57 protein-coding genes and 1 pseudogene (1 of these 58 only partly in view) are annotated in these 54576 nt (G+C 67.3%); 26 read left to right on the top strand and 32 right to left on the bottom strand.

The window, feature by feature from the left end:
• The 3 genes from ACESMY_RS18105 to ACESMY_RS18095 all read right to left on the bottom strand — a co-directional run.
• Window positions 1-914: the beginning of a TonB-dependent receptor gene (locus tag ACESMY_RS18105; RefSeq protein ID WP_372786016.1), read on the bottom strand. Its footprint begins 2176 nt before the window's first position; only the first 914 of its 3090 coding nucleotides appear in the window; its start codon is at window positions 912-914; its stop codon lies beyond the left edge, outside the window.
• Between the two features lie 127 nt (window positions 915-1041).
• Window positions 1042-2043: a FecR domain-containing protein gene (locus ACESMY_RS18100; RefSeq protein WP_372786015.1), complete on the bottom strand. Its 1002-nt coding sequence runs from the start codon at window positions 2041-2043 to the stop codon at window positions 1042-1044.
• 12 nt (window positions 2044-2055) lie between these two features.
• On the bottom strand, window positions 2056-2571 hold the full coding sequence (locus tag ACESMY_RS18095; protein ID WP_372786014.1) for an RNA polymerase sigma factor: 516 nt from the start codon (window positions 2569-2571) through the stop codon (window positions 2056-2058).
• A 174-nt stretch (window positions 2572-2745) separates the two neighbouring features.
• On the opposite strand from ACESMY_RS18095, the pseudogene ACESMY_RS18090 reads away from it, so the two are divergent.
• Window positions 2746-2889: pseudogene (locus ACESMY_RS18090) on the top strand (DUF736 family protein); the annotation flags it as partial.
• A 69-nt stretch (window positions 2890-2958) separates the two neighbouring features.
• On the opposite strand, the gene ACESMY_RS18085 reads toward ACESMY_RS18090, so the two are convergent.
• Window positions 2959-3273 carry a hypothetical protein gene (locus ACESMY_RS18085; RefSeq protein WP_372786013.1) on the bottom strand — a complete coding sequence of 105 codons (315 nt, stop codon included), beginning with the start codon at window positions 3271-3273 and terminating at the stop codon, window positions 2959-2961.
• Window positions 3249-3428, bottom strand: coding sequence for a hypothetical protein (locus ACESMY_RS18080; protein ID WP_372786012.1), 180 nt, complete (start codon window positions 3426-3428; stop codon window positions 3249-3251). Before ACESMY_RS18080 ends, ACESMY_RS18085 begins: the two co-directional genes overlap by 25 nt.
• A 318-nt stretch (window positions 3429-3746) precedes the next feature.
• Here ACESMY_RS18080 and mobC point away from each other — a divergent pair, with 318 nt between their 5' ends.
• The 10 genes from mobC (at window position 3747) to ACESMY_RS18030 (ending at window position 17138) form a co-directional block, all read left to right on the top strand.
• Entirely contained in the window at window positions 3747-4271 is a 525-nt protein-coding gene (gene mobC, locus ACESMY_RS18075; RefSeq protein WP_372786011.1) for a plasmid mobilization relaxosome protein MobC, read from the top strand.
• A complete protein-coding gene (locus tag ACESMY_RS18070; RefSeq protein ID WP_372786010.1) occupies window positions 4268-5299 on the top strand; it encodes a relaxase/mobilization nuclease domain-containing protein in 1032 nt (343 codons plus the stop codon). The genes mobC and ACESMY_RS18070 overlap by 4 nt, the downstream gene beginning before the upstream one ends.
• A 133-nt stretch (window positions 5300-5432) precedes the next feature.
• Entirely contained in the window at window positions 5433-6833 is a 1401-nt protein-coding gene (locus ACESMY_RS18065; protein WP_372786009.1) for an AAA family ATPase, read from the top strand.
• Window positions 6834-6865: 32 nt separating this feature from the next.
• Entirely contained in the window at window positions 6866-7588 is a 723-nt protein-coding gene (locus ACESMY_RS18060) for a hypothetical protein (RefSeq protein ID WP_372786008.1), read from the top strand.
• Window positions 7589-7870: 282 nt separating this feature from the next.
• Window positions 7871-8023: a YhhA family cyclophane-containing RiPP gene (yhhA, locus tag ACESMY_RS18055; RefSeq protein WP_372786007.1), complete on the top strand. Its 153-nt coding sequence runs from the start codon at window positions 7871-7873 to the stop codon at window positions 8021-8023.
• A gap of 17 nt (window positions 8024-8040) precedes the next feature.
• The gene (gene yhhB, locus ACESMY_RS18050; RefSeq protein WP_372786006.1) at window positions 8041-9165 is read left to right on the top strand and encodes a cyclophane-forming radical SAM/SPASM peptide maturase YhhB; all 1125 of its coding nucleotides are present in this window, start codon (window positions 8041-8043) and stop codon (window positions 9163-9165) included.
• Window positions 9162-9746: a cyclophane-containing peptide 2OG-Fe(II) oxygenase YhhC gene (yhhC, locus tag ACESMY_RS18045; protein ID WP_372786005.1), complete on the top strand. Its 585-nt coding sequence runs from the start codon at window positions 9162-9164 to the stop codon at window positions 9744-9746. Before yhhB ends, yhhC begins: the two co-directional genes overlap by 4 nt.
• 1 nt (window position 9747) lies before the next feature.
• A complete protein-coding gene (locus tag ACESMY_RS18040; protein ID WP_372786004.1) occupies window positions 9748-10476 on the top strand; it encodes an HEXXH motif-containing putative peptide modification protein in 729 nt (242 codons plus the stop codon).
• Window positions 10477-10558: 82 nt separating this feature from the next.
• Window positions 10559-12544 (top strand): hypothetical protein, encoded by a 1986-nt coding sequence (locus tag ACESMY_RS18035; protein WP_372786003.1) that lies wholly within the window; start codon window positions 10559-10561, stop codon window positions 12542-12544.
• A gap of 250 nt (window positions 12545-12794) precedes the next feature.
• Window positions 12795-17138 (top strand): hypothetical protein, encoded by a 4344-nt coding sequence (locus tag ACESMY_RS18030; RefSeq protein ID WP_372786002.1) that lies wholly within the window; start codon window positions 12795-12797, stop codon window positions 17136-17138.
• Here ACESMY_RS18030 and ACESMY_RS18025 read toward each other — a convergent pair.
• Window positions 17135-17578: a hypothetical protein gene (locus ACESMY_RS18025; RefSeq protein ID WP_372786001.1), complete on the bottom strand. Its 444-nt coding sequence runs from the start codon at window positions 17576-17578 to the stop codon at window positions 17135-17137. The two genes, ACESMY_RS18030 and ACESMY_RS18025, sit on opposite strands and share 4 nt — an antisense overlap.
• Window positions 17579-17789: 211 nt before the next feature.
• Between ACESMY_RS18025 and ACESMY_RS18020 the strand changes: the two genes are divergently transcribed.
• The 3 genes from ACESMY_RS18020 to ACESMY_RS18010 all read left to right on the top strand — a co-directional run bounded on the left by ACESMY_RS18020 (window position 17790) and on the right by ACESMY_RS18010 (window position 21229).
• Window positions 17790-19103 carry a hypothetical protein gene (locus ACESMY_RS18020; protein WP_372786000.1) on the top strand — a complete coding sequence of 438 codons (1314 nt, stop codon included), beginning with the start codon at window positions 17790-17792 and terminating at the stop codon, window positions 19101-19103.
• A 399-nt stretch (window positions 19104-19502) separates the two neighbouring features.
• Window positions 19503-20186, top strand: a complete 684-nt coding sequence (locus ACESMY_RS18015; protein WP_372785999.1) for a DUF6088 family protein — start codon at window positions 19503-19505, stop codon at window positions 20184-20186.
• Window positions 20183-21229, top strand: a complete 1047-nt coding sequence (locus ACESMY_RS18010; protein ID WP_372785998.1) for a nucleotidyl transferase AbiEii/AbiGii toxin family protein — start codon at window positions 20183-20185, stop codon at window positions 21227-21229. Before ACESMY_RS18015 ends, ACESMY_RS18010 begins: the two co-directional genes overlap by 4 nt.
• Window positions 21230-21250: 21 nt before the next feature.
• Here ACESMY_RS18010 and ACESMY_RS18005 read toward each other — a convergent pair whose 3' ends face one another.
• From ACESMY_RS18005 to ACESMY_RS17950, 12 genes are all read right to left on the bottom strand, one after another.
• Window positions 21251-21916, bottom strand: a complete 666-nt coding sequence (locus ACESMY_RS18005; protein ID WP_372785997.1) for an LPD7 domain-containing protein — start codon at window positions 21914-21916, stop codon at window positions 21251-21253.
• The gene (locus tag ACESMY_RS18000) at window positions 21906-23786 is read right to left on the bottom strand and encodes a type IV secretory system conjugative DNA transfer family protein (RefSeq protein WP_372785996.1); all 1881 of its coding nucleotides are present in this window, start codon (window positions 23784-23786) and stop codon (window positions 21906-21908) included. Before ACESMY_RS18000 ends, ACESMY_RS18005 begins: the two co-directional genes overlap by 11 nt.
• Complete coding sequence (virB11, locus tag ACESMY_RS17995; protein ID WP_372785995.1) at window positions 23752-24753, bottom strand: P-type DNA transfer ATPase VirB11; 1002 nt, start codon at window positions 24751-24753, stop codon at window positions 23752-23754. Before virB11 ends, ACESMY_RS18000 begins: the two co-directional genes overlap by 35 nt.
• A gap of 4 nt (window positions 24754-24757) precedes the next feature.
• Window positions 24758-25894, bottom strand: coding sequence for a type IV secretion system protein VirB10 (gene virB10 / locus ACESMY_RS17990; protein ID WP_372785994.1), 1137 nt, complete (start codon window positions 25892-25894; stop codon window positions 24758-24760).
• The gene (locus ACESMY_RS17985; RefSeq protein ID WP_372785993.1) at window positions 25887-26744 is read right to left on the bottom strand and encodes a TrbG/VirB9 family P-type conjugative transfer protein; all 858 of its coding nucleotides are present in this window, start codon (window positions 26742-26744) and stop codon (window positions 25887-25889) included. Before ACESMY_RS17985 ends, virB10 begins: the two co-directional genes overlap by 8 nt.
• Window positions 26741-27415, bottom strand: a complete 675-nt coding sequence (locus ACESMY_RS17980) for a virB8 family protein (protein ID WP_372785992.1) — start codon at window positions 27413-27415, stop codon at window positions 26741-26743. The genes ACESMY_RS17985 and ACESMY_RS17980 overlap by 4 nt, the downstream gene beginning before the upstream one ends.
• A gap of 226 nt (window positions 27416-27641) precedes the next feature.
• Window positions 27642-28562, bottom strand: a complete 921-nt coding sequence (locus tag ACESMY_RS17975; protein ID WP_372785991.1) for a type IV secretion system protein — start codon at window positions 28560-28562, stop codon at window positions 27642-27644.
• A gap of 220 nt (window positions 28563-28782) precedes the next feature.
• Window positions 28783-29490: a type IV secretion system protein gene (locus ACESMY_RS17970; RefSeq protein ID WP_372785990.1), complete on the bottom strand. Its 708-nt coding sequence runs from the start codon at window positions 29488-29490 to the stop codon at window positions 28783-28785.
• Window positions 29487-31871, bottom strand: a complete 2385-nt coding sequence (locus ACESMY_RS17965; RefSeq protein WP_372785989.1) for a VirB4 family type IV secretion/conjugal transfer ATPase — start codon at window positions 31869-31871, stop codon at window positions 29487-29489. The genes ACESMY_RS17970 and ACESMY_RS17965 overlap by 4 nt, the downstream gene beginning before the upstream one ends.
• Window positions 31864-32208, bottom strand: a complete 345-nt coding sequence (locus ACESMY_RS17960) for a type IV secretion system protein VirB3 (protein WP_372785988.1) — start codon at window positions 32206-32208, stop codon at window positions 31864-31866. The genes ACESMY_RS17965 and ACESMY_RS17960 overlap by 8 nt, the downstream gene beginning before the upstream one ends.
• Window positions 32209-32210: 2 nt before the next feature.
• Window positions 32211-32534, bottom strand: a complete 324-nt coding sequence (locus ACESMY_RS17955) for a TrbC/VirB2 family protein (RefSeq protein WP_372785987.1) — start codon at window positions 32532-32534, stop codon at window positions 32211-32213.
• Window positions 32531-33133 (bottom strand): lytic transglycosylase domain-containing protein, encoded by a 603-nt coding sequence (locus ACESMY_RS17950; protein WP_372785986.1) that lies wholly within the window; start codon window positions 33131-33133, stop codon window positions 32531-32533. The genes ACESMY_RS17955 and ACESMY_RS17950 overlap by 4 nt, the downstream gene beginning before the upstream one ends.
• 371 nt (window positions 33134-33504) lie before the next feature.
• Here ACESMY_RS17950 and ACESMY_RS17945 point away from each other — a divergent pair, with 371 nt between their 5' ends.
• Window positions 33505-33702, top strand: coding sequence for a LuxR C-terminal-related transcriptional regulator (locus ACESMY_RS17945; protein WP_372785985.1), 198 nt, complete (start codon window positions 33505-33507; stop codon window positions 33700-33702).
• A 15-nt stretch (window positions 33703-33717) separates the two neighbouring features.
• Here ACESMY_RS17945 and ACESMY_RS17940 read toward each other — a convergent pair whose 3' ends face one another.
• The gene (locus ACESMY_RS17940) at window positions 33718-34278 is read right to left on the bottom strand and encodes a helix-turn-helix domain-containing protein (protein ID WP_372785984.1); all 561 of its coding nucleotides are present in this window, start codon (window positions 34276-34278) and stop codon (window positions 33718-33720) included.
• A gap of 320 nt (window positions 34279-34598) precedes the next feature.
• Window positions 34599-35969 carry a preprotein translocase subunit SecY gene (secY, locus tag ACESMY_RS17935; protein ID WP_372785983.1) on the bottom strand — a complete coding sequence of 457 codons (1371 nt, stop codon included), beginning with the start codon at window positions 35967-35969 and terminating at the stop codon, window positions 34599-34601.
• A 167-nt stretch (window positions 35970-36136) separates the two neighbouring features.
• Here secY and ACESMY_RS17930 point away from each other — a divergent pair, with 167 nt between their 5' ends.
• Genes ACESMY_RS17930 through ACESMY_RS17920 form a run of 3 tightly spaced genes read left to right on the top strand, consistent with a single transcriptional unit; the run spans window position 36137 to window position 39805 of the window.
• On the top strand, window positions 36137-36814 hold the full coding sequence (locus ACESMY_RS17930) for a superoxide dismutase (protein WP_372785982.1): 678 nt from the start codon (window positions 36137-36139) through the stop codon (window positions 36812-36814).
• 55 nt (window positions 36815-36869) lie between these two features.
• Window positions 36870-38237: an OmpP1/FadL family transporter gene (locus ACESMY_RS17925; protein ID WP_372785981.1), complete on the top strand. Its 1368-nt coding sequence runs from the start codon at window positions 36870-36872 to the stop codon at window positions 38235-38237.
• Window positions 38225-39805 carry a nitronate monooxygenase gene (locus ACESMY_RS17920; protein ID WP_372785980.1) on the top strand — a complete coding sequence of 527 codons (1581 nt, stop codon included), beginning with the start codon at window positions 38225-38227 and terminating at the stop codon, window positions 39803-39805. Before ACESMY_RS17925 ends, ACESMY_RS17920 begins: the two co-directional genes overlap by 13 nt.
• Window positions 39806-39865: 60 nt before the next feature.
• On the opposite strand, the gene ACESMY_RS17915 is transcribed toward ACESMY_RS17920, so the two are convergent.
• The 7 genes from ACESMY_RS17915 to ACESMY_RS17885 all read right to left on the bottom strand — a co-directional run bounded on the left by ACESMY_RS17915 (window position 39866) and on the right by ACESMY_RS17885 (window position 43823).
• The gene (locus tag ACESMY_RS17915; protein WP_372785979.1) at window positions 39866-40339 is read right to left on the bottom strand and encodes a MarR family transcriptional regulator; all 474 of its coding nucleotides are present in this window, start codon (window positions 40337-40339) and stop codon (window positions 39866-39868) included.
• A gap of 77 nt (window positions 40340-40416) precedes the next feature.
• Window positions 40417-40917, bottom strand: coding sequence for a PRC-barrel domain-containing protein (locus ACESMY_RS17910; RefSeq protein WP_372785978.1), 501 nt, complete (start codon window positions 40915-40917; stop codon window positions 40417-40419).
• 88 nt (window positions 40918-41005) lie between these two features.
• The gene (locus tag ACESMY_RS17905; RefSeq protein WP_372785977.1) at window positions 41006-41323 is read right to left on the bottom strand and encodes a hypothetical protein; all 318 of its coding nucleotides are present in this window, start codon (window positions 41321-41323) and stop codon (window positions 41006-41008) included.
• A gap of 183 nt (window positions 41324-41506) precedes the next feature.
• The gene (locus ACESMY_RS17900) at window positions 41507-42268 is read right to left on the bottom strand and encodes a Bax inhibitor-1/YccA family protein (protein ID WP_372785976.1); all 762 of its coding nucleotides are present in this window, start codon (window positions 42266-42268) and stop codon (window positions 41507-41509) included.
• 144 nt (window positions 42269-42412) lie between these two features.
• A complete protein-coding gene (locus tag ACESMY_RS17895; protein WP_372785975.1) occupies window positions 42413-43024 on the bottom strand; it encodes a hypothetical protein in 612 nt (203 codons plus the stop codon).
• Between the two features lie 2 nt (window positions 43025-43026).
• A complete protein-coding gene (locus tag ACESMY_RS17890; RefSeq protein WP_372785974.1) occupies window positions 43027-43365 on the bottom strand; it encodes a DUF1971 domain-containing protein in 339 nt (112 codons plus the stop codon).
• Window positions 43362-43823 carry a group III truncated hemoglobin gene (locus ACESMY_RS17885; RefSeq protein ID WP_372785973.1) on the bottom strand — a complete coding sequence of 154 codons (462 nt, stop codon included), beginning with the start codon at window positions 43821-43823 and terminating at the stop codon, window positions 43362-43364. Before ACESMY_RS17885 ends, ACESMY_RS17890 begins: the two co-directional genes overlap by 4 nt.
• Before the next feature lie 143 nt (window positions 43824-43966).
• On the opposite strand from ACESMY_RS17885, the gene ACESMY_RS17880 reads away from it, so the two are divergent.
• Window positions 43967-44668, top strand: coding sequence for a NifU family protein (locus ACESMY_RS17880; RefSeq protein WP_372785972.1), 702 nt, complete (start codon window positions 43967-43969; stop codon window positions 44666-44668).
• 16 nt (window positions 44669-44684) lie between these two features.
• Window positions 44685-45017, top strand: coding sequence for a 2Fe-2S iron-sulfur cluster-binding protein (locus tag ACESMY_RS17875; protein WP_372785971.1), 333 nt, complete (start codon window positions 44685-44687; stop codon window positions 45015-45017).
• Between the two features lie 69 nt (window positions 45018-45086).
• Here the strand turns inward: ACESMY_RS17875 and ACESMY_RS17870 are convergent, their stop codons facing one another.
• A complete protein-coding gene (locus ACESMY_RS17870; RefSeq protein WP_372785970.1) occupies window positions 45087-45548 on the bottom strand; it encodes an Rrf2 family transcriptional regulator in 462 nt (153 codons plus the stop codon).
• A gap of 103 nt (window positions 45549-45651) precedes the next feature.
• On the bottom strand, window positions 45652-47292 hold the full coding sequence (gene ctaD, locus ACESMY_RS17865; RefSeq protein ID WP_372785969.1) for a cytochrome c oxidase subunit I: 1641 nt from the start codon (window positions 47290-47292) through the stop codon (window positions 45652-45654).
• Window positions 47293-47721: 429 nt separating this feature from the next.
• Here ctaD and ACESMY_RS17860 point away from each other — a divergent pair, with 429 nt between their 5' ends.
• The 6 genes from ACESMY_RS17860 to ACESMY_RS17835 all read left to right on the top strand — a co-directional run bounded on the left by ACESMY_RS17860 (window position 47722) and on the right by ACESMY_RS17835 (window position 50992).
• Window positions 47722-48123 (top strand): GreA/GreB family elongation factor, encoded by a 402-nt coding sequence (locus tag ACESMY_RS17860; protein WP_372785968.1) that lies wholly within the window; start codon window positions 47722-47724, stop codon window positions 48121-48123.
• Entirely contained in the window at window positions 48110-48853 is a 744-nt protein-coding gene (locus ACESMY_RS17855; protein WP_372785967.1) for a hypothetical protein, read from the top strand. The genes ACESMY_RS17860 and ACESMY_RS17855 overlap by 14 nt, the downstream gene beginning before the upstream one ends.
• 58 nt (window positions 48854-48911) lie before the next feature.
• Entirely contained in the window at window positions 48912-49352 is a 441-nt protein-coding gene (locus tag ACESMY_RS17850) for a hypothetical protein (protein WP_372785966.1), read from the top strand.
• The gene (locus tag ACESMY_RS17845; protein ID WP_372785965.1) at window positions 49349-49552 is read left to right on the top strand and encodes a hypothetical protein; all 204 of its coding nucleotides are present in this window, start codon (window positions 49349-49351) and stop codon (window positions 49550-49552) included. The genes ACESMY_RS17850 and ACESMY_RS17845 overlap by 4 nt, the downstream gene beginning before the upstream one ends.
• Window positions 49553-49763: 211 nt before the next feature.
• The gene (locus ACESMY_RS17840) at window positions 49764-50498 is read left to right on the top strand and encodes a hypothetical protein (protein ID WP_372785964.1); all 735 of its coding nucleotides are present in this window, start codon (window positions 49764-49766) and stop codon (window positions 50496-50498) included.
• 62 nt (window positions 50499-50560) lie between these two features.
• On the top strand, window positions 50561-50992 hold the full coding sequence (locus tag ACESMY_RS17835) for an OsmC family protein (protein WP_372785963.1): 432 nt from the start codon (window positions 50561-50563) through the stop codon (window positions 50990-50992).
• A gap of 47 nt (window positions 50993-51039) precedes the next feature.
• Here the strand turns inward: ACESMY_RS17835 and ACESMY_RS17830 are convergent, their stop codons facing one another.
• The 3 genes from ACESMY_RS17830 to ACESMY_RS17820 all read right to left on the bottom strand — a co-directional run bounded on the left by ACESMY_RS17830 (window position 51040) and on the right by ACESMY_RS17820 (window position 54503).
• Window positions 51040-52008, bottom strand: coding sequence for a sensor histidine kinase (locus ACESMY_RS17830; protein ID WP_372785962.1), 969 nt, complete (start codon window positions 52006-52008; stop codon window positions 51040-51042).
• 273 nt (window positions 52009-52281) lie between these two features.
• Entirely contained in the window at window positions 52282-52725 is a 444-nt protein-coding gene (locus ACESMY_RS17825) for a cyclic nucleotide-binding/CBS domain-containing protein (RefSeq protein ID WP_372785961.1), read from the bottom strand.
• A gap of 32 nt (window positions 52726-52757) precedes the next feature.
• Complete coding sequence (locus ACESMY_RS17820) at window positions 52758-54503, bottom strand: molybdopterin-dependent oxidoreductase (protein ID WP_372785960.1); 1746 nt, start codon at window positions 54501-54503, stop codon at window positions 52758-52760.
• Window positions 54504-54576: the final 73 nt, after the last annotated feature.

Raw genomic sequence — 54576 nt, 5'->3', positions numbered from 1 at the left:
CGCCTCAGGATGACGTTCACCACGCCGCCGACAGCATCAGAGCCATACAACGCCGATGCGCCATCCAGGAGAACCTCGACCCTCTCCACGGCCGCCGAAGGCAGGGTGGAGATGTCGCCGAAGTCGCCGTTGTCGCCGGTGCCGGCAAGGCGGTGGCCATTGATGAGGGTCAGAGTCGCGTTCGGACCGAGACCGCGAAGGTTGATGCCCGAGGCGTAAAAGCTGTTGGAGCTGGAGCGGTCCGAGGCCAGCGCGGTTGGCGTCTCGGCTCCTGCGCCTGCAAAATTCTGGGGTAGGACCTGCAAAGCTTCCGCCACCGTCTGGTAGCCGGAGCGGTCGAGGTCCGCGCGGCCAATGACCTGCACCGGCGACGGGCTGTCTGTAACACCTCGGATGTGGGTTCCCGTGACTTCGATTTCGCTGACCGTCGCGGAAGTCGGAGCTGTTGGCGTCGCCTGATCGAGGGCGCCGGGCGTTGATTGCGTCGCGACCGCGTGATTGGGATCAGGGGCGAAAGGGCGGCCACCCGCCGTCCCCTGCACCCGGTTTGGACCCGGCATGACCGCGGCGGTCGGCGGGACTGGAGTCGCCGCCCGCAGCACGACGATCGAGGGGCCGGTCCGGCTGATGACAATGTCAGAGGACCGGATCATGCGGGCGAGCGCCTGCTCCGCGGTGAGGTCGCCATCCACGGCCGGAGACGTACGACCGGCGACGAGACGAGGCGTGTAGAGCAGTTGCTCGTGGGTCTGACTGGCCAGAGTGATGAGCGCCGCGTCCAGTGGCCCGGCGGCGATGTGGATGGCGTGGCTCGTCTGCCCGAGCGCCGGCGAGGCCGCGACCAGCGCGGTGAGCGCCAGGCCGGCGAAGAGCTGGGCGCGGAGTCCGGAATCCCGTTCGGTCCGTAGCGTCATGTTTCCCCCGGGACGATCCCGTAGGGTCCGCCGACCGGAGTGGTCGGAAACGCGGCCGCTACATTTGGTCGTCTACTAGGAATGCCGCACGCGGACGGGGCATACCCTGGTCGCTCCCTGAAAATATTTATGCGCCGGGTGTGGGTTGGCGCGGGCTCAGTCGGATCGCGCCTCCGGGGTCGGCAGAAGACTGGAGGTCGAATTCCAGGATTACCGCCGAGACGAACGAGGAAGTGTCACCGGCGTCGAAGACCCCGGAGAGGGGCTGCCGGGCTAGGGCTTGCGGGCCTGACAATTCGATCTTGTGGGCAGCGTAGCGGTTCACTTCGGCAATGGCGTCCTGCAGAGCCATGCCGTGAAACGTCAGCCGTCCAGACGTCCAGCCAGCGCTCTCATCGGCGTCCGTGACCCGGGGCGCCGTGATCCCAGCCGGCGTAACGGTTAGCTCCTGGTTGGGCGCCAGCGTTGCAGCCGATGGGCCGTTGGCCTGAACGACACGGACGCGGCCTTCGACCAAGGTGACCTTCACCGCGTCGCCGTCGCGCCGGACATCGAACTTCGTGCCGATCGCCCGGACGCGGGCCCCATCGGCCTCCACCACGAACGGTCGCGCCGCGTTGTGGGCGGCTTCGAAGAACGCCTCGCCGCGGGCCAACACCACCCGGCGCTCATCGCGCCGGAAACGGACGATGAGTCGACTGTTGGTGTTGAGTCGCACGCGAGAGCCGTCTTGCAGGACGACGAGCCGCTGCTCGCCGACCCGAGTCTCGTAGGTTTGGGGCAGACCGACGATCCAGAAGGTTGCCGCGGCGAGCACTACGACGGCCAGCGTCGCGCCGATGGCGAAGGGGCCGACCCCAAAGAGACCGGCCATTCGGAGCCGGGGCTTCGCTGGTCGCTTGCGCAAGGCCGCAGCGGTCGCGGCCTGAATGTCCGGATCCTTGGCGAGGCGCTTGGTGGCCTCCCAGGTCGCCTCGATATCGGCGTAGGCCTTCGCGTTTGCGTCGTCCCGTCGCCAAGCCGCAAATTCGTAAAGGGCGGCCGTGGTTACAGACCGCTGGCTCAGGCGCATGAACCAGGCCGCTGCCTCCAGGTCCGTCGGTGACGGATTCGCTGTCAGGTCGCTCATTGTGACCTCCGCCTAATCCCGCAACAGGACTTTGCAGATCGCCAGCGCCCTAGTCATCCGTTCCTCAACGGTTTTGACCGAGACCCCGAGCCGTTCTGCAATCTGAGCATAGGTCAGAGGCGTGAAGCTTCTCAAGAGGAACACCTCCCTGAGTTGTGGAGGCAGAGCCCGTATGATCTGTTTTTGTAGGAGCGCCTCGGCAGCGTCGGGCGGGGTCACTGCCGTTTCGGTGGCTTCACCCTCCCCCACCAAGATTGGTCGGACCGCTTCGCGCCGAAATTGATCGCGGGCCGCGCAGATCGCCACGTGGACCAGGAACTTCCGCGGTTCTCTGATAGGCATTCGCGAGCTGACAGCCCGGACGAACGTCTCCTGGGCGATCTCCTCGGCGGCTTGCGGGCCAAAGCGTCGGCGGAGAAAACTCTTCAGCCAGTCGCCATGCCGACGGTAGATCTGGTCAACGTCACCCGAACTCTGAGGGGCCGAGCCAAGATCAACTCGCGCGGGATCTTGGTTGGAAACGGACAAGCGCGGCTCGCCCTACTGAATAGGGCGACAACGGAGATATATCTCACGAGCCGCTACCAAATACACACTGACAGTGTGTAGAGCCAACTGCCCGTTACCGCAACCATTGCGGGGTGGACCTCGACCCAGACCTTGTCGCGCTCGGACGCGGGATACGACGGTGCCGCAAAGCGAGCCGCCTGGCGCAAGACCGGCGAGAACGGCGAGTTCCTCTCTGTGAAGCTGGACGACCCGAGCTTCCCCGCGGCGATCTACGCCTCCCTGGTGGAGACGGACGAGACCCACAGCCTCATCTGGTCCCGCAGCCGCAGCCACTGAGCGCCGACGCGCCCCACCTCCGGGTGGGGCGCCCTCTCAGGCCGAGACGCGCTTCAGCGCTCAAAGGCCTCAGGCGTGGAACTGGCTGTCCACACTCACGAACATTGGCGCGGGCGGCAGCACGACCGGGACCACCCGTCCCGGCGTGATCTGAAACCCGTGCGGGGGCTCCACGGCCAGCGTGAACCAATAGCTCTTCTCGAGCCAATCGCCGGTTTCACGGTCCTGGCCCGACTCCTGGCTTCTCCCGGCCTCGGCATAGATGGCCTGGTCGAACGCAATGCGTTTCGCCAGGGCGGTTTGGCACTCGATGTGGACATTCCATCTGATGCGCCCTGGGTCGACCGCCGCTCGTCTCGTCAACGCGATGGGCGCGCGTCCCAAATGGCCTGCGGATTCGACAGCGGAAGATCGACCTTGAGGTCCGCCGCGATCCAGAAGGCTTTCGATTGTGTATGAACGGTGTCCAGGGCAAGCGCACCTTTGCCTCCCCGCTCGACGCCAAGATGCAGGCGTTCCAGGTCATCGAAAGTGGACAAGCTGCCGCCTACCTGAAGAAGCCCTCGGTCGCAGGCAAACGCCGGCAACGGGGTTTCTATCCGGCGAGATGAGGACGCGCGAACCGGGTTCGCACCGATGCCGCGGCGCCTAGCCTGACCGGCGCAGGTGTCTCCATTCCTCCGATGTTGTCTGTGTCCTGACTGGCTCGGTTGGGGCGCGCCGAAGGGGCGGCGGGTGGCGCGCGGGAGCCGTAGACCTACGGGTCGCGCGCACCGAGGGGAGGAGCCAGTTTAAGGGACGCGGTTGAGGGCAGGATAGCCTTGGCGGCGGCGGGTGTGCACAGACAGCGGACGTCGATGGCCGACTTCAAACTGCGCCTTCCCGATGACCTGGCGGTCCGGTTCGACGGCTGGGCGGCCGAGCGCGGCGGTCGTTCGCCGGCGTTGCGCCACCTCATCGAACAGGCCTGCACATCCGCCCCGCCGTCGTGCAATGCGCCTTGCAGGCTCGGCGTGCGGCCGATGAAACTGACCGTGCGGCTGGCGGCGGCGGACGGCCGGGGTCTCGATGCCGCCGCGGGCGAATTTGGCCTGACCCCCAACGCCTGGGCCGCTGCGCTCATCCGCCGCCGGCTTCACGCGCGACCGACATTCCGGCGCTCGGACGAACTATCGCTTCTCGCCATGCAGACCGAGCTGCGGCGCATCGGCGTCAACGTGAACCAGATCGCCCGCGCCCTGAACACCGCCGTCATGGAGGGCAAGGTCTTGGACCTGGAGCTGGCCTATCTCGACGATCTGCGCGCCGAACTCCGCGCCCATCTCATGGCGCTGCGCGAGGCCTTCGAGGGCAACCTCGCCTACTGGCAGGTCGATCCATGACCGACTTCCAGACCGTCCACGGCTTCGAGGACGCCTGGCGTCCGCCGGTGTTGCCTCGCCGCCGAACGCCGCGAGCGATCCTCTCGCCTGGTGGATCAGGCGCTGGCGATGACGCCCGCGCCCGGCTTGCCCGCGTCGCCGGCCGGGCGCCGGAAGTGATGGTCAAGGTCACGGGTCGCACCCGAGACCCCGGCCACCTGCGCGCCCATCTCCAATACATCTCGCGCAACGGCGAACTGGAGATGGAGGACCGCGACGGCGCCCTGATCACCGGCCGGCCAGCCGTGAGGGAGCTAGCCGATGACTGGAGCGCCATCGCCCTGGCCGACAGCCGCCGCCGCGCCACCGCCCCGTTCAGCCTATGCGTGGTGCTCTCCATGCCGGCCGAGACCGATGCGGCGACCGTGCGCGACGCGGCCCGCGCCTTCGCCCGCGAGGTCTTTGCTGACCGCTTCGACTATGTCTTCACCCTCCACACCGACGCGATGCATCCGCACGTCCATCTGGCCATCCGGGCGCTTGGCGATCAGGGCGAGAGGCTCAATCCGAAGAAGGCCGATCTGGAGATCTGGCGGCAGGTCTTCGCCCAGGCGTTGCGAGATCGCGGCGTCGAGGCCGAGGCGACTCCCCGGCGAGCTCGGGGCGTCACCCGCAAGGCCGAGCGCACGCCGCTGCGCAAGATCCGAGAACGACATGAGTCCGGCCGCGGCGAACCGGCGCGCGTCCGCCGCGCCGCGTACCGCGATGCGGCCAAGGCGGCGTTCACGGGCCAAACCGCGCGGACGCCGTGGGAGACGCAGCTGCTTAAACGGCAGGCCAGCGTGCGGAGCTTATACCTCGCTCAGGCGCAGTTGCTCAGCAGGTCTCCGGATCCGGCGGACCGCGCGCTGGGCTCAAAGGTGGAAGCGTTTGTTCAGTCCATGCCGCAGCCCGACAGTCAGCGCTTAGCGCTTGCTCGCGAACTCCGGGCGGCAAACGGAGCGATCAGCCAGGAGCGGGAGTCTGACGGACGAGATCGCGGCAGGTGATGGAGTCTGATTCGTTGCTGCCGTTCGACGTGTTCGGTCTTGGCGGCAATGTTGCCAGCCCGATCGGGACAATCGGCGGCTCTGATCGCTTGGGTCGGACGCCGAGTCTTGCCATGTATAGGCATCGGTCGCGTTGCGCGGGATACGCGGGGACGGACTGTGGGAGTTCTCGATGCCCAGCGCTGATACCCGGCACGTCTATCTTACGCGCTTGGAGCTGCACAATGTCCGCTCGTTCGGCGGAACCCAGGTGCTCGAACTGACCGACTCCACCGGCAAGCCTGCCCGTTGGACGCTTGTGATCGGCGAGAACGGGGTCGGAAAGACCACGTTGTTGCAATGCCTCGCTATGATGCGTCCGATCCTCGCCAACAAGCCTGACGCGGCGAATGCGGGCGCCCCCGACCACATCGAGCCCGACCTGTTCAACCGCGAAAACGACGAGATCGAGGACCTGGCCCGTGTCGGCGAGACCGAGGTCTCGCTGAAGGCGGATTTCGTGGCCGGCCACGTCCTGGGCAAGCCGGGTGGCAGGATGCAGAAGCTGGCAACTGAAGCCAGCTTCACCATGAAAGGCGAAGAACTGGACACCGTCGACCACAGCTCGATCCGAAAGCCGTCGTTTGTGGAGCCCTTGGTGATCGGTTACGGCGCGGCACGGCACGTCAGCGACCGGACTGGGGAGATCATCAACGTGCAGGACGAAGCGACGGCGTCGCTGTTCGACCCAACTCTGGCGCTCGCCGACGCCCAACAGATCCTGGAGGAACTGGACTATGCGGCGTTCAAGAAGCGCCCGCACGCCGCCGCCCTCCTTGAGTCCGTCAAGGCCGCGCTGGTCACGTTGTTGCCCGACGTCCCCAACGCCGCCGCGATCAGCCTCTATGGGCCTGCAACCCCGGGGTCCAAGGGCCAGAAGACTGGCGTCCAGATCGTGACTCCCTACGGCGAGGTCCCGCTCTATTCGCTGAGCCTCGGCTACCAAACCATGACCGCTTGGGCGGTCGACCTGGCCTGGCGGCTCTATCAGCACTTCCCCGACGCGGACGATCCGCTGGCCGAGCCGGCGATCGTCCTGATCGATGAACTCGACCTGCACCTTCACCCCCGCTGGCAGCGCGAACTTCGCGGTCACATGTCGGTTGCGTTTCCGCAGGTTCAGTTCATCGCCACCGCGCACAGCCCCTTGCTGGCGCAGAGCTACCTAGACACCAACATCGCTGTGGTGCGTGAGGAGGAGGGCCAAGCGGTCATTCTCAACGACCCCGAAGTGATCCGGACCTGGCGCATCGATGAGCTGATGACCAGCGTGCTCTACGATCTGGACAGCCCCTATTCGCCCGAGGTGACAAGGGACCTAGCGCGGCGCACCAAGCTCCTGCAGAAGACCCGCCTCTCGCCGGCCGAAAAGGAAGAGCTCGCGAGGCTGCAGGACCTGGCCGCGTCCTTGTCCGTGGCGCCGACGCCCGAAGACCAAGGGGCGCTGGACATCCTCCGTCGGGCGGCGAAGCTGATTGAACCCGTCAAACAGTGATCTCGGTCATTAAACCCGCCGCGCCGGCCGCCTTGGCGGCGGGCGTCCCGCTGACCGCCGCCAACTGCGCCGCTTACGATCTCGACCCGGCGGCCTATCGCTTGGGCACCCGGCGCTTCACTTTCGACAAGAAGGTCTACGGCCCCGCCAGCGTCAAGCAGACCCTCAAGGTCGCGCAACACCACAAGTGCTGTTTCTGCGAGGCCCGGTTTGATGCGAACCACGCCGGCGACGTCGAACACTATAGGCCGAAGGGCGCCATCACGGGGCCGGCCGGGAAGATCCGGCCCGGTTACTATTGGTTGGCCTACGCTTGGCCCAACCTGTTCTACGCCTGCGCCGACTGCAACCAGTACCGGAAGCGGAGCCTGTTTCCGCTGGCCGACGAGGCCCACCGGGCGACCGATCATCACCATGATCTGGGCGGGGAGACGCCGCTGATCCTGGATCCCTGCGGCGCCGAAAATCCACGGCTGCACATCGCCTTCAAAGGCGATGTGCCGGCCGGCGCGACGGACTTGGGGCGGGCGACGGTGGAAGCCCTGAAACTCGACCGGGAAGCCCTCAACCTGGCGCGCCGCAGCCATCTGACGATCTTGGATCGGATGCTGCGGGTCGTCGCGGCGCTGGAGCACAGCGCCGACCCCGAGCATGTCGCCCTCGTCACCGAGGCGCGGGAAACTCTACAGAACGCTGTGCTACCTCGCGCCGTATTTTCGGCCGCCGCCCAAGATTTTCTGGCTGGCCGGATTTGAACCGGGACCTGGAATTTTGAGTCTTGATCGCGTTGCAGCCTCAAGTCTGCTATTCACTCAGTACACGAGAAACGTTATATTGCATTACGGTACGATAGAAAATCGACGACTTTCCGATCACACAGATATAAACGAATTCGCCGTTCGATTGTTCGAGCTGATTGAGCGTTCCTACCGTAATTTCTTAGATGACAATTTCCCACCTATACCTTCATTTCTAGGCCACTGTCGCGTATGATAGACGTTCGCGAGAACGGAGGACTGATGATGGCCGATGGGTCTATGCCCGCAAAGCCGGTTGAGGCGAGGACGACTCCGCACCTCGACGTGCCGCTCGACAGCCCGGCGATCCGCCGGCTGATTGAAGAGGTGCGAGCCGAGACCGTTGACGTGCCGCGCAGCTACAACCGGACCTTCAACCGCCACAACCGCTGACCGGCGCGGCGGCCGTCATGCACATCGACACGGTCCTGCTGAAGGTCGCCAGCCGCTGCAATCTCGATTGCAGCTATTGCTACGTCTACCACATGGGCGACGAGAGCTGGCGGACCCTGCCCAAGCGCATGGCCGCCGACACCCAGGCGCTCGTCGCCGCGGAACTGGGCGCGCTGATGCGCGCCCAGGGTCGGCCGTTCTCGATCGTCCTTCACGGCGGTGAACCGCTACTCCTGGGGCTGCCGCGGCTTGAGGGCCTGTTCGCTGAGCTACGCGCTCAGTTGGGCGCGGCCTGCGGCATCAGCATCCAGACCAACGGGGTGCTGATTTCCGACGCCGTCCTGGACCTATGCCTCCGTTTCGACGTGACCCTGTCGGTGAGCCTCGATGGGCCGCCAGCGGTGCACGACCGGTTTCGCGTAGACCTGCGCCAGCGAGCGACCCACGGCAAGGTGGTGGCTGGGTTGGAGCGACTGAAGGCGCATACCGCGGCGGGCCGGCTGTTCTCTGGGGTGTTGTGTGTGGTGGATCCCACTTCCGACCCCGAAGCGGTCTACGACTACTTCAAGGCGCTCGACGTCCCGAGCGTCGACTTCCTGTACCGGGACGGCAACCACACGACCCTGCCGTTCGGCAAAGCGTCGGCGAGTTCAGCGGAGTATGGCGCCTGGATGTGCCGAATCCTCGACCGTTACGTGGCCGATCCGGCGCCGTTCCGAAGCCGGCTGCTCGACGACATGATGCGCCTGCTGTTGGGCGGCGCCGGGGTGAAAGAAGGGGTCGGTCTCACAGACTACGGCATCCTCGTTATCGACACCGACGGCGCGGTGAAGAAAAACGACACCCTCAAGAGCTCGCCGTTAGGGGACACCTTCGACGTCACCTGGGTGCTGGGGCGTCAGGCCCTGGCGGACATTGCCGCCAGTCCGGAGTTCAAGGCCTATCATCTGGCGCAGCGGCCGAGCTCTCCGACCTGCTACGCATGCCCGCACTTGCGGGTCTGCGGCGGCGGCATGGTCACCCACCGGTTCAAGGAGGGCGCGGGCTATGACAATCCGACCGTCTTCTGCGCCGACCAGATGCTGCTTATCGCGCGCATGGAAGCGCTGCTCGCCCCCTACCTTAAGGACCGCGCGGCGTGACCGTCGCCATGCTCGCCGCCGAGGTCCGCGCGAGGCCCTTCGCGCACGCCACCCACCCGTCGCCCCTGGCGGAGGGGTTGTGCGAGGCGGCGCTCGCCTGGATGGAGACGGATGCGCCGTGGCGCCTTCGCATCGCCAGCTTCTATGAGCAGTGGGAACTCCATCTCGCTCCGAACGCCCTTCCTGTTGAACTCAATCCGCTGCTCGCGACGGACACCGTGGACCACCTGACGCGGCTGATGTTCCAGCCGCTGGGCGCGCGGGGCCTTCGGTTGACGGAAGTAACCGCCCACAAGCTGCTGCCCGGCCAGACCATCCGCGTGCACAACGACTACCTGGCCGACGGCGAAACCCATCGCTTGCTGGTCCAGCTCAATCGCGGCTGGGCCGACGAGCAAGGCGGCCTGCTCATGTTGTTCGGCAGTGCCTCGCCGGAGGACGTCCAACGGATGCTGCGCCCCACCCACCGATCGGCCATGGCGTTCGGGATCAGCGCGCACTCTTTCCACGCGGTGTCCACGATCCAGAGTGGCGAACGCTACACCCTAGTCTATTCTTTTCAGGCCGCGCGCGGCGGCTAGGGTGACTCCGCGCCTGGATGAGCCGTGGCGGCTGCCCGGCCTGGAGATCTCCGTCGCGGTCGCGCCCCTAAATGCGGTCTGGCTCTGGCCTCTCGTGGTTGCGGCACCCCCCGATGTTGCCGCCCATGTCCGAGCGGGTGGCCTCCAACTCGCGGATATCAGGCTCACCGACAACGGCCTATTCGCCAAGGCCGCCAAGGCCATCGCTTGGGCGCCAAGCCTGGCGGCGATCGTCGCCACGCGCGTGGCTGCTGTACACCTGCTGCAGGCCGAGCCCGGCTACGACGTTAGCCATAGCGAGCCGCACTGGCGGGACCGCATCTTCGTTTCGGTTCCCGATCGTCACGATGAGGTTGGCGCACTGCGGCTCGCCGAAGGCATCATCCACGAGGCGCTGCACCTGCACCTTACCGAGCTCGATGCAATCACCCCCCTGGTCAGCGACCAGACGGGCATGTTGCCCTCGCCTTGGCGGCCGGAGCCCCGCAGCTTCGGCGGCGTCCTGCATGGGGCCTTCGTGTTCGTGGGCTTGAAGGCCTACTTCGACGCCGTCACCGCACCTTCTGATTCCTCCCTGCACCACCACCTCGAGCGGCGGCGCGCTGAGATCGCCGAGGAGTTGGGGGAGATTGATGTGGGGGCACTGGCGGCAGGGCTGACGGATCCTGGTGCTGACCTCGTACGGCGGATGTTTGAGACGCGCGACGCGGCGGCCACCGCCGAACCATGAGCATTCGGAGCTGTGGACGGATGAGGGCATTCCACACCGGCGCACCTATTTATGGGGAAGGGCTAACGCATCGAGCGGACACATGCGGCTGGACTACGGCGTTCTCAACACCGACGGCGTGAACCGGGACAAGATGCTGCTCCCGCTCTCCGCCTTGACGGAATCTGTTGAACACCACATTCGCAATTGCCTGGATGCCGGCGCGCCGATCGGCCTGCCTCTAAACATCAGCCATGATCAATGTCGCAGCGTGGGCTGGTCGCGGAGCACGGGGGTCTTACTGACCCGAGATCGCAGCCGACAGCTCGGCGTCTTCTTCATGCCGCAGGACGAAGAGGATCGCGAACAGGTCAGCCGCTTGATCAACGGCTACATGCGCCGGCGCCACAGCGCCGAGACGGCGCCCTATGCCGAAGACCTGCGCACGCGGATCGGAGACGCCGGCGAAGGTCGGCTGCTCTTCCTCGTCGCTGAAGCCGCCGCCGCAAGCCGCCCCCGGGTGGCGGCCGACCTCTACCCGCAGTTCTTCGACCCGGCGGGAGGTCTCGTCGACAAGGACGGTCTGGTTGATTACCGCGCGCTGCTGAGCCAGACCGAGCAAGTCTTGCCTGGGGTGTTTCATGAGCGGACCCACCGCCTGCTACTCTTCGCGCATCGCTTCTTCCGCCGCAGTCTGTCGCACCTGAATTCGCTAAACGGTTACGCGCTTCGAAGCTTCCACCAGGTCAGCGAGTCGGTTGAACTCAATCCACGTCTGCGCCTTGATCCGGACCTGGTTGGCCATCCCGACAGCGTTCGTGAACCGATCGAACTGGAATGGTGGCGCGGCCCGAAGTTTCAAGACGACATCTCGGCGATCCCTAGCGGCGTCGCGGAGTTCAAATCGAGCCAAAGCGGCCGGTTTTATTCTGACGTCGACAAGACCCAAATCTGGTGGAAAGCGCCGGAGACGCGCGTCGATGCGACGGGCGCACGCGAGGTCAGAACCTTCGAGGTGGAGGAACTGATCGAGGAACAGAGCCCCGGCCTGCGGGGCGAACAGTTCGGGTGCCGCTACGCCCACGCCGAATACGATGTCGCCAGCCAGACCGTTTCGCATTTCGATGGCGCGATCCGGGCCTATGACGAGATCGCCTATTTGGCGCGGATCGATGTAGCGATCGACAGGGCCGGTAAGCAGGCCGAATATACCAAGCTCTTCCGTCTAGATGGGCCCTTGGTGCCAGCGGACTGGAAGCGCCTGCTCTCGGACTTCTACCGCGGCAATCGGTTGATCCCTGAGTATCTCGGCGAGCTCGAGGATTCCGATGGCGAGGTCGACGACGCGCACCTCTCCGACGACGACGGGCGGCCCGCTCGGGCCATTCCTGCGCTCAGTGCGCTCATAAACTTCGACTTCGCGAAGTCTGACGATGTCGCGCTTGAGCCGCGCCTTGAGATCGATTGGGTCCAGGCGGTTGGGAAACACGAAACCCCTTGCGTTGAAGTGGGCCCAGGGGCCCTGGCGAAAGCGCTTCAGACCTTCACTGACCCGACGGTGACCAGCGCCGCTACCTATCTGGATGGTGAGCACAATCTGTCGACCATTACCCTGGGACATGATCAGCCCTTATCCCGGGCATGGCGCGAGACCGCCGCGGCCGTCGCCGACGCTCTCGCCCAGGAGGTTGCGGCAGGCCGAGTCGCCACAGTGTCGCTCGCGATCCGCTGGATGAGAGAGGGGCTTCTTACGACTCTCTCGTTTGCGGGCGAGGGTCCACGCGTCGCGACCTTGTTGCGGGACGCGGTTGATCTAGTGACCCCCGAGGAGCCAGCGGAGGCTTGGATTGAAGCGCTGCGCAAGGCGCTGGTGGCCCATGCCCCCGCGCTGCTGGCGCCGGTCGAGTGGCATCGCGCCGCGGTCAACCACGGCCGACTGCGCGTGGCCCGAGCCGGCGGCGAGGTGGCGTTAGCGCTTCCGGAGCATTTGATCGCGGCGGCGCAAGCTGCCGTCCCGGATCAAGGGAGTTCTTCCGAGCTCGGAAATGTAGATCCTGCGCGACTAGGATCGCCTCAACCCGAAGGCTAGGAGGCTGATCGGCGCGATGTCACCGCTCGAAGACGGCCCAAGCCAACCCGTGGGAGGAGGCCTCTGAAGGCTCGCCCGTTTCGAACGGCGTCCATTGCCAGGTGGAGAGCCCTTTTCGATCGCATCACTGCCGCGAACTTGCATGCTCTGCAATTCGATCAGGGAGACAGAGCAGCGCACGATTGGAGCTACGCTTCGCGCACCGCTACACGGTCTTGCGAGCTAATCTCGGCCAAACGAATCGGCCGCCATGACGCATCCTTCAACCCGTAGTTTTGCGCCGCTCCGCAGGGACCAAGCGCCCGACCGCGACCTCGGCCGCTGGGGCCGAGCCTATGGAGGATGGGTGGACTGGTCGGCGTTGCTGGCCCACCGCCGGGTTGTGATCCTCGCAGAAGCCTCGGCTGGCAAGACCTGGGAGCTGAAGGCGCAGGCCGACCGCCTGAACACAGAAGGCGAGGCAGGCTTTTTTGTCCGCATCGACGATCTCGCCGACGGGCGGATCGAGGACGCCCTCGATCCGGACCACGAGGCGCGGTTCGAGAGGTGGCGGAGGGAGGGCAATGGCGAGGCCTGGTTCTTCCTGGACTCCGTCGACGAGGCCCGCCTGAACCGGAAATCCTTCGAGGGTGCCCTGCGCCGAGTGGCCAAGGACCTGGGCGCGTCCCTCGCCCGGGCGCGGATCGTGATCTCCTGCCGGGCCAGCGACTGGCGGGTCAGCGAGGATCCGCGGGTCATCCGCTCGCTTTTGCCCCTGCCACCAGCACCCGAGCCCGAGGCCGTCGACGCGACTGTCGACCCGGACGAGGCCCTGCTGGCGCGGGTCTTCACCAGCGCGCCTGACCGGCGGGCGTCGCGGGTGGTGGCAGAGACCCCGCCAGAAGAACTCTACGTGGTCCAGCTCATGCCGCTAACCGGCGACGATCGGCGCGAGATCGCGGTCGAGGTCGGGACTCCGGATGTCGACGGCTTCTTGGCGGCGATCAACCGCTTCGGTTTGGACGAGGTCGCCGAACGCCCTGGTGACCTGCTCCGGCTGGCCAGCTATTGGCGGGACCACCGAGCCTTTGGCTCACTGGCCGAGATGACCGAGCACGCGGTCTCGGCCAAACTCCTGGAGCAGGACCCCTTTCGGCCAGACAATGACGTCCTGTCCGTCGAGGCGGCCCGGCACGGGGCGGAGCGTTTAGCCGCGGCCCTGACCTTGGGGCGCGCCTTCACCCTGCTGTCCCCCGGCGACGAGGCGGACCCGACGCTGGCCGCCGGGGCGCTCGATCCCGCACCGATCCTGTCCGGCCTCAACGACGCCCAGCGCAACGCCTTACTGCGGCGGGGCGTATTCGCCCCTTCGACTTATGGGCGGCTTCGCTTCCATCACCGAGGCACCCAGGAATACCTCGCCGCCACCTGGCTCAACGGCCTGCTGGCGGGCGGGGCGCCCCTGGGGGCGGTCTGGTCCTTGCTGTTCTCCGAGCGCTACGGCGTCGAGACGGTGGTCCCGTCCCTGCGCCCCATCGCCGCCTGGCTGTCGATCTGGCGGCCGGAGATCTGCACGGAGGTCATTCGCCGCGAGCCGCTCGTCTTGCTGCTGCACGGCGATCCCCGCTCGCTCAGCCTGGAGACCCGCGCCCACCTGCTACTGGCCTACGCCCTCCATGAGGAGGCCGGCGTCCAGTCCCAGGCCCATGTCGAGGACCGCGCGCTCTGGCTGTTTTCCGACAAGGCGCTGGCGCCGGCCATCCGGGCCGCCTGGGCGGCGACTGATCAGGCCGCGGTGCGGATCGATCTGCTGCGCTGCATCCGGGAATCAACGATCGAGGCCTGCATCGATCTCGCCCTGGGCGCTGCCCTTGATCCCGCCGCTGGCGACACTGAGCGGATCATCGCCGTCGGGGCGCTGAACGCGATCGGCGACGAAGCCGCCTTGGCGCAGGTCGCGGCCTGCGCGCGCGCTGCGGCAGACCAGTCCAGCGTACGGCTGGCCTCCTCCTGGGCCCTGGATCTGTTTCCGGTCCACCTGAGCGTCGCCGACTTGTTGTCGATCCTCGACCGGGTCCCGGTAGACGACAGCATGGGGGAGTTCGCGGGCTACATCCCGCACCTGCTGAAGAAGGCGACCGCGGCGCAGCGGTCTGAGTTCATCTACGGCCTGGCCGAGGCCGGCCTCGCCCTGCCGGTCGAACATCACCGCGACGCCCTGCCCGAGCGCTACGGAGACATCCTCAAGGGGTTCGTCAGCTTTGCCCTTGAGGAGATCTCGCGCAACGGGACCGCGCCGCCCAGCCGGCCGCTGGTGCGGCTGCTGCGCGCCATCAGCCTGTCGGAGCACCGCGACAAGGTCGACAATGAGAATCTGCGCGCCGCTGTCGCGGCCCAGCCGGCGCTCAACCGCGCCCTGTTCTGGGCCACGGTGGACCGTGAGCGGGAGCCGGACTGGGCGCCCACCGCGATCTTCCAGATTGGCCACAACGGCGGCTGGTTGTGGACCCTGGAGGAGCCGGACCTCGATTGGCTCGGAGAGGACGTGCAGGGCCGTGAGCTGCTGACGGACCGGAAGCTGGCCCTGAACGGCTTGATCCTCGTCCTGCGGTCGCTGGAGCGGTTCGATGCCGCGGCCGACCGGCTGGATACCCTCGTTGCCGGCTGCCCTGAGCTCGTTGAGGAGCTGGCGCGCTACCGCGCGCCGCCGCCCACCGATCCCGACGAGCGGAAGTACGCGATCCAGGACCGCAACTGGGCCAAGAAGCGCGAGACCCAGGAGGCTCAGAAGCGCACCGGCTGGCTGGCCTTCCGGGACCAGCAGATCCTGGAGGCCGACGTCCTGCGGGATCCCGAGGCAGTGGGCGTCTGGAAACGCGCCGGCTACCGCCTCTGGCAGCTCGCGGTCTGGCTCAACGAAGAGGGCAACGAGGACGTGGCGAGAACGCCCTTGCGCTGGCGCGACCTCGCCCCGGCTTTCGGGCTGTCCGTGGCTGAGGCCTTCCGGGACGGGATGATGCTGCAGTGGCGGAAGATCAAGCCGGCCCGGCCCGTCTGGACAGCCGCGGACCGGCTAACGACGCGCTACGAGAACCAGCTGGCCCTGGGCGGGCTCAACCTTGAGGACGTCACCAGGCCGGAGTGGATGGTGGGCCTGTCCGACGCCGAAGTGGAACGCGCGACGCTGCACGGCGTCCTGACGGACTTCGGCAATCCGGAATGGCTCGACCGTCTGACAGCCGCGCGGCCCGCCGCGGCCATGCCCATGCTGATCCGGTCCCTGGGCGAGGAGTGGGGCCGCAAGTGGGGTCGAAGTCCGCTGCTGGACCGCTGCGCGCGGCCATCGGCCGACGCACCGGCACCGCTGGTCCGCGAGGTGGTGCAGCTCCTGAAGCGCCGCGCGCCGCGTAGTCTCGAGGCCTTGGGCCGGGCGATCACCGTGGTGGGGCGCGCCGAGCTCGACCCGCGCGACCGGGTCGCGCTCCTGGTCGTGGCGCGACGGCGGCTCCGCAAGCACTTGGCGGCTGGCGAGGCGGAGTGGGCCCGGCTGACCCTGGCCCTGATGTTCGTCGTGGCGCCGGAGGCCGCGGTCGAAGCGCTTGAGGCCTGGCTGGGCGCGCCCGAGGCCACGCCCGCGGCGGTCGGCGTCACCTTTGTGGTGTTGTTTGGGCGAGAGCGCTCGGCGCTGCCGTCGCAGACCTGGGCGCGGTGGTCCGTGCCGGTCCTGGAGCGGCTGCTGCAGCTCGCCTACCGGCACATTCCGCTGTCGGAGGACCAGCGGCCGTCACGCCGGACCATGAGCAGCCGGGACGACGCGGCCCACGCGCGGGGCGCCCTGCTCAACGCCTTGCTCGAACGGACCGGGCCCGACGTGTTTGCAGCCTTGGTGACCCTGGCCCGGCAGCCGGATTTCGCGGACAGCGCCCGGCGGTTCGGGGAGCTGGCGCACGGTGTCGCCGAGGCCGACGCCGAGACCCGCCCCTGGTCGGCCGAGGAGGTCGTCCGCTTCGAGCGCGAGACGGTGGCGCCGGTGAAGTCCGGCGCCGACCTGCTCCGCGTGGTCGAGGGCGTCTTGCGGGATATCCAGCTGGGGTTCAGCCAGGCCGACGGCGCCTCGAACGCCGCGCTGCGGCGCCTGCAGACCGAGGAGGAGGTGCAGAATTACCTGCTCGAACAGCTCAACCTGCGTTCGAAGGGGCGTTTCCACGCCTTCCGGGAGACCGAGGTGGCCGCGGGCAACAAGCCAGACCTCCTGGCGGCCTCGACCTCGGTCTCCGTGCAGGTGGCCCTTGAGGTCAAGCACGGCGGCATGCCGGGCTGGAGTCCCAAGACCTTGCGGCACGCCCTGGAGGCGCAGCTGGCCGAACAGTACCTGCTGCCCGAAAGCCGTCGTCAGGGCCTGCTGGTGATCACCCATCACGGCGCACGGAGCTGGCGCGACCCGGTGACCCGCGCGGTCTGGGATTTCGCTGCCCTGACCGGCTGGCTGGCGGACCAGGCCAGGGCGATCGTCCGCAATCGCGCGGGCGGGGTGGAGGTGCGGGTCGTGGGGTTGGACCCGGGGCCCGCGCCGGACCGCGCGGAGGGACCGTCCCGCCGGCCGTCAGGTCGCTAGTGGGTCTCGGCGTAGGCGATCGCCGCCGACAGGAAGGCGGGCGTCAGGTGGACCTGACCGCGGTGTGAGGCCGTCTCTATCAGCACGCCGACCTGGTTGAACATCGCCTCGATGAGCCCTGCCTTGGGGATGACGAAGTCCTGGTAGCGGTCTTTCACGGCGTCCATCGCCCAGCGGTGCATCTGCTTGCCGTGGCTGGCGTCGTGGGCCGTGCCGTCGCGGTTGAGGGCGTAGAGTTTCCGGCCGTCCTGAACGAAGTGCACATGATCCTGAGTGTTCGGGACGTGCGCTCGGTGGAAGAGGATCGAGCGCCCCTGGCCAAGATCGAACCGGCGGCCCGACTCCTCAAGATAGTGGACAGCGGCATTGGCCTCGGCGTCGTCTGTGGAGAAATGGTGCACGATGTAGACGTCCGGAACTCCGAACTCTTTAAACCTCATCCTAGGTCACCCTCCTGAGCTCCGCTGCTCGCCCGGCCTCATATGATCACTGACGGGCCGTGGGAGGCGCATCGGTCTTGGGTCCGGATGACTATCAGGCATTGCGGGGAAAGACTTCTCCTGCCGCCGAGCCAGGCGTCCTTAGCTGGCCGCTGGCGGAGCGGTCGGTCGCAGCTGGACGTCTCGCCGGACTCGTTCGCACAGTTGCAAGATGGAGGTGCTCAACACCCGCGAGATTGCGACCGTCATCTGGTTCGCAATCCTTTTGATCTGGGCGGTGTGGAAGGGGAATGCGTGGCCAGCGTTGAGGGGCGTCGCGAGGTCCTTCTTCAAGCCGATCCTCCTGCGATCGATCGTTGCCATGGCGATCTATGTGGCCGGAAGCGTCTGGCTTCTCGAAAGACTCGACCTCTGGCGTCTTGCGAATCTGAAGACGACCTTGGTTTGGTTTGGCACCTTCGTGCTCGGGTGGATGTTTGATCTGAAACGGTGGGAATCAGACCCGGACGACACGGTCAAGACGACGCTGCGCAAGCTCCTGAGCTTCACGGTCATCGTCACCTTCGTGACGGAGTTCTATACTTTCCCACTCGTCGCCGAACTCGTCCTCGTGCCAGTCGTCGTCTTCATTTCGCTGATGGCCGGCGTCGCGGAAAGCAAATCGGAGACTGCTCTCGTCACAAGGCCGTTCAGAGGGCTCCTGTCCCTCTTGGGCGGTGTCCTGTTGTTCTACGCCGCCTGGCGGCTGGTCAGCGACTTCAAGGGATTTGCGACCGCGTCGACCGGCCGCGAGTTCGCCGTTCCGGCCCTTCTATCGCTACTCTTCCTACCGTTCATGTACGCGTTCAACGTCTACTCGGCCTACATGATGGTCGCGATCATCCTTCCGATACGGCTGAAGGCCTCGGGCGTCGCCGGCTACGCCATGCGTAAGGCAGTGCTATCCTTCGGTCTCAACGTGAAGCTGCTTCGGCGCTGGAAAGCAGCCCTCTTCAACCTTGGGGCGGAAAGCCGCGAAGACGTCCGGCGTATCGTGGCAATGATGCAGGCGGCCCATCTTCGCGAGCGACACCCACCGCCCATTCCGCCCGAAATCGGATGGCCGCCCCAAGCGGCGGCCACCTGGCTCAGTGACAAGGGCCTTCCAACGCAAGGCTACAACCCCCAATTCGCTGAGTGGCGCGCGAACTCTGCTTACCGAAAATTGAGCCAGGACGTGTTGGGCGACAGCTTGACCTACACGGTCAGCGGCGCCGAATTGGCGGCGACGCAGCTGACTCTGACCTTGAACCTTGATTGCCAGCGGTCGTCCCCGACGCCGCAAGCCTCACTCGATGCTTTCGCCGATGCGACGCTGTCCTTGATCGTTAGCGCGTTCGGCGAGAAAGCCATTCCGGCCCTTCGCGGCCTGAAGAACCGGCATCGGCGTACGCGCCAAGGTCTCGCCACGGCCCAGCTGAAAGAAACCGAAGATCGGCTCCGGTTGACGATCACCCATCGGGCGCATGTTGAGCCGAAATTCTGAAGCTCGAATCGCGCGGAAGCGGCTTCGGCCCAGGGCCGAGGTAGGCCTCTCGGTCGGCACCGTGAATGTCGGCTTCGCGCTGGGGCGCGAATGTCCGCTCGTGGCGCAGGTCAGCCTAAGTCCGCCAACTCCACCGGAATATGCAGCGGAGTGCGTCTCGCTCGTACATCCGTTGCATCTCTACACAGGTCCTACACAGCGGACTATTGGTTGAAATTATTACGTGAAAACAATATGATGTGGCTGACCGATCTCCCACAAGGGGAGAGGATGCCCTCATTGTGATGTATGGACTCCGATGAGTTGCGCGGGCTGGTTTCGCGTCGAGGTCCGAAATCTATGGGTGTTTTTCGGACATCGACTTTGTCCGAAATTTGTATATGTATTTCGGACATGGCGATGGAGCGTTCCGATCTGAAGGCTGCGATCCAGGCGCGCCTCGCCGCGGGGGGCGCGCGGGCCGTCTGGACGCCGGGGGACTTCCTCGACCTCGGTAACCGCGAGGCGGTCGACAAGACGCTGCAGCGGCTGGTGAAGGCCGGCGACCTGCGTCGCCTCGACCGTGGTCTCTACGACCGCCCGACGCCCAACAGCCTGACCGGCCAGCCCAATCCGGCGGACCCGCGCGGCGTCATCGACGCCGTGGCGCGGCGCGATCAGATCCGCGTCCTGGTGGATGGGATGACCGCGGCCAACGACCTGGGCCTCACCAACGCCGTTCCCGCCAAGATCGTGGTCCACGCCGACGCGCGCCTGCGGCCCATCCGCCTGGGCGCGCTCAGCATCGTCTTTAGGCCCACGGCCGCGAGCAAGCTCTTCTGGGCGGGCCGTCCCGCCATGCGCCTGGTCCAGGCGTTGCACTGGCTTCGCGATACCCTGGGCCGCGAGGGGGAACGCGAGCAGGTGCTTCGCAGGGTTCGGCGGTTGCTGGACGATCCGGACCAGGGCCCGGTCCTGCGCCAGGACCTGGCCGAGGGCCTCTCGACCCTGCCGGCCTGGATGCAGGCCACGTTGCGGACCGCCCTGGCCGAGGGCGTGGAGACGTCTCCTTCGCCAGCCCTGGGACGCGAGGCGCCGCCATGATGAATCCGGCCTTCGACCAAGTGTTGTCGGCGGACCCGCAGACGCGCGCCGGGCTGTTCGGGACGACCGCGGAGCGCCTGGGCACGACGCCGCAGAACGTCGAGAAGGACTTCTGGGTTTGCTGGACCCTCGACGCCCTGTTCAACGGTTTGCCGAAGGGCGGTCCGCGCCTGCTGTTCAAGGGCGGGACCTCGCTCTCCAAGGGCTTCGGGCTGATCAGCCGCTTCTCCGAGGACATCGACGTCACCGTCTTCCGGGATGACCTGCAGGTGCCGGCGAGCGTGGAGGAACTGCTCGCCATGAGCCGGACCCGGCGGCTGGCCACCCTGGCGACCATCCACGGAACCTGCCGCGCCTATGTCCAGGGCCCGCTCGGCCAGCAGCTGACGGCGATCATCGCCGCCACGGCGGACCGGACCGGACTCTCCTTGGACGGCTTTGGCGTGCGGCCCGATGACGATGACGACCAGACCCTGCTGCTCTGGTATCCGGCCGCCACGGCGGCGGGCGGCTACATCCGGCCGGCCGTGAAGATCGAGTCCGGCGCGAAATCGGCGCTGGACCCCCATTCGCTTCGGCGGCTGGAGGCCTACGTCAATGCGGACGCCCCGGACCTCGACCTGAGCGTGGCCAAGGTCAGGACGGTCGATCCGGCGCGCACCTTCTGGGACAAGGTGGTGATCGTCCACGGGCTACGGCGCTGGTTCGAGCGGCGCGGCGAGTTGCGCGGCGGCGGCCAGCGGATCTCCCGCCACTACTACGACCTGCATCGCCTGATGGCCTCGCCCGTGGGCGGCGCGGCGAGCGCCGACCTGTCGCTAGGCGCCGATTGCGTGGCCCACGCGCGGATGTTCTTCGACCGACCCGACTACGACCTGGCGAGCGCGCAGCCACCGACCTTGGCGTTGACCCCGCACGACGGGATGGTCGAGGCGCTATACCGCGACTATGCGGCGATGAGCGCGATGATCTTCGGGCCTGCGCCGGCGTTCGACGCCGTGATCGCCAGCGTCCGTGCGCTTGAGGCGCGCCTCAACGGCTGATCGGCGCGGCGGCCGGCAGCCCTATCGACCGCGGCCGCGTTCGCGCCGCACGGTGCCCCTGCGGTCGAGATCCAGGTCATCGAAGCGGCCGCCGCGCTCCAGCCACCCGGCCACCCGGGCGCGCGCCGCCGCCAGCAGGCGGGCCTGCGCGGCAGGGTCGGCGATGCGGGATTTCACCAGCGCTTCGGCGACCTCGAGGCGGGCCTTGGGACCGGCCCGGTGCAGGGTCGGGTCAGGCTGCGCCCGGGCCTGGGCGAGGTCGCGGCCGAGGTTCGACCAGGCTTCGCGGCGGCGCTGAGCCTCGATCCGTCGCTCCAGTTCCTGACCGTCGCGGACGGTGGCGCGGTAGCCTCGGACCTCCAGCCCCTCGGCGCGGGCTGTCAGCCAGGCCTCGCGGCGGAAGGCGGGATCGCCGCTGAGGGTGATCCGCGTCCAGCCGCGGTGGCGCGCGATGGCCGTCAGGTGGCGGATGGTGTGCGGATCGCTCCGGGTGGCGACCAGGCGGTCGCCGCGGTCGCGGAACGCCGGGGTGGGGATTGTCGCGTCGGCATAGAAGCCCAGGCCCAGACCGCCGCGGCCATCCAGATAGTAGCGCCGCCGCAGGTCTTCCGGGACGTCGCCTGCGACGGTCGAGCGACGCTGGCCGGTGGCCTTGACGCTGTTCGGAGGTGGGGCATCAGCGGCCATGTTCTGGGTCTCCGGGAAGCTGAACCGACGCATCGATGAACCGCTCGACCCAGTCGGCGACCTCGGCCTCGCCGGCGCCCTGCGCCGGCAGCGGCGCGAGGCCGGTCGCCGCGAGGGCGGGGAGCATCAGCTCCAGCCGCAGGTCGGCGTCGGCTTGAGCGGAGGTGGGCGACGACGCGAGGGGGACGGGCGAGACGCTGTGGGGTCCGGCGACGGTCGCGTGCGGCGGGATGACCGGCGCCGGGGTCTGGCGCCGGCGGAAGGCCCGCTCGCGCCAGTAGACGATCTTGCGACCGCGGACAGCCGGCATGCCGGCCCGCAGGACGATCAGCCGGTCGGCCGGCATCTGCATCAGCTCCTGCGGCAGCATCAGCGGCCGGCGCTGGTCGGACTCGGTGCGGCTGCGGTGTCCCTTGGCGAGACCAGTCGGCCGGCTGCTGGAGCGGCCCTCGTAGGTGTAGACGCCCAGACGCTCTGAGAGCTCCTGGGCGATCTTCAGTTCCTTGGGGGCAAAGGCGATCTCCACCCCGCAGTTGGCGATGATCTCCTCGGCGAGGTCGGGGCCGTACTCGGCGCGCAGTTGCGCGGGGCTCTGCAGGACCGGCAGCAGGCGAAGGCCGTAGCCGGCCACGTAGGAGAAGCCGTGAGCGATGACGCTGGCGTGGCCCAGCCGCGCGAACTCGTCGAGCAGCACCAGGACCGGGACCTGGTGACGTCCGTTGCCCGGACGCTCGCGGGTGTTCAGGTCGATCAGCTGCTGCAGGAGGAGGTTGTAGAGCGGCGCGACCCTGGCGAGGTTGTCCGGCGACACCGTCAGATAGAGCGAGATGCGCTTGGCCCGCAGGTCGCGCAGGTCGAAGTCGCTGACGTCGGTCGCCGCGCAGACCCGGGGATTGAGCCAGAGATTCATCCGACTGGTGAGGGTCTGCTTGATGGAGGCGAAGGTGTTTTCCGAGGCTGAGCAGAAGTCGGAAAGCGCGCTTTCCCCGCCCGCCGACAGGGGCCGGCCGGCCTTGCGCCGAGCGGCCAGGATCGCGGGAAACCGCGTGCGCGGATCGCCCTCGGTCAGCTGGGCGTAGATGGCGCCCAGGCTGAACGGCAGCTCGGGCGTGTCGGCCACATAGGCGCCGACGCCGATCAGGCCGGTGCGCGCCGCTTCCGCCCAGAAGGGGTCGGCATTGTGCGGCGCCGGGAACAGCATCACCGCCAGCTTCTGCAACTCATCGAGCACCGCGAAGGGGTCAGTACGGTCGATGTGGCCCAGAGGGTTGAAGCGCGCGGTGCGGCCTTCCGCCTCCAGGGGATCGAAGGCTAGGACCTGCTGGCCGTGGGCGGCGCGGAAGCCGGCGGTCGCCTCCCAGTTTTCCCGCTTCACATCCAGCACCACCACCGAGTCCGGCCAGGACAGCAGGTTGGGGATCACCACGCCGACGCCCTTGCCGGTGCGGGTGGGGGCGTAGAGCAGGACATGCTCGGCGCCGCCGAAGCTGAGCAGCGCGCCGCCCCTGCGGCCCAGCAGGATCCCCGGATTGGCCCGCAGACCTGCGCGGCGGATCTCCACTTCGCTCGCCCAGCGCGCCGTCCCGTAGAGCGGCGGGCGCAGGCTGCGCAGCACGACGAGCCCGAGCATCGCCGCGCCGCTGAGGGCCGCCAGCAGTCCCAGGCCCATCCAGCGCCGCACCGCCGGATCGCCGCGGAAGTACCAAAACCAGGCGGGCACGGCGGCTGGATCCAGGTGCGCCGACAGGCGGCGCAGACCCGCGAGGGCGACGAGCGTCGCCAGCGTCGCCAACACGGCCGCGGCGCCGGCCGTCAGGACGCCGACGTAAGCCGCCTTAAGCGGCCAAGGCGCGCTTGCGAAGCGGGTCATACCAGACCTCAGTGATGCGAAATTCGCCCTCGATCCGGCGCATCTGAACGACGATATCGACCAGCACATGCAGGAGGGTGCGGATCTCGGCCCGCGGCAGGTCGCGGCCGCCTTCGGACTCCTTCACCAGCAGCGTCAGCTGCTCGAAGGCGAGCATGGCGCTGTCGGCGTGAATGGTGGTGATCGACCCGGGATGGCCGGTGTTGACGTTGCGAAGATAGAAGAACGCGGTGCCGTCGCGCAGCTCCTGCAACAGGATGCGGTCGGGCCGCATGCGAAGGGCGCTTTCCAGGAGCTGCTTGGCCCCCACCTTGGCCAGGCCCTGGCCATCCTTGGCGTAGAGCAGGTGGACGGCGTTGCGATGCGGCACCGTGAGTTCCCGGGCGTCTTCGATGGTGAGCAACCGCTCTGATCTCGGGATCAACTGAACCAGTCCCTTGGCGAGGGTGGTTTTGCCAGACCCCGTCGCACCGGAGATCAGGATGTTGCGCCGGCTTGCCACCGCCAGTCGGAAGAACGCCGGCCAGTCGCCGGCGGCGTAGAGCGCCGCAAGCGCCGTCTCGTCGCGTGAGAGACTGTTGGTGGCGAGCGCCACCTGGTCGAACAGACCCTGGCGCGCGAAGTCGTCGAGATCGAGGTGCGCCGCCGACGGCTTGCGCACCGTGAGCGAGACCTGCTCGGCGGCCGGTGGCAGGACGATCTGGCAGCGCTCCCCGCCGGGCAGCACCGTCGAGCAGATCGGCGTCTCGGCGGTGACGTCCTGGGCGGTGAAAGCCGCCGCCGCCCGCGCCAGGGTCTCGAGCCAGACGTCGGTGAGCTCGGGTGCGTCTCGCCACTCCCATCCGCCGCGGCGTTCCAGCCCCAGCTCACCGGGGCGGTTGATCACCAGCTCGGTAACGTCGTCCGGGGCGAGGCCGGCCTGCAGTGGCGCCAGGTAGTGATGCAGGATGGCGTGATCCTGGACCATGGTCTCAGCGCGCCTGCAGGCCGTAGACGCTGGAAAAGTCGAAGTCCTGGGCCACGAAGATCGTCACCTCCGCGCCCTGCCCCTTGCGCAGCGAAGGCGGGATGTTGATCGAGTTCTGCAGGGCCACGGCCGCGGCGTCGGAGGGTACGCGGGCCGTGTTGCTGGCCCCGCCATTGCCCGCCAAGGCGTAGGTCCCGTCGTTAACGATAGAGAGCAGCAGCGCGCCGCCGAACCGGTCCCAGAAGTGGGTGTCGAGCTCGCCATCGAAGCCCGCGCGGCCCAGCGCATCCGCGGCGGGGGATTCCAGGCGGATCGCCACACCCGCCGGGGTCACAGCCCGGGTCCAGAGGACGAACAGCCGCTTCTGGCCCTGGCGCAGGGTGCTGCGGTATTCCCCCAGCACCTTGGTGCCCTTCTCCAGGAGCACGACGCCGCCGGTGTCGGAGAGCACGTCGCGCGGAATGAGGCAGCTGACATAGCCCGGCGTGGCAGTGTCCATGGCCGTCTGCAGCAGGCAGGGGATCGCGCTGCCGGCGACGATGAGGAAGTTGCGGTTGGGGAGCCGCGTCGCGCGGGCCTGGCCGATGGTCGATCCATGCCGCAGTTGATCGAGCTCGGTGGCCGCGCCAGCGGCGGCGGTCTCGATCGCCGGAACCGTGGCGCTCGATCCGGGCAGACCCGCCAGGCCGCCGCCCTCGTGGCTGTAGGCGATCAGCGGCGCGCTACGGACAGCGGCCAGATCGGCACGGGCTTTCGACGCCGCATCCACGGGACTACCCGGCGGCGGCGCCTGGCCCGGTTGCAGCGCCGGAACCTGACCGGGATCCGCCCCGGGCGCCGGGGGCGTCGTCAGGCTGGGGGCGCCGGGTCCGGGCGCGGCCAGGGTCGGCGGCTTGAGCGGTTCGAAGGCGACCACCTGGCGCGCGGGTTGGTCCGGCGCTTTGGCGGGTCGGCTCCGCGCTGGGTGCATGGTGGCGGCGGCAAACACCCCGCAGCCCACCACCAGCGCCGCCAAGGCCACGACCTTGCCGGCCCGACCATTGCCGAAGCGGCCGGCCACCGGGGAGATCGCACGGTCTCCGGCGGGTTGGGTGTCCACCTTGGGCGCGTCGGCGAGGCGACCGGCGTCGAGATCACTCATGGTTGGGAACTCCCTTGTCCGTGCGGACCACGTCGCCGGCGGCGGTGCCGGTGCCGGGGTTGCGGCCGTAGGGCTCGAAAGCGGTGTTGAAGATGCAGAGCACCTCGCGGCCGCGGCGCAGGCGAAGCTCCCGGGCGACCGCGTGAACCACCACGAACTCGCCCCGCACATCGAAGGGCACCAGGCTCTCGGTCTTGTCCGCGCCCACTTCGTAGAGCGTCGGGACCGGCTGGTTGGCGGGGAAGCGCAGCACCGTGAAGCGGCCGTTGTCGGAGACTTCCGAGGGCTGCAGGCTGATCGCACCCTGCACTTCGTAGGCGAGGTTGCGATGTCCTTCGAGGACGGCGCGGTCGAGCTTCAAGTCGACCATGCGGCGCTCCAACGCCGCGGCTTCGGCGGACGCCACCGTGGCCGCGTGCGCCGTCTCATCCGCCGGATAGCGGAACCGCAGGCCGAACACCGTGTCGGCGGTTTGCCGCCCCGCCGAGCCGGCGCGGGTGGAAAGCTCGAAGGTGTAGGTGCGGGTCGCGCCCGCCCGGCCGGAGGTGACGATCAGGTTGGTGGGCCCGCGCGCCGCCTTCGGCTTGACGAAGAGGATGTTCTTCTCCGCCGCCACCTCCCATCCAGAGGTGTCGCCCAGCGCCACATGCAGGATGGTCTCGTCCTCACCGAGCACGATCTGGGTGGCGGTTCGGAAGACACCGGTGACCTTCACCACCGCCCAGGGATCGTAGTCGACCACCTTGATGCGCGGATCGGACGGGCCGGCGCGGGGCGTGTCCAGGGCGTGGGCAGCCGGCGCGGCGCACAGCAGCGTCAGCATCGCGAGCGGCAGGAGGAGCCGCCTCATCGCACCACCTCCGGGTCGGCGCGGTAGCTGGTCACCTGGAAGCCCAGCGGATTGCGCAGGCGGTCGGCCTCGCCCATCGGCGCCTTGGTGTAGTGGAACGCGACCGTCGCGATCCAATCGCTGTCGCTCACCGCTCCACCCTGCCGGACGGTGCGGTGGAAGCGGACGTCAGCCACCTGGGGGCTCACGAAACTCACCGCGCGGATTTCGATCTGCGCTTCGCCGGTCGGTCCGTAGACCACCTGCGGACTCGTGGGATTGATCGGCCGGTAGGCCTGCGCCCACCGCTCCTGCTCGTCGGGCGTCGACATGATCGAGACCTGGCGGAAGTTGGCTTCGGCGGCCGGCGCGAGCCAGCCTTCCCGGGCGCGGACATACTGCGCCAGGAAATGCTTGGTGACGGCTTCCTCGTAGCTCACGGGCGCACCGGTCTTCAGGGCTGAGACCACGTCGACGGCGCCGGTCGATCGGTCGACCCGGATCACGTAGGGGACGACGGTCTTCAGCGGCGCGAGCGCGGCGACTGCGCCGACCGCAACAGTGGCCACCAGGCCGGCGAAGGCGGCGACTCCCCAGGCCAGGCGCCGTGAGCGTTCCGCGGCGCGCAGGCGGTCGGCATCCCAACTCTGGGACTCGTCGAAATAACCCTTGAGGTCGGAGACACCGTTCATGCCCCGCAACTCGGCTGAGCCACCGCGGGCGCTACGGGAGCGGCGGCGCCGGTCGGCGCCAACGGACCCGCAGCGGGCGGCGGCGCATTCAGCACCGAGCCGTGGGGATTGGCAGGGCGGCGGTGCTTGCCGTCACAGACGGGCAAGCTGTTGGAGGTGGCTGTCGCGCAGCCGCCTAAGGCCATGGCGATCAGCAGAACGCAGGCACGGGGTTTCATCGAAGACCTCATGACACTCGGATGCTGCCGCCACGGCTGGGCGGAGTTCGTGCTTCTTGCGGGCCGCGGGCCTTGGATTGTGACGACGAGTTGCGGTTGACCGCGGCGTTGGCGAAGTCCGCCAGGCCGACACTGGCGCCGCCGGCGATGCCGGCGGCGATCGCCGGGGTCTGCAGGAAGAAGATCGAGCCCAGGATGCAGAGCGCGACGAATAGCATGCCGCCGGCCATCGGATCCTGCCCGTCGATGCCGCTCCACTGCTGGGCCAGCAGGGAGAGAATGAGCTGGAAGACCGTGATGATCAGGGCGAACAGCACGATGTAGTTCACGGCCTGGGAGAGCCAACCGAAGAAGAACCGCCGGCTGGCGTCGAACAGCGCGCAGGCGACGAAAATCGGCCCCAGCGCCACCAGCAGGGCAAGTGCAACCTTGGCGATCATCACGACGCCGAAGCCCAGGGCCGCGGCGATCGCGCCAACCACATAAACGAGCGCCGCCATGATCCAGGGGCCGAAGTCTATTGGAGTCCCCGTCTGTCCGATCTTTTGGCCGAGGTAGGCGGCGCGAGAAAAGAACTGGTCGAATGCCGCGCCGACGTTCGGGGCTCCGGCGCCGCTGATCGCCTGGGTCAGGCTGTCCGGTAGGGTATGGAAGAGCGGCGTCGTGACGTAGGTCGAGTAGGCCACAGTGGTCGCCAGCATGTAGATGAAGGCCAGCTTCAGACTCCGCACCGCGAAGTCCATGATCGGCTCGGAGATCGACCCCCGCAGGATCGCGATCCCGTAGAGCAGGACGTAGAGGACCAGGGCGGCGCGCAAGGGGCCCGAAACCACGGCAATCACTGAGCTGGCCCGCTCATTGAGAAACACGTCGAGTTTCCCGTCGATGAACGTGTAGGCCGGTTCGAAGATCTGAAAGCTGGAAGCCATCAGAACCCCTTGCGGTAGAGCCGCAAGCGAGCGGCGTTGGCTGTTGCTGTTACGCCTGCCAATGCAGTTTCACACTCGGCGCCGCGCGTTTGCCCCGTCTTACAGGCCGCAAGGACTGTGTGTGCCTCCTCGGGATGAGCTTCGAAATAGCTGGCGCTGCGCGGCGCCGGCGCGCACGCCGCAAGCGTGGCCATCGCGAGACTCGCCGCGACGCCGCGAGTCATTGGAATCCACTCTTGTAGAGAGCTAGGCGCGCGGCGTTGCCCGCTGCCACGCGCTCTTTGTCCCGTTGGGCCTGCAGGCGGTCTTCCGCCGCCTGGGTCATGGCCAAGCCTTGCAGGCGCATCTGGTCGTTGGCGATCATCGCCTGCTCGGCGCTCGCGCGGGCCTGCAGGTCGAGCACGGCTCGGGCGTTCGGCGCCGCGTCGATGGATTGCTGCAGGGCCTGTAGGCCGGTGAGCCGCTGTTGGCCGCCGGTGGCGACGGCCTGGCCCAAGGCCATGTCGCGCGCGGCGCGCATGCCGGCGGCCTCCAGGTCGGCAGCCAGAGCGTCGCCGGCAGGTGGGGTGTAGAGCCGGTTGGCGCTGCGGATCGCGGCGGCCTGGGTCCCAATCGCGCCCAGGCCGGCGACGTCGCCCTGGGCGGCGGACATCAGCGCCGGGACGCCCGGCAGCAGCTGGCGCAGGGCGGGCGCCTCGAGGACCTGGGCGATGGCGCCGACGTTGGAGCCCTGATTGAGGCTCTGCAGCAGCTGTTCGCCTTGCTGCACCTGGGTCTCGGCCCGGTGTAGCTGGTCAAGGGCGGTCTGCGCTTGCTGGATCAGTTTAGCGTAGCTGGTGGCGTCATAGACGGCCATTTGGGCGTGCGCCGCAGACGCCGTGAGGGTCAGGGCGGCGATGCCGGCAAGGAGCAGTCGGCGCAGGATCATGGCAGCAGCCTCCGTTCGCGATGAAAGGGTTCGAGCCAGTCGGCGGGGTCGTCGCCGACCCGGGCGCGGATGCGGTCGAGAAGATCGACGGTCTCCGTACGGCCGGAGAGGATGGCGAGCTCATCGCCAAGTCCGTCGAGGCGGAGTTCCGCGACCACCGAGTTCAGGCCCTGCTTGATCAGGAATCGCCGGGACTCCGGCGCGAGCTCTTCCCGCACCAAAGCGAACTCGCGGCGGGTGAGACCGAAGCCCCCCACATAGTCCCGTTCTGCGGCGTGGGCGTTGGGCAGGAAGATCTTCGTCGCGCACTGCTCCAGGATGGTGTGCGCGATCGGTGAACGCAGCACATCGGCCGGGGACTGCGTGCCGAACACCATGAAGGCGTTCTGCTTGCGGTAGGTTTTCAGCCCGTCCTGGGCCAGGCCGCGGAAGGCCTCGTCGCCCAGCGCCTTCCAGAACTCATCGATGTCGATGACCAGCCGGCGACCGTCCACCAGGGCTGATAGCCGGTGGAAGAGGTACATCATCACCGGCGTGCGGACCTCGGGGTTGTCCAGGACGTGGGTCATGTCGAAACCGAGGAACCGCGCGTCGAAGCCGATGCTGTCGGCGTCGTTGTCCAGGACCCAGCCCAAGGGCCCGCCCTGGCGCCACCGCTCCAGGCGCGCGCCGATCCCAGACGCGTCGCGCTGGCCGAGCAGGGCCCGCAGCGCCGCGATCGACCGCTGCGCCGGCGCCAGCGGCGCCAAGGCCGCGATCGCCTCGTCGATCGCACGCTCCTCGGCGGGGCTGAGTGTGACTTGTCCGGCTCCGACGAGCTGGCGGACCAGCGCGCCCAGGAACGCCCGGTCGGCCGCGGTGAACCTCAGAGCCTTGAACGGGGCAAAGCCGGTGGGCTCGCCATTGCGCAGGGTGAGGTAGGTCCCGCCGCTGGCGCGGACGAAAAGCTCCGCGCCGCGATCCTTGTCGATGAAGATCATCTGCGGCGCGGCCTTCTCCAGCTGCGCCAGCATGAAGTTCTGGACGACGGTCTTGCCCGCGCCGGACGGCCCGCAGATGAAGGTGTGGCCGACGTCACCCACGTGGAAGTTGAAGTGGAAGGGCGAGCCGGCGGATGTGCGCAGCAGCGCCACTGCCGGACCCCAGTGGTTGCCGACCGCGCGACCTGTGGGATGGGTGTGGAATGGCGCCATGGCCGCGAAATTGCGCGAGGTGATCGCAGCGGGCCGGACCCGGCGGCTGAAATTCCCGGGGAACTGCGACCAGAACGCCGCCTCAAGCGCCAGGTCCTCGCGTGCCGTCACCAGGCCGGAGTCGGCCAGCAGGGCGCGCGCCTGTGAAAGGTTGGCGGCCAAGGCGCGAGGGTCTTCGCCATAGACCAGGACCGAGGCCTGGTGATCCCCCATGACGAAGCGGTTCGACATCAGGTCATCGAGCGCGTCGCTCAGGCCGGAGATTTGGCTGGCGGCGCGGTCGCGGGCCGAGACCATCTGGTTCTGTTTGCGCTCCATCACCGCCCGGGCGGCGGCTTTGGAGAGGAAGGCGAACGACTGGCTGGCGACGAACGGGAAGCGGGCGGAGAGCAGCCCGTTCCACAGTCCCGGCCGGGTGGTGGCGGGATATTCCTTCACCCCGAACATCCCGCCGAATCTCGCATCGGCGGCGTCGCGGACCTCCAGCGCTTCGCGGCCGAAGATCACGCGCGCGGTATGGACGGCCGAGCCCAGGTGACCGCGAACCAGAGGCACCGGCCCCGGGCGTCCCGTCAGCAGGAGGCGCATCAAGGCCATGGGCTCGGAGAACCACACCCCTTCCCTCTGGTAGGTCGCGAGCGGGCGCGGGCCGTAGCGGCCGAGGTACTGCAGGAGATCGCGGCCGGCGTCCTCGAGGCGCTGAACCCGCTCGGCTTCCACCTCGCCAGCCGCCCGCACGCCGCGCAGCCGGTTCAGCCACGCCCCGGTCCGATCGGTTCCATCCCGTCCCGGATGGAGCACGAGGGTCAGGTAGAGCTCGTTGACGAACATCCGCCCGCGGCCGAGGCCTGCGCGGTATTTCGCGTCCAGGTCCGCGGCGAAGGCCGAGCGGAACTGGCCCGTCGGATAGCCCTCGTGCTCTCGCCGGACCAGGTGATGCCAGATCGCCAGCCGGTCGTCGGCGAGATTGCGCCAGGCGCTGTTCAGCTTGGTGTGCCAGTCGTTGAGGTCGACGATGTCGGCGGTCTCGAAGCTCGCGCCGTCGAGCTGCACGCAGAGCATCAGCGCCTGGGTGTCGAGGCCCACCACCCGCTCCGTGAGGTGGCGCGCGTAAGGCAGGTGCAGGCGCGCATCGCCTTCGCGCGCCAGAGCGCCGCGTCGGGGCGCGGACGTGAGGACGTCAGCCACGCTGCACCTCCGCGGCGTTGCGGCGCCGGCGGAGCGGCAGGGGCGTCGCGGAGCTGCCACCCCAGAGGCCGCCATTGCGGGACCGTCCCCTGGTCTCGACGAACTGCCACAGCACCCGGAAGGCGTGAGGGTCGTGCTTGCAGATGGCGCGGAACACCAGGTGCAGCACTGGCGCGATCAGCAGGTAGCGTGGCGAATTGGCCGCCAGGAAGATGGTGGCCGACAGGATGACGTTGAGGCCCATCGCCTCCATCGGCACGCCGGCGATCGTCGCCGGCCGCGTGCAAGCCAGGAACAGGGGGTCTTCCACCAAGCGGGGTTCAACGGGCGCCGTCATGATCAGGCGCCCCCGCCGCTGCCCACCACCTGGTCGACGATCGCCGCGGCGCTGAAGATGACGATGATGCCGAGGATCACGGTGCCGGCGCGGCGCAGATCGAGATGTCCAAACATCGTCGCGATGCCGGTGACGATCACCGCGATGATGGCCAGGCCGCGGACCACGTTGTTCGTGAGGATTCCAATTATATTTTGGATGAAGGTCCCGATGTTGCCCCCCGCCGCGGCCGCCGTCTGGCCAAGCGCCGGCGTGGCGCCGACCGCGACCATCAGGCCGGCTAGCGCCACCGTCGTGGCAAGACGAAGGTTGGGACGAGAGTTCATGGGATGGCTCCTTGGGCGGACGACCTGACGACGGTGACGAAGGCCGCTGGACGAAGATCGCCGAAGGCGTCCCAAGCGGCTGGCGGCGGAGCCCACGGTGAGGGGGCGTTTGCGGCGACGACGGGCCCATCAAGACGCGCCGCGGCGGCCACGACGCGGGTGACGTAGCCGTTGCGGAAGCCGCGATCCGCATCGCCGGTATTGTAGATGGAGAGCGCAGCGCGCAGCGCGGCCTGCGGCGCAGGCTCTTGCGCGCGAACCGCGGCATAGGCCGTCTTCAGGACCGTGGCCCCGGCCGCCAGGTTGCGGCAGGGATCGAAGGCGTCGTCGACGCTCAGGCCCAGGCGCGCCAGGTTCGCGCTGTTGATCTGGACGAGGCCAAGATCGAGGTTCGCGCCCGCGGCCAAAAGGCGTTTGGCAAGCGCGATGGCCTCAGCCCGCGACCGGGGTGGGCGTCCCACTGGCGGGCCGCGATTGACGCCAACGGCATAGGGGTTGAGCCCGCTCTCGGCCTGCGCCACCGCACGCAGCGTCGGGGCGGCGACGGCCGGAGCGCAGCGCGCAGCCAGGGCGAGAATGGTTGCGGGGTCGAGGCTCATCGCGACGGGACCAGGCTTGTGCGGAACATGCCGTGGAGTTTGGCAATTCAGGCGCGCTTGTCGCGAGACGTAAACTTACGGGGTGAAGCGAAGCGTTCGGAAAGGCGACCGCCATTCGATCGAACACTTGGTTCCGCGAGAAAATGCGCGGGCTTCCGCAAGAAAATTGCGGAAAAGAATTATCTCCAACCTAAGTCGACAGAAATCTCCACTTCGACGGAACTAACATCTTCGGAACATATTCTCAGTTTCTGATCCGCAGGGAGGGCCACATACAGGCCCCCCCAAGAACAGTATGAGGGTTGGGACTCATGGCGACCACCGCGAGTAGTCAGCAGCCGGCGTCCGCGCTTCACCAGCAGGACGTCATGTTGAGCCGGCGTCAGGCCGAGTGCCTCTACTGGGTTCAGGAGGGCAAGAGCGCCGTCGACATCGGCGTGATCCTGGGGCTCTCGGCCCGCACCGTTGAGGAATATATCGCCAAGGCTTGTGAAAAGCTGGGTGTCCGCACCCGCGTCCAGGCCGTGGTGCGCGCGAGACGGCTCGGTCTTCTGGGCGAGGAGCCTTGAGCGAAGGCTCCGAATTCAAGGTTCCTTTGTGGGTGGCTCCGGATCGTCCGGATCGGTCGACCCGCCCGGCCCGTCCGGCGCCTCCGGTTGGTCTGGAGCGTGATCCTCCTGGCCATTCGGAGGCGGGTCGCCCTCGCCCATCCATTTTTCCACGAAATCCTCGCCCTCCTTCGCCTCCTTGGCCAAGGCGTCGAATATGCGGGTGAAGCCCGAAATGATCGTACTGGCGTTCAAGCGGGCGATGTCGTCCAGGGCGCTGGCGTCGAATTCCTGAAGCGCGATCATGAACACCGTCATCAGCTTGTGTTCCGCGCATCGCACCGCGAATTGCGGCGAGCGGATCTCGACCGCCGCCAGGATCGCGAAGGGATCGACGTCGAGGATCTGCGCGACCTGGTGGACCCGGTCGACATTCAGCTTGCCTCGGCCAGCTTCAAAATATTCGAACGAGCGGCGGGCCATGCCCATGGCGTCGGCGACCTCACCGGGGCCGAGGCCGCGCAACCGACGCAGAGCCCGCAAGGCCTGCGAAAGCGACGCGCGGCGGGTGGGGACATTGTGGGGAGGCTGACCCATCGCGATCGCTTTACTCAACTCTAGCTTGTTGCAGAGTTCTACACCATCGCCGCGTCGAACAAGGGGCCTTGGGCCCCTCCGGGCTCGGAATGTGTGGGAAACGTGACGGTGAACGCGGCGCCCACAACGGGGGCGGCGTCGCTCCGCAAGTTTATTGCGGAGGACGGCGTACAGCCGCTGAGGGTCCGTTCGATCGGAAAGGTCACGGCGCGGATTGCGCGCCGTACCCCTGATTCGTTTGGAGTGCCTTCGACGCCGCGCCGGTCAGGTCGCGATGGCGTGTTGGCGAGGTCCGGTCTCCCGGCGACTCCGGACGCCGCCTATTCAGCCGCGACCGGCGCCAGGGGACGCGGCCGCCCGCGCAGCTTCGCCTTGCGGATCAGGCCCTCGTACTGGTGGGCGACCAGGTGGGACTGCAGCTGGGTGACGGTGTCCATAGTGACGCTGACGACGATCAGGATGGAGGTCCCGCCCATGTAGAACGGGACGTTGAAATAGCCGATCAGCAGCTCCGGCAACAGGCAGACGGCGGTGATGTAGATCGCGCCCACCACGGTCACGCGGGTCAGCACGAAGTCGAGGTATTGCGCCGTACGCTTGCCCGGCCGCAGACCGGGCAGGAAGCCTCCGAACTTGCGCAGGTTCTCCGCCACCTCGACCGGGTTGAACATCACCGAGGTGTAGAAGAAGCAGAAGAAGACGATCAAGACGCCATAGAGCACCACGAACAGCGGCCGACCGTGTTGCAGCGCGCCCATCGCACCTGGCAGCCATTGCGCCCAGGGTGGCAGGTTGGCGGCGGACAGAAGGCCCATCGCCGTCGCCGGCAGCAGCAGCAGACTGGACGCGAAAATCGGCGCCATGACGCCGGAGGTGTTGACCTTCAGCGGCAGGAAGGAGGCCTCGCCGCCGAACATGCGGTTGCCCTGCTGGCCCCGCGGATATTGCGTCAGCAGCCGTCGCTGGGCGCGTTCCATAAAGACGATGAGCGCGACCACCAGGCCGGCCAGCGCCACGATCGCCGGGACGGCGGCGCTGGGCAGGGCGCCCGTGCGGGCCAGACTCAGCATCTGGAACAGGCTGCGCGGCAGGACCGCGACGATCCCGGCGAAGATGATCAGGGAAAGGCCGTTGCCGATACCGCGGCTGGTGATCTGCTCGCCGATCCAGGTCAGCAGCATCGTTCCCGCGGTGAGGATGATCGTGGTGGAGATCATGAAGACGGCCCCTGGATGACCGACGATCCCGTCCCCGGACTGCAGGCCCATGGCGATCCCGAAGGCCTGGAACAGGCCCAGGACCACGGTGAGGTAGCGCGTGTACTGGTTCAGCGTCTTGCGGCCGGCCTCGCCGCCGTCCTTTCGGAGCTTCTCCCAGGGCGGATAAACCGTCCCCAGCAGCTGCACGATGATCGAGGCGGAGATGTAGGGCATCACGCCGAGCGCGAAGACCGCCATGCGCTGCACGGCGCCGCCCGAGAACATGTTGACCATGCCCAGGATGCCCTTGGCCTGGCCCTGGAAAGCCTGATCGAACGCCGAGATATTGATCCCCGGGATCGGGATGTAGCAGCCGATCCGGTAGACGACCATCGCCAGCGCCGTGAAGCCGATCCGCTTATGCAGATCGGTCGCCTTGTGGAAGGTGTCGAACCTCAGGTTGGCGAGCAGTTGTTCGGCGGCTGAGGCCATCGGTGATCTCCCGGCATGGGCCGTTTTCAAAAGATGTATCGAAAATACCTTTTAAGAGCGCCGCAATTGAAATATATCGTCTCACGATATATCTACCGGGAGAGGACGGAATTGTGAGGCGGCGGCGGGCCGCCGCCGCCGCGCCTCACCGACGCGAAAGGCGACCAATGTTCACCCTCCCAGAGCTTCCCTATCGATATGACGCGCTAGCTCCGATCCTGTCGGAGGCGACCCTGCGCACTCACCATGACAAGCATCACGCCAAGTACGTGGAGGTCACCAACGCCCTGCTCGCGGAAGCCGGCTCAGGCGCCGCGTCCCTGGAAGAGGTCGTCGAGAAGGCCCGGCGCCGCGGCGCGCGCAAGCTCTTCAACAACGCCGCCCAGGCGCTCAACCACGCCTTCTACTGGGAGTGCATGAACCCGGCTCGCACGGAGCCTTCAGCGGCGCTGTCGAAGGCCGTGGCGTCGGCTTTCAAAGGGCCTGAGCCGCTGCGCAGGCAATTCATCGAGGAAGGCCTCGATCACTTCGGGTCCGGCTGGGTCTGGCTGACCATTCGGGAGGGCCGGTTGCAGATCCTCGCGACGCACGACGGTGACACCGTCATGCGGGTCGCCGGCCTGACTCCCCTCCTGGTCTGCGACCTGTGGGAGCACGCCTACTATCTCGACCACCGCAACGACCGCAGCGCCTACCTGGCCGGCTGGTGGGACCGCCTGGTCAATTGGGAATTCGTTTCGCAGCAGTACGAGGCCGCGGCGGGCCGGGCGGCCGCTTGGGCCTACCCGCGGCCCGTCGCGACCGCGCAGACGCCGGCGCAAGACGCGGCCGCCGCCAGACGCTGAAAGGCCGGCTCGGCGTTCGATCGCCGGCCGAAGGAGCTTGACGATTAAGACCCCCATGTCGATCACCCACCGCAGGAACGATGGTCCCCCTGCGGTTGCGGGCCGCGCCGCCAAGCCGCGGTGGCGCGCGCGCGCCGCCTGGCCCTCTTCGGGGCGAGCGTCCCCGGCCGGCGGCCTGGCCGCTGCGCCGGCCGGCGCCGCAGGGTTCTATATTCAGGAACAATCCTCGCTCGGCGCCGGTCGCGCCTATTCCGGAGAGGCCGCGGAGACCGGCGTCGCCTCCATCTGGTGGAACCCCGCGGCCATCGCCAGGCTTCGCCACCCGCAAGCCTACGCCGGAGCCCAGGCCATACTGGTCGAGGCTCAGGTGAACGATGCGGGCTCAACGATCCAGCGCCCGGGCCAAGCCGTCGCGCCGGTCGGCGGCGAGCCCGGGCAGTTCAACCCGCTGCAGGCCGGAATCGCACCCAGCGGCGCGGTGGCCTATCCGCTCGGGGACCGCGTGGTGATCGGACTTTCCGTCACCTCGCCCTTCAACTTCACCAACAAGTACGCGGATGCGAGCTGGACGCGCTACGACGCCGTGAAGTCGCGGGTCACCGACGCCAATGTGGAAATCCTCGGCGCGGTGCGGGTGACCGAACGGCTGGATCTGGGCCTGGGCCTGGACGCCCAATACGCCAGCGCCACCTTGACCCAGGCGCTGCCGAACCTTTCGCCGCTGCTGCCCGATGCGCGGCAACGCCTGTCGGGCGGCGGCTGGGACTACGGCTGGGACGTGGGCGCGCAGTATCATCCTGACGACCGTCTGACGCTCGCGGCCAGCTATCGCTCCAGGATCAGCCACACCCTGAGCGGTGACGTCGCGGTGACGGGCCTGCTTGGCCCGCTCGCCGCCGCGAACCTGGCGACGAACGGCAAGGCCACGTTCGATACGCCGTGGATTGCGACGTTGGGCGCGCGCTGGCAGGCGACCGATCGCCTGTGGCTCAATGCGCAAGTCCAGCGGATGGGCTGGAGCGAGTTCCGCGCCATCACCGTCAGCCTCCCCGGCGTCACCCAGGTCACGCCTCAGGACTACAGAGACACGACCACCATCGCCGTCGGTCTCGACTACGCGGCCGCGCCCGATTGGACGGTCCGTGCTGGCGTACAGCACGATCCGACACCGACCCCCGACGCCAGCCGCAGCACCCGCCTGCCCGACGGCGACCGGTGGCTGTTTGGATTAGGCGCAAGCCATCGGCTTTCCAGTGGTGCGACGATCGACGTCAACGCCGACTACATCGCCTTCGCCGACAGTCGCGTGAACCGGGACGACCTGGCGTTCGCCGGAACTCCTGTGGCGACACGAACCGCGTTGCGCGGCACGGTGAGCGGCGACGCGGTCGTGTTCGGCGCCGACCTCAGGTGGGGCTTCTAGCGGGCGGCGAGCGCCGCGGTCATCATGCCTGGAGCGCCCGTCGCTCCGATCAGGGGATTGAACATGGACACACACCGGTCTGCGATCTCCTCTGCTGCGACCAGCCGATCATCCTGGCCGGCATGGGCGGCGTCGCGCGTTCGGAACTGGTCGCGGCGGTGACCAACGCCGGCGGCTTCGGTTTCCTTGGCATGGTCCGCGAAAGCCCGGACCTCATCCGCGCGGAAATCGATGCGGTCCGCGCGCGAACCACCCGGCCGTTCGGGGTCAATCTGATTCCGGCCGCCACCAAGCCGGCCCGCCTGGAGGCCGAACTCGCGACGTGCATGGAGGCCAAGGTGCACGCCGTCGCGCTCTTCTGGGACCTTTCGGTGGAGACGATGCAGCGCCTGCGGAGCGAAGGCATTCTGGTGGTCTGTCAGGTGGGCTCTGTCGAGGAGGCCGTCGCTGCGGAAACGGCCGGCGCCGATATCATCATCGCCCAGGGCCTGGAGGCCGGCGGGCACGTGCGCGGCCATGCCGCCTTGCACGCCCTCCTGGCCGAGGTCCTGGCGGCCGTCGAGACGCCCGTCCTGGCGGCCGGCGGGATCACCGACGGCAAGGATCTGGCCCGCGTCATGAGGCTTGGCGCCCAGGGCGGCGTCATCGGCACGGCCTTCCTGGCGACGGAGGAAGCCTTCGCGCACGACTATCACAAGCGCCGCCTCGTCGAGGCCGACGGCGCGACGGTCCACACCGAAGCCTTCCACATCAACTGGCCTGAGGGCGCAGCGGTGCGCGTGCTCCCGAACAGCGTCACCCGCGGCGAGCGCGGCGATCCGCAGGCGGGCGGCCGCGTGGTCATCGGCGCCGATGGCGCGCGCTCGATCTATCTGTTCAGCACCGACTCGCCGTTGCGGTCGATGACCGGCGATTTCGAGGCGATGGCCCTCTACGCCGGTGAGGGCGTCGGGCGGATCCGCGCGATCGTTCCGGCGGCGAACCGCCTGCGCGAAATCACGGCGACCGCGCGCGCCGTCCTGCCGGCCGTCGTCAGCCATCGACGGGGCGAGGCCGAGCTGTCCGAGCCCAGCTCGCCGGTCTGCTACGCCGCCCGGGCCGACGACGCCTACATGGGCTATGCGGCCTGCGACGAGCTGATCGCCGAGCTGAACACCTTGCTGGAAGCCGAACGGGCCGGGGCGCGGGTCGCCGCGCGCATGGTCTCCGAAAGCCGGGACGCCGAGATGAAGGCGCTAGCCAAGACGATCCAGGCCGACGAGGTCCATTGGTGCAAGGCGCTGTTCCACGCCCTGCGGACCCTGGGCGCCGAGCCGTCGGCCGGGGTCGGGGATTTCTACGACAAGGCCATGGCCATCCCGGACCTCGAGGCCCGCCTGGCGTTCGTCAACCGCGGACAGGGCTGGGTTGTCCGCAAGCTCCGCGCCCTGGTTCCACGCGTGCGCGACGACGACCTGCATACCGTGCTCCGGGAGATGCTGGACGCCCATGAGCGCAACATCGCCACGGCGACTGAGGCGCTCGAGCGACGCTCGGCGGCCGACGCCCCGCCGCCGACGCTCGGGTGACCCGAGAGGGGACCCCTGGCGGGGGCGGCTGCATGCCATCCGGTGGCCGGCCGAAAGAGGTCAGTCCGATCCCGCTCGCGCCGCCGCCTGCAGGGCCGCCAGTCGCTGCAGTTGGGTCACCAGCTCGGAGAAGGTCGGCGCGATGTCCTGCAGCTCGCGGAAATTGTTCTGGGACAGCGCCGCCAGGACGCCTTCTCCCGTCCTCGTCAACGATACCAACACCCGGCGTCGATCGATGGTGCCCTGACTCCGCTTGACCAGGCGCGCTTTCATCAAGCGGTTCACCAGCTCGCCGGCGCTGTGATTCTTGATCATCAGCTGGTCGGCCAGCTCCCCGACCGTCATCCGGTCTTTTTCGTGGGCCTTGATAGCCAGAAGCGCCTGGTGTTGCTGCCCGGTCAGGCCCGCCGATTTGGCGCCGGCCTCGGCGAACGCGAGATAGCGTCTGACACCGTGGCGAAAGCCGGACAAGGCGACGTAGTCGGCCTTGGTGAGCAGAAGCGCATCGGGAGACGCGTCCGGCGCGGCTTTCATCGGCAATCCTGGATGCAACTCATGGCGCTGGACTTTCGACCGCTCCGCCGCCGCCTTCAAGCGCCTGTTGCCGCCGCTCAATAGAACGGATGCCCGACATAGACATTGGAATAGGCTTCGCGCTCTCGCTGCGCCCGATCGCCGGCCCCGCACCATTCGAGTTCGTCGTGACCAAGCCCGGTCATGGCGGCGATCTGCGGCCGGTCGAAGGGGAGCCGGTAGCCGCCGCGGCCGGTTTCGTATTTGAAGTCCGACCAAGGCAGGGGATGAACCCGCCCGCCGAAGCCCAGGAACCCGCCGACGGCGAGCAGGACATAGTGGATCTGTCCGGAGGCCTTCTCGATGGACACGTCCAAGACCCGCCCCAGGCGCTCGTCGTTGATCCCGAAGACGGACGCTCCGATCACCCGGGTCCCGGTGATCAGGAAATGTCCCGCGCGAGCCCGGCGCGCGGGTCCCGTCCGTCCGCCCGGCAGAACGGGAAGGCCGCGCCCCTCGGCGCGTGAGCGTCGGTCGGATCCAGCCGGATTGCCGCCTTTGCCGTCCTGAGGGGCCAGCCACTCGTCGATATTGCGCATTTCCATCTCCCTTCCAGAGCGAACATTTTATCTCGTAGTACGATATATAATCCCATGCACGTCCGAAGGTTCCAGCCGGAGCTCCGGGTCAGTGGATGGATAGCAGGTCGTCCAGTCGCCGCCGGCGTGTCAGGGCGCGGCTCGCGCGCCGCCGCGCGGCCGCGGCGGGTGGGTCGCGCACCGCATCGACCCGGAAGAGCTGCAATCGGTCGGGCCCGGCCAGCCAGGGCATCACCGCGCCCTGCCGCAGGCCGATCAAAGCTGCCCCGGTCGGCGACAGGACCGAGACGTCGTCAGCGTCGATGACGTCCGGCTCGCGGGGGCTGACGCGCCGTGCGATACGCCGGGTGAACCAGCTCGGTATAGCGAACACAGGAATGAAGATGGACCCGGCGCGCCGGCGCATGGCGAAGGTCGACGATCACCGCGCGTTGCAGTTCGCGCCGGAGCAGCTCGATCCCAGCGGTGTTGCGCGCCGATGCACACACCAGGTCGGCCAGCTCTTCGTATTCCTCTTCCAGCAGAAAGGGCGTCGGGAGGTCGAAGGCGCGGCCGTGAAAGACCAGGGGGACGCCGGTCGTGACGACGCCTATCGCCGATCCCCGGACATCAGCAGCAGGAACTGGAAGAAATTGATGAAGTTGAGAAAGAGGCTGAGCGCGCCGCTATTGGTGGTGACCGACGTCAGCTCTGGATCGCCGGCGCAGGACGCGTAGGCCAGCTTCAGGCGCTGGGTGTCGCGCGCGACGAGGCCGCCGAAGACCAGGACACCGACGGCGTTGGTCACCAGAGCGATCAGGGGGCTGTGAAGAACCAGGTTCAGCACCAAGGCGCCGATCAAGCCGGTCACCCCCATCAGCAGAAAGCCGCCGAAGGCCGTCAGGTCCCGCTTGGCCGTATAGCCGAAGAGGCTGAGCGAGCCGAACGCGAGCGCGGTGACGGTGAAGGCCATGGCGACCGAGACGCCCGTGAAGCTCAAGGTCACCAGGCCCAGGGCACCACCCACCAGAGCCGCGACACTCCAGTAGAGCGCCGCCGTCCGTCCCGCCGTGGGCCGGCGAAACACCGGCGCGACAAACAGCATGGCCAGCAACGGTCCGAAAAGCACCGCCAGGCCGAGCCCGGTGAGCACCGGGGGATGAGCCGGCGCCGCGGTGGCCGCCGCACGCACCAGATGATCGCGCACGCCGGGAACGCCAGAGGTTGCGAAGGCGACCGCCGCCGAGAGGAGAAGGCCTCCGGCCACCTTGTTGTAGATCGACAGCATGTAGGCGCGCAGCCCGGCGTCGGTGATCGCGTCGGCCGCGGCGAGGGCGTCGTGGGGGCGGTAGGTCTTGTCAGCTTCGATCATGACGATCGCTCCTTTCCAATTCCGTCGCCGGCCAGCAGCCATTGTCCGGATCAATCAAATATATCTCGTGTTCCGATATATTCAAGCGGCGGCGGCACGGCGGCGTCTTTGGTGGCCGTTCCAGAGGTCCGGGGCGCGGCGCTGTCATTCGTTGCCGACTTGCCGGGCACCCGGGCCTTCGGCAAGCGAGCCGAGCGGCTTCGGTTCGCCCGGCATGGCGCGCCACCCTGGCGGCGTCCGATCGGCCCCATCGCGGCCGCCCGCCGTGCGATGAAGGAACTTGGCTGAGGCGACGCCATCACCAGCTTGCCCCGGCGCGGCGAGGCCGAACCCGAGCAGCGCGACGACCTTGACCAGTTCGGCGACGATGTAGATCGCGTGAAGATTGGAATTGGTCGGCGGGACGCCGCCAGCCAGGATCACCGCCACCCGGTGATCAAGCACCGGGAAGAGCCAGATCGTCTGGAGGATGACGATGGCGCCCGGGATGGCCAACGCGACGTACCAGCGGCGTGGCGCGCGTGACGCCCAGCCGATCACCAGGAGGAGGACGAGGAGCCCCAGTTCAGCGCGATTGTAGATCGCGAAGGTCTGTCGTCCGACGTCGAGCGCCACCGGGAGTGACAACGACGGCGCCAGGAACTTGGCCGGCGTCGCCAGGAACGCCACGCCGATCGCGATGCCGGCCCAAAGCACCAGACCACCTTGCCGCAGGCGGCTCCATGTCTTCACCGGCCTGGCCAGGTTCGCTTTCACCTCTACGTCTCCTCGTCACCGCCCGTCTCGCGCCGGTAGAATTCGACGTAGAAGCGGACCAATTTCTGCGGCTCAACGGAATGGAGAATGGTCGGCTCGACCACGCCCGGCGCGCCGCTCGGCGTCAGCACGGTGACGGACGGCGGCCGTCGGGGATCCTCAATGCGGTAGGCCAAGGCGCCGTCGACCACATGGATCAAACCCCAGACGCCTTGCTTGGTGGAATGAGCCCGCAACAACCCGGGCGGGACCGTGCTTTCGGTGAACAGGTCGGTCCGTCGGTAGGCATAGGCGTCTGGCGGCAGAGCGGCGCCAGCGGGCGGGTCTGGGACGTCCGTCATGGCGGCAAGCCCGTGGCGGCCGGTGGTCGGGTCAGGTCCGGCAGAACGCCTCGCGCGGCTGCGATGCCCAGTTGGAGGCTGCGGGCGATGATCTCGGATTTCGCCACAAACAGCGCCGCGGCGGCCGGCGGGCAGACCGTCGCCGCGGTTTGCGAAAAGAGGTGCAGCCAGCGGGCGAAGTGCGTGGCGCGCAGCTCCGGGAGGCGGGCGTGCGTCGCCATGGGCGCGCCCTTGAAGCGGCCGGTCATCAGCACCACCGACGACCAGAAGTCGCACATCTTCGCAAGATGGCGGTCCCAATCGTCGCCGATCGCGCGTTTGAAGATCGGGGCCAGCGCCGGGTCCACGCGGATCTTGGCGTAGAAGACGTGCACCAGATCGTGGATCATCTCCTCCGTAACGCCGACGGCATGGCCCGGCGCGAGGTAGGCGCGATCCGACACGGACTCGGCGCTCATAGGCGCGGCTCCACAGGTTGATTCCTAAAGAAGTATCTAGGATATTGCTTCATTGATTGCTAGCACCCACCTCAGGGAAAGCGTCCGCGCTTGCATGGGCGCACCGGCGATGGCGCGGTCCGGCGCCGTCAGGGAGGTTCAGCGTGTTGATCTCGAGCGAACGGACTCCCAATCCCGACGCTATGCGGTTCTCACCGGGCGCGCGGCTCCTTGAGGGCCCTGCGCGGACGTTCCGCCGACAAGATTTCCAGGAGACCGACTCGCCGCTGGGCGCGCGCCTGTTCGCGGTGGAGGGCGTTGGCCAAGCCTACATCGCGGCAGACTTCGTGACGGTCACCCGCGCGCAGGGCGCGGCGTGGGACGCGTTGCGACCACAGGTGATCCTGGCGATCGCCGATCATCTGGCAAGCGGGGCGCCGGCCGTCGCCCTCTGCGCCAAGCCGGAGGCGGCGCGGGCCGGCGTCGACCAGATCGAGTCCGAGATTCGCCAGGTCCTGGCTCGCCACGTTCGGCCCGGCGTGGCGCGGGACGGCGGCGACATCCTCTTTGCGCGGTTCGACAGCGAGAGTGGTGTACTGCACATCCGGATGGAAGGCGCTTGCGGCGGCTGTCCCTCGTCGCGCCTCACGCTCAAGGCCGGCGTCGAAAATATCATGCGCCACTACATTCCCGAGGTGGTGCGCGTGGAGGCGGCGGAGGAAGACGAAGCCCCCAGCGGGCCGACGCCCGCCAGTCTCCCCAAATGGATCGCCAGGCTCGGTGGTCCGGGCCGCGTAGGGGGGCGCCACCGGGTAGCCTTCACCCACGAGCGTCAGGCCTGGACCCGAACGGACGCGGCTCCTTGATCAAGGCGCCTCGACCTTGCCGACCATAATCTACGTCCAGGCCGACGGACGGCGCGACGCGCTTGTCGTCCGCACGGGCCTCACGTTGATGGAGGCCGCGCTGCGCGCCGGCCTTCCTGGGATAGACGCGAAGTGCCGCGGCAACTGCGCTTGCGTGACGTGCCACGTCCACATCGACGCCGCTTGGCGGACGGTGATCCCACCGCTGGGCTTCATGGAGGAGTCCATGCTCGATTTCGCCGACGACGTGGACGCCGACTCCAGACTCGCCTGCCAGGTGCGGATCACCGAGGCTTGCGACGGCATGATCGTGCAGGTGCCGGCCTCACAACACGTCCTCGGCCTATAGGACTCGGCCGGGGGCGGGGCAGCGTCCCGCTGCGGCCGGCTTCCGACACGGCGCCTGGCGGGCGTTGATCTAATCCGAGGCGACAGCCTCCGGGCGCGCGCTCCGCGCCAGGAGTGTGCTGAGTTGATCCCGGTTCGAAACCAGATCGGCCAGGGTGTAGCCGTCGAGCACCTCAAGGAAGGCCGCGCTCGCTTCGTGCAACGCTGCCTTCAGCTTGCAGGCGGGCAGGAGCGCGCACGCCGCCCCGACCGGCTCGAAGCACGGCACCAGGGCCATGTCCGGCTCGGTGGTGCGTACGACGTCGCCCAGGCCGATCTCCTCTGGCCGGCGCGCCAGGCGTAATCCGCCGTTGCGGCCGCGCAAGGTCTCGATGTACCCGGCCCGGCCGAGCTCATAGACCACCTTCATCAGGTGGTTCTTTGAGATCCGGTAGCTGTCCGCGATTTCGGCGATGGTCGGCAGGCGATCCGGGTTGACCGCGATGTACATCAGCGCGCGCAGGGAGAAGTCTGTGTAGACGGTCAGTCGCATGGTCGCGCAATCCTTGGCCCGACCGTCAGCTCGGTCGGGACGCCGCCATCATAGCAGCCGCAGCCGCCTTGAACCGTCGGACTTCCTTGCGGTCGTGATGTCATCAATGTTCCTCGGCGGCGATCACCGGCAGCTCGTTGAACGTGTGGTGCGGCGGGGGCGACGAAAGGGTCCACTCCAGCGTCGTGGCGCCCTCGCCCCAGGGATTGGCCTCGGCCTTGCGGTGGCGGACCGCGGCTTCGACCAGCATGATCAGAAACACCGCAACCCCTGCCAGGGTGATGGCGTAGCCGATCGAGGACACCTTGTTCCAGAAAGCGAAGCCTTCCGGATAGTCCACGTAGCGCCGCGGCATGCCCTGCAGGCCCAGGAAGTGCATCGGGAAGAAGATCACGTTGACGCCGATGAAGGTGATCCAGAAGTGCAGGTCGCCGAGCGCTTCGTTGTATTTCACGCCCCAGATCTTCTCGAACCAATAGTAGAAGCCGGCGAAGATCGCGAACAGCGCACCCAGGCTCAGCACATAGTGGAAGTGGGCCACCACGTAGTAGGTGTCCTGGAAAGAATAGTCGACGCCGGCGTTGGCCAGAACGACGCCAGTGACCCCGCCCACCGTGAAGACGAAGATGAAGCCGATCGCCCAGAGCATCGGCGTCTTGAAGTCGATCGACCCACCCCACATCGTGGCGATCCAGGAGAAGACCTTGATGCCCGTCGGCACGGCGATCACCATCGAGGCGACGGTAAAATAGGCCGACAGGTTAAGCGACATCCCGGTGGTGAACATGTGGTGCGCCCAGACCAGGAAGCCGACGACCCCAATGGCGATCATGGCATATACCATCGCCAGGTAGCCGAAGATCGGCTTACGGGAAAAGGTCGATACTACGTGGCTGACGATCCCGAAGCCGGGCAGCACCATGATGTAGACCTCGGGATGCCCGAAAAACCAGAACAGGTGCTGGTACATCACCGGGTCGCCGCCGCCGGCCGCGTCGAAGAAGTGGGTGCTGAAGTTGCGGTCGGTGAGCAGCATGGTGATCGCTCCGGCCAGGACCGGCAGCGAGAGCAACAGCAGGAAGGCCGTGACCAGCACCGACCAGGCGAACAGCGGCATGCGGTGGAGCGTCATCCCCGGCGCGCGCATGTTGAAGATGGTGGTGATGAAGTTGATGGCGCCCAGGATCGAGCTCGCGCCGGCCAGGTGGATGGCCAGGATCAACAGGTCCGTCGCCGGGCCGGTATGACCGGAGGTCGATAGCGGCGCGTACATGGTCCAGCCGCCGCCGAAGCCGCGGCCCGGTCCGCCATCGGTGAAGAACGACAGACACAGCAGGCTGAACGAGGCGACCAGCAGCCAGAACGAGATATTGTTCATCCGCGGGAAGGCCATGTCCGGCGCGCCGATCATCAGCGGCACGAACCAGTTCCCGAACCCACCCATCAGGGCCGGCATCAGCGTGAAGAAGATCATAACCAGGGCGTGCGCGCTGACGACCGCGTTGTAGCCGTGCTTGGACCCCTCGATCAGCCCGATCTGGGCGGCCCAGGAATGCGGCTGGAAGATCTGGATGCCCGGCTCGGCAAGTTCCCATCGGATCAGGCCGGACAGTGCGCCGCCGATCAGGCCCGCCATAACGGCGAACAGCAGATAGAGCGTCCCGATGTCCTTGTGATTGGTCGAAAACAGCCAGCGCGACCAGAACCCGGAGTGAGAGGCTGATCGATCCGCAAGCGTCGCCACAGCACGGCTCCAAAATTAAGATGCATTCCACATACATCTTTTTTTGGGGCATGAGCAACCTTGTGGGCGGTGGCGGATTGACATCGATGCAGACCCACCCCAAGTCTCTAGGTATCATGCGCAATCGCTCAACATATCAGCGCCAGTTTCCTCACGCGGGCCGCTTCGTCGCAGGAAACTAGCCCCGAACCTAAGTTGGCTTGAGAGTCAGCGGTTCGGGGTTTCCTCATAGCTGTTCAAGACAGCTGTGCAGATGGTCTCGGCGTCGATGGATTCTGAGAAAAATACTTACAAGCTCGCATGATATTCGCGGCCGGGGCGGTCTCGGCTTGTGAAGACGCGTGGTGGCTTGGCATCCAAACCTACATCAGATTTGACCGCCGCCCCGGCCATCGCGCCCCGGCGGGGCGAAAGGGAGCGCGCGACGCCATGCTCAATCAATATCCCGAAAATCCCGCCGTCCGGATGACGCTCGCCGACTACGAGCGGCTTAGCGCCCTGTCGGCGGGGGTCGACACCCTCGGCGGATCGATCCTATCCGACGAGCTGGAGCGCGCCGTCGTCATCGCCGCCGACGACCCTGACCAGGGGTTCGTCCGCCTGCACACGCGCGTCGAGTACGTGGACCTGAACAACGGCCGCACACGGACCCTCGAAATAGTGCCCCCAGACGAGGCCGACATCGACCGACGGCGCGTCTCGGTCCTGTCGCCGGTGGGTGCGGCTCTGATCGGGCTGGCCGCCGGCGAATCCTACGGCTGGACCGGCGAGGATGGCCGCGATCACGTGCTGGTGGTTGTGGCTGTGGAGTCTCGACATGAAGACGCGTGACCGCGAGCCCGTCGACCCGGTGGCGTCCGCGGCCGTGGACGCCCTGATGGCGGCGCGATGGCAGTGCGCCGAACTGCTCGCGCGCAAGTCGTCCGACTCGACGCGCGAGTTGCTGCTCGGCCGCGCCGCTGAACTGGCCTCTTCACCGATCGGGCGCGACCAGATCTTGAGCCGGGCGCTTGAGGCCGCTGCCGCCGACCTTGCAGCGGGCCGGCCTCCCCTGCAGGAGGGCGCCGCGTTCTTCTGCCGGGGGCGCTCTTCCTGTTGCACGGCCAGGCAGATCGTCCGCGAACAGGTCTTTCGACACACGGGCGTGCCGGGCCGGGCGTCCGACGCCGCGGCGGCGGAGCTCGAACGTCGGCACCGCGCCGAGGGCGATGCCGATCACGCGCTCTGCGAACGCTTGGCGGCGGAGGCGCACCTCCACGAGTTGCTTTGGGACGATCCTCGCCTGTCTGCCGACGGCCACACGCGCCTGATCATGCTGTGCGCCGTCCCCAAGGTCATTGAACGCGCGCAGACGCTTGATCCCAGCCACGCACGGTCCCTGCGCCGGCGGGACGCGCCTCGCCGGCTCAGCCAGCGCGCACTGGCCCTGATCCCGTCCCGCGGGATCGTCGCCGCACGCGGCCGGCCACCCGGGCGCTTTCACCGGCCACGCCTTCGATGGCTCTGGGCGCTCGGCCTCATGCTGGTTGGCGCGACGGGCTTGATCCTGATCGACCCTTGACCTTCGCCATCCGCGCGCCTCGCGAAATCCAGTCCGACGCAACAATGGAACCCGCCAGATGTTCAGAAGTGAAGCTAGTCCGCAGGCTCTCGCCGGCCGCTACCCGCCGATTGTCCTGAGCGTCAGCGACCATCGCCGCCTGCAGATCATCGCCCTTGAGACGCTGATGAGCGATCCGCGCAACGCCGGCGCGCTCTTGGACGAGATCGACCGCGCTGACGTCGTCGAGGACGCACTCATCGACGAGCGCGTGGTTCGATTGGGCGATCTGGTGAGCTATCGAGATGGCCTCACGGGAGAACGGCATCTGGCGCAGCTGGTCGATCGCCTGGTCGACATCCCAGGTGCGGCCGCGCTCTCGGTGCGGTCGTCTTCCGGCGCCGCCCTGGTTGGCCTGCGTGTGGGACAGTCGCTCCTATGGGCCGACAGGCTCGGGACAGAGCGAATCTACACGATCCTCAGTATCGACCGCGACCAAGCAACAGGGGAGCCCAAATGATGAAGATCATCGGCCGGAGCTTGGCCGCCCTCACGGTCGGAGCCCTGTTCGGACTCGCCATGTCCACCAACCTGCCGAACCCGCACGCGGTCGCGAGCGGCGCAGCCGCGACCGCATTCATGTACGGCGGATTTGTCTACAGCGCGCGGATTGATCGCCGCGAGGCCATGACGGTTCTCCAGGATGAGGAGCAGACTTAGGTGACCGCCCGCGCCGGCTCAGCGTCGGGGGCCATACTCACGGCGGCGCTCCCTTGGCGGCGCGAATCACACGCCCGGATTGGGGTCGCGCCTATCGATCGCCCGGCCAGCAGGGTGAGATTTGGGGCTGTTCGCAACCTATCCGCAGTCGGCGATTTTATATCGTGTCACGAGATTAGTGTTCTAGACCTTCGTAGGGAGACCGCCTGAGATGGTCGCCAATGCATCGGTTCAAAACCTGCTCGACGAACTGAATAGTTACGTCGACAACCCGCCGCTTCCGGGGTCGGCGGGCCAGCAACGTTTCAACGCCTTAATTGAAGAGTTTGCGCAAATGTCCAGCAAGACCAAGACGGCGGTAAGACCGGTGCAGCCCGGGCTTCGCGAGGCGGTCGGCGTTTTCCACCAGGTGAAGGACCTCCAGGCCGCGATCGACGACCTTCTGAGCTCCGGGTTCGACCGCGCCGAACTCAGCCTGCTGGCCTCCGAGCACGCCGTCGAGGCGAAGCTCGGCGGTATCTCGTTCCGCAATCGCGACCTTGAGGATGACGTCTCGATCCCACGCGGCGTCTACGTCTCCCCGGAGACCGTCAGCGCGGCTGAGGGCGGACTGGTCGGCGGGCTCGCCTACGTGGGCGGCGTGGCCACCGCGGGGATTGTCGCGCTGGCCGGCGGGCCCCTCTCAGCGATCATCCTGGCCGCGGTCCTGGCCGGCGCGGCCGGAGGGCTTCTCGGAACCGGACTGGCAGAAGTGGTCGGCCACCGGCGCGCCGCCTACTTTCAGGAGCAATTGGACCGCGGCGGATTGCTGCTCTGGGTCCGCACCTGGGACAAGGCCCACGAACAGCGGGCCGTCGAAATCCTCGCGCGCCACGCGGGCGGCGACGTGCATGTCCATTCTGTTCCCGAACGGCCAACCGCGTCGCCGAGGGTCGAGATCAAGTGACGTCGAGCGGGGCTCGTCGCGATGACAACCCAATGGGCCCGATCCAAACACTGGAGTGAGACATGGTAACGCGCACATCCGACGCCGAGTGGCGAGGTCCGGTCCCCGGCGGCGAAGGCTTGGTGAGGCTTGGCAGCGGCGCGTTCGAGGGAAACTACTCCTTCGCGTCGCGATTTGAAGACGGCGCGGGGACGAACCCCGAGGAACTACTCGGGGCGGCCCATGCCGCCTGTTTCTCCATGGCCTTGTCGCTGATCCTTGGCGGCGCGGGATTTGCCCCGGACCGGATCCGGACCTCGGCCGTCGTCGAGATCCGCAAATCAGAGGGCGGCTTCGCGATACCGACGATCAAGCTCGTCACTCGCGGCCGCGTGCCGGAGTTGGATGAAGCGACCTTCATCGGTCACGCGGAAACCGCCAAGCGCGAATGTCCGATCTCGAAGGCCCTGGCCGGTGTCGAGATGAGCCTCGACGCAAAACTCGACCCTGTTTGAGCTCTAAGCGGAAGCGTCGCGCCGGTGGGCCGGCGCCATCAGCGGCTCTAGGGATGGAACACCAACTTGGCGACCGTTCCGGGCCCCGGTTCGAAGGATATCTTGCCATGCAGCTGAGACGCCAAGCTTTGCAGGATGCCTTGGCCAAGGCTGCTGGTTTTGGTCTTGCCGAAATTCCTGGGCAAGCCCGGGCCATCGTCTGTGACTGTCACGCTGCAAGCGTTTGGTTCCTCCGCGAGCACAATCGTGATCGCCCCGCCGGCACGGCCCTGAAAGGCGTGCTTTAGGCTGTTCGTCACCAGTTCGGCCACGATCAGCGAAAGCGACATCAGGGCGTCGAGACTGAGGACCACTGGCTGCGCCGTGACTGTCAATCGGACGTCTGGGGTGTCGCTGGCCTCGATGAGGTCCCGGCACAGGGCTTCAAGGTATTGCCCCACGGGTTGATCCACCGACGTGGGGTCATGCAGACGCCGATGGACGCGGGACATCATGTCCAGGCGGGTCTGGGCCGCATCCAGCGCATGAGCGCTGGCGCTGTCGGGCTCAAGCGTCTTTCGCCGTAGTTGGAGCAGAGCGGCCACGAATTGCAGGTTGTTGGCGACGCGGTGCTGCAGCTCCCGGAACAGCGTGTTCGAGTGCTCGCGGGCCTCTGAAAGTTCGCTGATGGCCAGGTTGAGCGAGCGAATGACATAGAGCTCGAGCCCTGCGGTCAGGACGAAGACGATCATGGTGACGATGTGCGCGCTCGCCAGCGTAAAGCTTCCGTAAGGCGGGAAAAACGCCACCCACGCGACGAGCGTGCACATTGCGGCGAAGGCCAATCCTATGCGGATTCCGCCGAAGAGGCCCCCCAGCAAGATCGCCGGCAGGAAGGTCATCGGTCCGATCCCCTCGCTCAGCCCGCCAAGCAACCCGCGGAGCGCAGAGGCCAAGATGAAGAATCCGAGCCCGGCGGCGATTCCCAGTGCTGGACGATCTCTTGGCAGCTTCCGGAAGAGCGACAATCTTGCCATCGCGAAATTCCTCCCGCCTTAAGCACAGGTTCGCCGACCTCCGATCGCAAGGCAATCGTTCTCCCGCCTCTACTTGACTAATTATGGCGCCGCGGTCGCTCTGCACCTCGCGCCCGAACGCGTCCCCGCCTCGCAGTCGACCCAACACGCTGACCCAGCATGCTCCGTGGAAGTGGAATGGCCGCGGAGCTCGCCGGCTCTGAGCCGTGGATCGCCTTGTCTCAATCGCCGAATTTGTCGACGGCCAAGCGCGTCGCGCCGGCGGTTCGAACCCTATTGATAGCCGACGTTCATCACGTAATCGCGGAGCATCTTTTCCTCGTCCTCCGCTTCGGTCAGCAGGATCGGGAGGGCGTCCCGCGCATAAAGAATCCCGATGGGCCTTGCGTCCGCGTCGAGGAGGGGAAGCCGCAACAGGCCGCGGCTTTTGACCACCAACCAGACATCGTGCAGCAGCTCGTTGGCCCGGCACGACAAGACGTCGCGCGTCATGATCGTGTCCACCCGGTCGTTGCACGCCTCGCCGCCACACCGTCTCATCTGCGCGACCAGGTCGGTCTTGGTGACGACGCCAACCATGCGGCCGTCCGGCCCGATCACGACGATCAGCGCAACGTGCGGTTTGGACATCAGCTCGGCCGCCTGCCTCACCGTGGCGCCGGCCTCGATGACGACCAGGCGTTCGCGCGCCCTGTGCAGCATTTTCTCGACGAACATTTCCGTCCCTTCCTTCGACCGGCGCGGTGGCGTCAGATCGGCATGCGATAGCCGTAAAATTCGTGGTCCTCGTTGTAGCCGCCCTGGCCGGCGCCGAGGTCGGCGAAGTCGGCCACGAACTCGATGGCGGCGATCCACTTGACCATCTTAAAGCCCAGTTCGTTCTCGCATCGCAGGCGCAGCGGCGCGCCGTGCAGCATTGAGACCGGCGCGCCGTTCATCTCGTAGGCCAGCAGGGTCAGGTCGTGGCGCATGTTGTGAAGGCTGTGCACGTCGTAGTAGCCGCCGCCGTCCGCGCCTTCGGAAAACGAGTAGAAGACCGCATAGCGAGCCTCGGCGGTGGGCTTCACGATGTCGAGGATGTGACGCATCGGAACGCCGCCCCATTTGGCGACGCCGGACCATCCCTGGATGCAGAAGTGCTCGGTGATCTGCTCCTGCTTCGGCATCGCCTTGAGCTCCGCAAAGGAGAACGCTCGCGGCGCCTCGACCAAGCCGCCGACGCGAAGGCTGTAGTCGGCAAAGCCGCCCGCCAGCAGGGCGTTGAACGCCTCGGAGTTTGGCAGCGTGCCGTTCAGCCAGAAATAGGGCGAGATATCGGCCTCGGTGTACTGGGTGCTTGGATTCCACCATTCGGCCAACCCCTTGAGCCAGCCGACCATGAACTTCCCCGTCCGCTGAACCAGCCGGGCGTGCTTCAGCGTGAATGGCGAGACGACCAGCCAGGCCGCGGTCAGGACCGCCATCGCCAGCAGGAACAGCGGCAAGCCCGACCAGGTGGCGTCGTTGACGCCGGCGAACATGTGGTTGGTGTTCTGCCGCAGGCCGGTGATGAACACCATGACGCCATGGGTCACGATGAAGCCCACGAACCAGAAGAACGAGAGGAAATGGACTGAGCGCATGGCTTGCCGGTTGAGCAATCTACCCACCCACCCGGCCTTGTTGGCGATCGCCGGGCTCTGCATCAGGCCGGTGATGATCGAAACCGGCGCGGCGATGAACACGGTGACGAAATAGCTGAGCTGCTGCAGGCCGTTGTAGCGCGTCCAGCTGTCCTCCACCGGGAAGTTCAGCGAGGCATACTGGAGCGCCGTCGATAGCGCGGCGGGGAACACCCCCCAGGTGAGCGGCACAAGCCTGCGCCATTGATCGGTGGCGAACAGCAGGACGTAGAAGGCCGCGCCGTTGATGACCCAAAGAAGGTTGACCGAGAAATGCCACCACCGGGAGAGGCCAAGGGTGTGGCGAAGGCCGGGGATTCCCAGCCACTTGGGCAGGGTGACGGAATCGTCCTTGGAGGTCCAAACCCGCCCCGGCGGCACCGGGACCTGGAAACGAAACCAATCCGTTCCGGGCGTGCAGTCCCGCGGCCAGTAAAGCCGTGGGTGGTCGGCGAGAATCTGAATGCCCGCCCGCATGATGAACAGCATGAAGACCATGTTCAGGAAGTGCTGGAGCTGCAACCACCAGGGGAAGCCGGAATCGATCGACGGCGCGCCCTGGGCGATGCCGGGGTTGTGCAGGATGAAGGCCTTGACGCTCGGCATCTCACGAAGTGCCTGCGCGATGGCGATCAGCACGACCAAGCCCGCGGCGCCGATCGGAATGGCCCACAGGGTGCTGATCCAGCGCCGGCCGATACGTATCCTCGGCGCGATCCCTTGCTGGGGCGGCAGCCAATGGTTCAATCGCACGCGGTCGTCAGCGTCGCTGAGCGCCGCTCGGAGCGGTTCAGGCGGGCCGGGCGCAGCCATTGGCCGGCGATCTTGCGTCATGGAGCGCCCCTAGAGGCCTGCATCAGTCGCTCAGCTTGGTGAGCGCCGAGCCCTTGTGCATGGCGACGTGCTC

The organism is Phenylobacterium sp. (assembly GCF_041691455.1).
Classification (GTDB): domain Bacteria; phylum Pseudomonadota; class Alphaproteobacteria; order Caulobacterales; family Caulobacteraceae; genus Phenylobacterium.
This window is presented reverse-complemented; position numbering and strand designations above follow the sequence as displayed.

What these genes read in the sequence shown, in the direction of transcription:
- mobC (WP_372786011.1), top strand. Translation starts at nt 3,747, where the DNA reads ATGGCCGACTTCAAACTGCGCCTTCCCGATGACCTGGCGGTCCGGTTC.
- ACESMY_RS17955 (WP_372785987.1), bottom strand. Translation starts at nt 32,534, where the DNA reads ATGAACTCTCGTCCCAACCTTCGTCTTGCCACGACGGTGGCGCTAGCC.
- ACESMY_RS18015 (WP_372785999.1), top strand. Translation starts at nt 19,503, where the DNA reads ATGGAGCGTTCCGATCTGAAGGCTGCGATCCAGGCGCGCCTCGCCGCG.
- ACESMY_RS17925 (WP_372785981.1), top strand. Translation starts at nt 36,870, where the DNA reads ATGTCGATCACCCACCGCAGGAACGATGGTCCCCCTGCGGTTGCGGGC.
- virB11 (WP_372785995.1), bottom strand. Translation starts at nt 24,753, where the DNA reads ATGGTCCAGGATCACGCCATCCTGCATCACTACCTGGCGCCACTGCAG.
- ACESMY_RS17850 (WP_372785966.1), top strand. Translation starts at nt 48,912, where the DNA reads ATGTTCAGAAGTGAAGCTAGTCCGCAGGCTCTCGCCGGCCGCTACCCG.
- ACESMY_RS18035 (WP_372786003.1), top strand. Translation starts at nt 10,559, where the DNA reads ATGCGGCTGGACTACGGCGTTCTCAACACCGACGGCGTGAACCGGGAC.
- ACESMY_RS17830 (WP_372785962.1), bottom strand. Translation starts at nt 52,008, where the DNA reads ATGGCAAGATTGTCGCTCTTCCGGAAGCTGCCAAGAGATCGTCCAGCA.
- ACESMY_RS17905 (WP_372785977.1), bottom strand. Translation starts at nt 41,323, where the DNA reads ATGCGCCGGCGCGCCGGGTCCATCTTCATTCCTGTGTTCGCTATACCG.
- virB10 (WP_372785994.1), bottom strand. Translation starts at nt 25,894, where the DNA reads ATGAGTGATCTCGACGCCGGTCGCCTCGCCGACGCGCCCAAGGTGGAC.
- ACESMY_RS17870 (WP_372785970.1), bottom strand. Translation starts at nt 45,548, where the DNA reads ATGCGACTGACCGTCTACACAGACTTCTCCCTGCGCGCGCTGATGTAC.
- yhhB (WP_372786006.1), top strand. Translation starts at nt 8,041, where the DNA reads ATGCACATCGACACGGTCCTGCTGAAGGTCGCCAGCCGCTGCAATCTC.
- ACESMY_RS18030 (WP_372786002.1), top strand. Translation starts at nt 12,795, where the DNA reads ATGACGCATCCTTCAACCCGTAGTTTTGCGCCGCTCCGCAGGGACCAA.
- ACESMY_RS18070 (WP_372786010.1), top strand. Translation starts at nt 4,268, where the DNA reads ATGACCGACTTCCAGACCGTCCACGGCTTCGAGGACGCCTGGCGTCCG.
- ACESMY_RS18020 (WP_372786000.1), top strand. Translation starts at nt 17,790, where the DNA reads ATGGAGGTGCTCAACACCCGCGAGATTGCGACCGTCATCTGGTTCGCA.
- ACESMY_RS18000 (WP_372785996.1), bottom strand. Translation starts at nt 23,786, where the DNA reads ATGACCCGCTTCGCAAGCGCGCCTTGGCCGCTTAAGGCGGCTTACGTC.
- ACESMY_RS17930 (WP_372785982.1), top strand. Translation starts at nt 36,137, where the DNA reads ATGTTCACCCTCCCAGAGCTTCCCTATCGATATGACGCGCTAGCTCCG.
- ACESMY_RS17855 (WP_372785967.1), top strand. Translation starts at nt 48,110, where the DNA reads ATGAAGACGCGTGACCGCGAGCCCGTCGACCCGGTGGCGTCCGCGGCC.
- ACESMY_RS17980 (WP_372785992.1), bottom strand. Translation starts at nt 27,415, where the DNA reads ATGAACGGTGTCTCCGACCTCAAGGGTTATTTCGACGAGTCCCAGAGT.
- ACESMY_RS17840 (WP_372785964.1), top strand. Translation starts at nt 49,764, where the DNA reads ATGGTCGCCAATGCATCGGTTCAAAACCTGCTCGACGAACTGAATAGT.
- ACESMY_RS17940 (WP_372785984.1), bottom strand. Translation starts at nt 34,278, where the DNA reads ATGGGTCAGCCTCCCCACAATGTCCCCACCCGCCGCGCGTCGCTTTCG.
- ACESMY_RS18010 (WP_372785998.1), top strand. Translation starts at nt 20,183, where the DNA reads ATGATGAATCCGGCCTTCGACCAAGTGTTGTCGGCGGACCCGCAGACG.
- ACESMY_RS17820 (WP_372785960.1), bottom strand. Translation starts at nt 54,503, where the DNA reads ATGACGCAAGATCGCCGGCCAATGGCTGCGCCCGGCCCGCCTGAACCG.
- ACESMY_RS17975 (WP_372785991.1), bottom strand. Translation starts at nt 28,562, where the DNA reads ATGGCTTCCAGCTTTCAGATCTTCGAACCGGCCTACACGTTCATCGAC.
- ACESMY_RS18100 (WP_372786015.1), bottom strand. Translation starts at nt 2,043, where the DNA reads ATGAGCGACCTGACAGCGAATCCGTCACCGACGGACCTGGAGGCAGCG.
- ACESMY_RS17970 (WP_372785990.1), bottom strand. Translation starts at nt 29,490, where the DNA reads ATGATCCTGCGCCGACTGCTCCTTGCCGGCATCGCCGCCCTGACCCTC.
- ACESMY_RS17910 (WP_372785978.1), bottom strand. Translation starts at nt 40,917, where the DNA reads ATGCGCAATATCGACGAGTGGCTGGCCCCTCAGGACGGCAAAGGCGGC.
- ACESMY_RS17950 (WP_372785986.1), bottom strand. Translation starts at nt 33,133, where the DNA reads ATGAGCCTCGACCCCGCAACCATTCTCGCCCTGGCTGCGCGCTGCGCT.
- ACESMY_RS17900 (WP_372785976.1), bottom strand. Translation starts at nt 42,268, where the DNA reads ATGATCGAAGCTGACAAGACCTACCGCCCCCACGACGCCCTCGCCGCG.
- ACESMY_RS17860 (WP_372785968.1), top strand. Translation starts at nt 47,722, where the DNA reads ATGCTCAATCAATATCCCGAAAATCCCGCCGTCCGGATGACGCTCGCC.
- ACESMY_RS17845 (WP_372785965.1), top strand. Translation starts at nt 49,349, where the DNA reads ATGATGAAGATCATCGGCCGGAGCTTGGCCGCCCTCACGGTCGGAGCC.
- secY (WP_372785983.1), bottom strand. Translation starts at nt 35,969, where the DNA reads ATGGCCTCAGCCGCCGAACAACTGCTCGCCAACCTGAGGTTCGACACC.
- ACESMY_RS17890 (WP_372785974.1), bottom strand. Translation starts at nt 43,365, where the DNA reads ATGACGGACGTCCCAGACCCGCCCGCTGGCGCCGCTCTGCCGCCAGAC.
- ACESMY_RS17825 (WP_372785961.1), bottom strand. Translation starts at nt 52,725, where the DNA reads ATGTTCGTCGAGAAAATGCTGCACAGGGCGCGCGAACGCCTGGTCGTC.
- ACESMY_RS17985 (WP_372785993.1), bottom strand. Translation starts at nt 26,744, where the DNA reads ATGAGGCGGCTCCTCCTGCCGCTCGCGATGCTGACGCTGCTGTGCGCC.
- ACESMY_RS17915 (WP_372785979.1), bottom strand. Translation starts at nt 40,339, where the DNA reads ATGAAAGCCGCGCCGGACGCGTCTCCCGATGCGCTTCTGCTCACCAAG.
- ACESMY_RS18005 (WP_372785997.1), bottom strand. Translation starts at nt 21,916, where the DNA reads ATGGCCGCTGATGCCCCACCTCCGAACAGCGTCAAGGCCACCGGCCAG.
- ACESMY_RS18025 (WP_372786001.1), bottom strand. Translation starts at nt 17,578, where the DNA reads ATGAGGTTTAAAGAGTTCGGAGTTCCGGACGTCTACATCGTGCACCAT.
- ACESMY_RS17960 (WP_372785988.1), bottom strand. Translation starts at nt 32,208, where the DNA reads ATGACGGCGCCCGTTGAACCCCGCTTGGTGGAAGACCCCCTGTTCCTG.
- ACESMY_RS17885 (WP_372785973.1), bottom strand. Translation starts at nt 43,823, where the DNA reads ATGAGCGCCGAGTCCGTGTCGGATCGCGCCTACCTCGCGCCGGGCCAT.
- yhhA (WP_372786007.1), top strand. Translation starts at nt 7,871, where the DNA reads ATGCCCGCAAAGCCGGTTGAGGCGAGGACGACTCCGCACCTCGACGTG.
- ACESMY_RS17835 (WP_372785963.1), top strand. Translation starts at nt 50,561, where the DNA reads ATGGTAACGCGCACATCCGACGCCGAGTGGCGAGGTCCGGTCCCCGGC.